The organism is Burkholderia sp. PvR073 (assembly GCF_054055695.1).
Map to the genome: position 1 here is coordinate 287,200 of NZ_JBSRXO010000006.1, position 56,206 is coordinate 343,405.

Annotated in this window: 52 protein-coding genes (1 of these 52 cut by a window edge); 12 read left to right on the forward strand and 40 right to left on the reverse strand. The window is 67.5% G+C overall.

Translation table 11 applies throughout. From position 1 onward, the window contains the following. The 3 genes from ACVK00_RS20205 to ACVK00_RS20215 all read right to left on the reverse strand — a co-directional run. Positions 1-286, reverse strand: partial view of a glutamate/aspartate ABC transporter substrate-binding protein gene (locus ACVK00_RS20205; protein WP_228906868.1) — the start only. 608 nt of this gene lie to the left of the window's left edge; 286 of the gene's 894 nt are visible here — the first part of the coding sequence; it begins with the start codon at positions 284-286; its stop codon lies beyond the left edge, outside the window. Between the two features lie 264 nt (positions 287-550). Beyond that, positions 551-1,837, reverse strand: a complete 1,287-nt coding sequence (locus tag ACVK00_RS20210) for a Glu/Leu/Phe/Val family dehydrogenase (protein ID WP_228906867.1) — start codon at positions 1,835-1,837, stop codon at positions 551-553. A 264-nt stretch (positions 1,838-2,101) separates the two neighbouring features. Next, on the reverse strand, positions 2,102-3,055 hold the full coding sequence (locus ACVK00_RS20215) for a LysR substrate-binding domain-containing protein (protein WP_284894872.1): 954 nt from the start codon (positions 3,053-3,055) through the stop codon (positions 2,102-2,104). A gap of 264 nt (positions 3,056-3,319) precedes the next feature. Between ACVK00_RS20215 and purB the strand changes: the two genes are divergently transcribed. Continuing rightward, a complete protein-coding gene (gene purB, locus ACVK00_RS20220) occupies positions 3,320-4,708 on the forward strand; it encodes an adenylosuccinate lyase (protein ID WP_228906865.1) in 1,389 nt (462 codons plus the stop codon). Positions 4,709-4,811: 103 nt separating this feature from the next. Here purB and ACVK00_RS20225 read toward each other — a convergent pair whose 3' ends face one another. Continuing rightward, positions 4,812-6,233 carry an NAD(P)/FAD-dependent oxidoreductase gene (locus ACVK00_RS20225; protein ID WP_284894873.1) on the reverse strand — a complete coding sequence of 474 codons (1,422 nt, stop codon included), beginning with the start codon at positions 6,231-6,233 and terminating at the stop codon, positions 4,812-4,814. A gap of 267 nt (positions 6,234-6,500) precedes the next feature. Between ACVK00_RS20225 and ACVK00_RS20230 the strand changes: the two genes are divergently transcribed. Further along, positions 6,501-7,148, forward strand: a complete 648-nt coding sequence (locus ACVK00_RS20230; protein WP_284894874.1) for a TetR/AcrR family transcriptional regulator — start codon at positions 6,501-6,503, stop codon at positions 7,146-7,148. 71 nt (positions 7,149-7,219) lie between these two features. Here ACVK00_RS20230 and ACVK00_RS20235 read toward each other — a convergent pair whose 3' ends face one another. The 4 genes from ACVK00_RS20235 to edd all read right to left on the reverse strand — a co-directional run bounded on the left by ACVK00_RS20235 (position 7,220) and on the right by edd (position 11,822). Further along, positions 7,220-7,723: a gluconokinase gene (locus ACVK00_RS20235; RefSeq protein ID WP_175674870.1), complete on the reverse strand. Its 504-nt coding sequence runs from the start codon at positions 7,721-7,723 to the stop codon at positions 7,220-7,222. Positions 7,724-7,736: 13 nt separating this feature from the next. Continuing rightward, a complete protein-coding gene (locus tag ACVK00_RS20240) occupies positions 7,737-9,098 on the reverse strand; it encodes a GntP family permease (protein WP_165750870.1) in 1,362 nt (453 codons plus the stop codon). 221 nt (positions 9,099-9,319) lie between these two features. Beyond that, positions 9,320-9,946 (reverse strand): bifunctional 4-hydroxy-2-oxoglutarate aldolase/2-dehydro-3-deoxy-phosphogluconate aldolase, encoded by a 627-nt coding sequence (eda, locus tag ACVK00_RS20245; RefSeq protein ID WP_175725931.1) that lies wholly within the window; start codon positions 9,944-9,946, stop codon positions 9,320-9,322. A gap of 19 nt (positions 9,947-9,965) precedes the next feature. After that, a complete protein-coding gene (gene edd / locus ACVK00_RS20250) occupies positions 9,966-11,822 on the reverse strand; it encodes a phosphogluconate dehydratase (protein ID WP_228906862.1) in 1,857 nt (618 codons plus the stop codon). A gap of 293 nt (positions 11,823-12,115) precedes the next feature. Here edd and ACVK00_RS20255 point away from each other — a divergent pair, with 293 nt between their 5' ends. After that, the gene (locus ACVK00_RS20255) at positions 12,116-12,964 is read left to right on the forward strand and encodes a MurR/RpiR family transcriptional regulator (RefSeq protein ID WP_228906861.1); all 849 of its coding nucleotides are present in this window, start codon (positions 12,116-12,118) and stop codon (positions 12,962-12,964) included. Positions 12,965-13,068: 104 nt separating this feature from the next. On the opposite strand, the gene ACVK00_RS20260 is transcribed toward ACVK00_RS20255, so the two are convergent. The 9 genes from ACVK00_RS20260 to ACVK00_RS20300 form a co-directional block, all read right to left on the reverse strand. Next, positions 13,069-13,491: a CopD family protein gene (locus ACVK00_RS20260; protein ID WP_228906860.1), complete on the reverse strand. Its 423-nt coding sequence runs from the start codon at positions 13,489-13,491 to the stop codon at positions 13,069-13,071. A gap of 17 nt (positions 13,492-13,508) precedes the next feature. Further along, positions 13,509-14,780 carry a glutamate-5-semialdehyde dehydrogenase gene (locus ACVK00_RS20265; protein WP_175657204.1) on the reverse strand — a complete coding sequence of 424 codons (1,272 nt, stop codon included), beginning with the start codon at positions 14,778-14,780 and terminating at the stop codon, positions 13,509-13,511. A 131-nt stretch (positions 14,781-14,911) separates the two neighbouring features. After that, positions 14,912-16,006 carry a DNA polymerase III subunit delta gene (holA, locus tag ACVK00_RS20270; protein ID WP_284894876.1) on the reverse strand — a complete coding sequence of 365 codons (1,095 nt, stop codon included), beginning with the start codon at positions 16,004-16,006 and terminating at the stop codon, positions 14,912-14,914. Positions 16,007-16,024: 18 nt separating this feature from the next. Then, positions 16,025-16,576, reverse strand: coding sequence for an LPS-assembly lipoprotein LptE (locus ACVK00_RS20275; RefSeq protein WP_006753815.1), 552 nt, complete (start codon positions 16,574-16,576; stop codon positions 16,025-16,027). A gap of 38 nt (positions 16,577-16,614) precedes the next feature. Beyond that, on the reverse strand, positions 16,615-19,209 hold the full coding sequence (leuS, locus tag ACVK00_RS20280) for a leucine--tRNA ligase (RefSeq protein ID WP_284894878.1): 2,595 nt from the start codon (positions 19,207-19,209) through the stop codon (positions 16,615-16,617). 279 nt (positions 19,210-19,488) lie between these two features. Then, positions 19,489-19,944 carry an ExbD/TolR family protein gene (locus ACVK00_RS20285; protein WP_011655957.1) on the reverse strand — a complete coding sequence of 152 codons (456 nt, stop codon included), beginning with the start codon at positions 19,942-19,944 and terminating at the stop codon, positions 19,489-19,491. A gap of 22 nt (positions 19,945-19,966) precedes the next feature. Then, entirely contained in the window at positions 19,967-20,635 is a 669-nt protein-coding gene (locus tag ACVK00_RS20290) for a MotA/TolQ/ExbB proton channel family protein (protein WP_284894880.1), read from the reverse strand. Positions 20,636-20,654: 19 nt separating this feature from the next. Further along, positions 20,655-21,452 carry a 4-hydroxy-tetrahydrodipicolinate reductase gene (gene dapB, locus ACVK00_RS20295; RefSeq protein ID WP_284894881.1) on the reverse strand — a complete coding sequence of 266 codons (798 nt, stop codon included), beginning with the start codon at positions 21,450-21,452 and terminating at the stop codon, positions 20,655-20,657. Between the two features lie 65 nt (positions 21,453-21,517). Then, on the reverse strand, positions 21,518-22,312 hold the full coding sequence (locus ACVK00_RS20300; RefSeq protein WP_284894883.1) for an outer membrane protein assembly factor BamE: 795 nt from the start codon (positions 22,310-22,312) through the stop codon (positions 21,518-21,520). 142 nt (positions 22,313-22,454) lie between these two features. Here ACVK00_RS20300 and fur point away from each other — a divergent pair, with 142 nt between their 5' ends. After that, positions 22,455-22,883 carry a ferric iron uptake transcriptional regulator gene (fur, locus tag ACVK00_RS20305; protein WP_006753314.1) on the forward strand — a complete coding sequence of 143 codons (429 nt, stop codon included), beginning with the start codon at positions 22,455-22,457 and terminating at the stop codon, positions 22,881-22,883. Between the two features lie 211 nt (positions 22,884-23,094). Here fur and ACVK00_RS20310 read toward each other — a convergent pair whose 3' ends face one another. From ACVK00_RS20310 to ACVK00_RS20320, 3 genes are all read right to left on the reverse strand, one after another. Further along, on the reverse strand, positions 23,095-23,619 hold the full coding sequence (locus ACVK00_RS20310) for an ureidoglycolate lyase (RefSeq protein WP_228906850.1): 525 nt from the start codon (positions 23,617-23,619) through the stop codon (positions 23,095-23,097). 14 nt (positions 23,620-23,633) lie between these two features. Beyond that, entirely contained in the window at positions 23,634-24,641 is a 1,008-nt protein-coding gene (gene alc, locus ACVK00_RS20315; protein WP_284894885.1) for an allantoicase, read from the reverse strand. A 105-nt stretch (positions 24,642-24,746) separates the two neighbouring features. After that, positions 24,747-26,069, reverse strand: coding sequence for a C4-dicarboxylate transporter DctA (locus ACVK00_RS20320; RefSeq protein WP_006760298.1), 1,323 nt, complete (start codon positions 26,067-26,069; stop codon positions 24,747-24,749). A 213-nt stretch (positions 26,070-26,282) separates the two neighbouring features. Here ACVK00_RS20320 and ACVK00_RS20325 point away from each other — a divergent pair, with 213 nt between their 5' ends. Further along, positions 26,283-27,005 (forward strand): FadR/GntR family transcriptional regulator, encoded by a 723-nt coding sequence (locus tag ACVK00_RS20325; protein WP_228906847.1) that lies wholly within the window; start codon positions 26,283-26,285, stop codon positions 27,003-27,005. A 234-nt stretch (positions 27,006-27,239) separates the two neighbouring features. Here ACVK00_RS20325 and ACVK00_RS20330 read toward each other — a convergent pair whose 3' ends face one another. Together ACVK00_RS20330 and ACVK00_RS20335 are read right to left on the reverse strand one after the other, a co-directional pair. Next, positions 27,240-28,298: an L-idonate 5-dehydrogenase gene (locus ACVK00_RS20330; protein ID WP_284894887.1), complete on the reverse strand. Its 1,059-nt coding sequence runs from the start codon at positions 28,296-28,298 to the stop codon at positions 27,240-27,242. A gap of 9 nt (positions 28,299-28,307) precedes the next feature. Beyond that, a complete protein-coding gene (locus tag ACVK00_RS20335) occupies positions 28,308-29,081 on the reverse strand; it encodes an SDR family NAD(P)-dependent oxidoreductase (RefSeq protein ID WP_228906843.1) in 774 nt (257 codons plus the stop codon). 150 nt (positions 29,082-29,231) lie between these two features. Here ACVK00_RS20335 and ACVK00_RS20340 point away from each other — a divergent pair, with 150 nt between their 5' ends. Then, positions 29,232-30,125, forward strand: coding sequence for a LysR family transcriptional regulator (locus ACVK00_RS20340; RefSeq protein ID WP_229050526.1), 894 nt, complete (start codon positions 29,232-29,234; stop codon positions 30,123-30,125). Between the two features lie 77 nt (positions 30,126-30,202). Here ACVK00_RS20340 and gap read toward each other — a convergent pair whose 3' ends face one another. Further along, complete coding sequence (gap, locus tag ACVK00_RS20345) at positions 30,203-31,213, reverse strand: type I glyceraldehyde-3-phosphate dehydrogenase (protein ID WP_228906840.1); 1,011 nt, start codon at positions 31,211-31,213, stop codon at positions 30,203-30,205. A gap of 88 nt (positions 31,214-31,301) precedes the next feature. Continuing rightward, positions 31,302-33,374, reverse strand: coding sequence for a transketolase (gene tkt, locus ACVK00_RS20350; RefSeq protein ID WP_354122915.1), 2,073 nt, complete (start codon positions 33,372-33,374; stop codon positions 31,302-31,304). Positions 33,375-33,590: 216 nt separating this feature from the next. Here tkt and speE point away from each other — a divergent pair, with 216 nt between their 5' ends. The 3 genes from speE (at position 33,591) to ACVK00_RS20365 (ending at position 35,860) form a co-directional block, all read left to right on the forward strand. Further along, on the forward strand, positions 33,591-34,448 hold the full coding sequence (gene speE / locus ACVK00_RS20355) for a polyamine aminopropyltransferase (RefSeq protein ID WP_166725824.1): 858 nt from the start codon (positions 33,591-33,593) through the stop codon (positions 34,446-34,448). 210 nt (positions 34,449-34,658) lie between these two features. Further along, a complete protein-coding gene (locus ACVK00_RS20360) occupies positions 34,659-35,075 on the forward strand; it encodes a VOC family protein (protein WP_284894891.1) in 417 nt (138 codons plus the stop codon). 17 nt (positions 35,076-35,092) lie between these two features. Next, the gene (locus ACVK00_RS20365) at positions 35,093-35,860 is read left to right on the forward strand and encodes a 16S rRNA (uracil(1498)-N(3))-methyltransferase (RefSeq protein ID WP_175668781.1); all 768 of its coding nucleotides are present in this window, start codon (positions 35,093-35,095) and stop codon (positions 35,858-35,860) included. A 243-nt stretch (positions 35,861-36,103) separates the two neighbouring features. Here ACVK00_RS20365 and ACVK00_RS20370 read toward each other — a convergent pair whose 3' ends face one another. From ACVK00_RS20370 to ACVK00_RS20380, 3 genes are all read right to left on the reverse strand, one after another. After that, entirely contained in the window at positions 36,104-36,667 is a 564-nt protein-coding gene (locus ACVK00_RS20370) for a barstar family protein (protein ID WP_006753300.1), read from the reverse strand. A 16-nt stretch (positions 36,668-36,683) separates the two neighbouring features. Beyond that, positions 36,684-37,115: a ribonuclease gene (locus ACVK00_RS20375; protein ID WP_006760307.1), complete on the reverse strand. Its 432-nt coding sequence runs from the start codon at positions 37,113-37,115 to the stop codon at positions 36,684-36,686. Between the two features lie 377 nt (positions 37,116-37,492). Further along, the gene (locus tag ACVK00_RS20380; RefSeq protein WP_284894894.1) at positions 37,493-39,835 is read right to left on the reverse strand and encodes an NADP-dependent malic enzyme; all 2,343 of its coding nucleotides are present in this window, start codon (positions 39,833-39,835) and stop codon (positions 37,493-37,495) included. A gap of 100 nt (positions 39,836-39,935) precedes the next feature. Here ACVK00_RS20380 and thiL point away from each other — a divergent pair, with 100 nt between their 5' ends. The 3 genes from thiL to ACVK00_RS20395 are packed head-to-tail and all read left to right on the forward strand — an operon-like array spanning position 39,936 to position 42,038. Continuing rightward, complete coding sequence (thiL, locus tag ACVK00_RS20385; protein ID WP_284894895.1) at positions 39,936-40,970, forward strand: thiamine-phosphate kinase; 1,035 nt, start codon at positions 39,936-39,938, stop codon at positions 40,968-40,970. Beyond that, complete coding sequence (locus ACVK00_RS20390) at positions 40,960-41,505, forward strand: phosphatidylglycerophosphatase A family protein (protein ID WP_228906832.1); 546 nt, start codon at positions 40,960-40,962, stop codon at positions 41,503-41,505. Before thiL ends, ACVK00_RS20390 begins: the two co-directional genes overlap by 11 nt. Before the next feature lie 32 nt (positions 41,506-41,537). Next, positions 41,538-42,038 carry a CinA family protein gene (locus tag ACVK00_RS20395; RefSeq protein WP_228906830.1) on the forward strand — a complete coding sequence of 167 codons (501 nt, stop codon included), beginning with the start codon at positions 41,538-41,540 and terminating at the stop codon, positions 42,036-42,038. A gap of 64 nt (positions 42,039-42,102) precedes the next feature. On the opposite strand, the gene ACVK00_RS20400 is transcribed toward ACVK00_RS20395, so the two are convergent. From ACVK00_RS20400 to ACVK00_RS20460, 13 genes are all read right to left on the reverse strand, one after another. Then, the gene (locus ACVK00_RS20400) at positions 42,103-43,161 is read right to left on the reverse strand and encodes an HAD family hydrolase (RefSeq protein WP_126227140.1); all 1,059 of its coding nucleotides are present in this window, start codon (positions 43,159-43,161) and stop codon (positions 42,103-42,105) included. A gap of 209 nt (positions 43,162-43,370) precedes the next feature. Then, positions 43,371-44,198, reverse strand: coding sequence for an orotidine-5'-phosphate decarboxylase (gene pyrF / locus ACVK00_RS20405; protein ID WP_284894902.1), 828 nt, complete (start codon positions 44,196-44,198; stop codon positions 43,371-43,373). A gap of 39 nt (positions 44,199-44,237) precedes the next feature. After that, a complete protein-coding gene (locus tag ACVK00_RS20410) occupies positions 44,238-45,299 on the reverse strand; it encodes an aldose 1-epimerase (protein ID WP_284894904.1) in 1,062 nt (353 codons plus the stop codon). Positions 45,300-45,373: 74 nt separating this feature from the next. Beyond that, positions 45,374-46,189 carry an SDR family NAD(P)-dependent oxidoreductase gene (locus tag ACVK00_RS20415; RefSeq protein ID WP_228906824.1) on the reverse strand — a complete coding sequence of 272 codons (816 nt, stop codon included), beginning with the start codon at positions 46,187-46,189 and terminating at the stop codon, positions 45,374-45,376. Positions 46,190-46,212: 23 nt separating this feature from the next. Then, positions 46,213-47,229 carry an L-arabinose ABC transporter permease AraH gene (gene araH / locus ACVK00_RS20420; RefSeq protein ID WP_012363061.1) on the reverse strand — a complete coding sequence of 339 codons (1,017 nt, stop codon included), beginning with the start codon at positions 47,227-47,229 and terminating at the stop codon, positions 46,213-46,215. A gap of 90 nt (positions 47,230-47,319) precedes the next feature. After that, the gene (araG, locus tag ACVK00_RS20425) at positions 47,320-48,831 is read right to left on the reverse strand and encodes an L-arabinose ABC transporter ATP-binding protein AraG (RefSeq protein WP_284894906.1); all 1,512 of its coding nucleotides are present in this window, start codon (positions 48,829-48,831) and stop codon (positions 47,320-47,322) included. 68 nt (positions 48,832-48,899) lie between these two features. Then, positions 48,900-49,895, reverse strand: a complete 996-nt coding sequence (locus tag ACVK00_RS20430; protein ID WP_006761975.1) for an arabinose ABC transporter substrate-binding protein — start codon at positions 49,893-49,895, stop codon at positions 48,900-48,902. A 102-nt stretch (positions 49,896-49,997) separates the two neighbouring features. Then, positions 49,998-50,777 (reverse strand): SDR family oxidoreductase, encoded by a 780-nt coding sequence (locus ACVK00_RS20435; RefSeq protein ID WP_228907598.1) that lies wholly within the window; start codon positions 50,775-50,777, stop codon positions 49,998-50,000. Further along, positions 50,777-51,454: a 2-dehydro-3-deoxy-6-phosphogalactonate aldolase gene (locus ACVK00_RS20440; protein WP_284894908.1), complete on the reverse strand. Its 678-nt coding sequence runs from the start codon at positions 51,452-51,454 to the stop codon at positions 50,777-50,779. The genes ACVK00_RS20435 and ACVK00_RS20440 overlap by 1 nt, the downstream gene beginning before the upstream one ends. A gap of 22 nt (positions 51,455-51,476) precedes the next feature. Next, positions 51,477-52,502, reverse strand: coding sequence for a 2-dehydro-3-deoxygalactonokinase (locus tag ACVK00_RS20445; protein ID WP_228906809.1), 1,026 nt, complete (start codon positions 52,500-52,502; stop codon positions 51,477-51,479). Further along, entirely contained in the window at positions 52,499-53,398 is a 900-nt protein-coding gene (locus ACVK00_RS20450; protein WP_006758899.1) for an IclR family transcriptional regulator, read from the reverse strand. The genes ACVK00_RS20445 and ACVK00_RS20450 overlap by 4 nt, the downstream gene beginning before the upstream one ends. Positions 53,399-53,733: 335 nt before the next feature. Next, positions 53,734-54,138, reverse strand: a complete 405-nt coding sequence (locus ACVK00_RS20455) for an EF-hand domain-containing protein (RefSeq protein WP_284894910.1) — start codon at positions 54,136-54,138, stop codon at positions 53,734-53,736. A gap of 84 nt (positions 54,139-54,222) precedes the next feature. Next, positions 54,223-55,833, reverse strand: a complete 1,611-nt coding sequence (locus tag ACVK00_RS20460; RefSeq protein ID WP_284894912.1) for a S10 family peptidase — start codon at positions 55,831-55,833, stop codon at positions 54,223-54,225. Positions 55,834-56,206 lie beyond the last annotated feature (373 nt).

A 56,206-nucleotide genomic window follows, 5' to 3' on the forward strand; every position in this document is an offset into this window, starting at 1 on the left:
GCGGGATGCGGTTCTGCGACGTGACCGGGATGTTCTTGACCTGCAGGTTCGCCAGGCTCAGCTTCTTCTTCACCGCGTCCACGACCTTCATCTGGAATTCGCGCGAATAGCCGACGACCTGCTGGTTCTGGTCATAGTAGGAGAACGGGATCGACGATTCGCGGTGCCCCAGCGCGATCACGCCCGTGTCCTTGATCTTCTTCAGCGTGCCGGTCTCCTGTGCATGCGCGCCGCTCGCGAACGCGCAGAGCGCCGCGACCATCAGGACTGCCTTCTGGTATTTCATTTTGGTCATCTCCTTTGCTAAAACCCGCGCCAGTGTATCAAAGTAATATTTTTGAAAGAACTGGTTGTTTACCGCACTACGAATCGCCCTGTATGAAGCCTTCCTCCCGGCTTCGGGCGCGCTTGTGACGCATGAATGCACGCGCGGGCGGTGCCGGATTCGGCACCGCCCGCGAGGGATCATGCACGCAACCGGTGGATTGCGTCATGCTTTGATCGTAGTCAACCGAGCGCCGATCGGCAATGACCGATCGGCGACACCCGATCAGGGGTACAGGCCGCGCATTTCGCGCGCCATCAGGATGCGCTTGCACGCGACGATGAACGCCGCCGTACGCACCGACACCTTGTGCTCTTCCGAAACCGCCCACACGCCGGCGAACGCTTCGCGCATCACGCGCTCGAGACGGTGGTTGATCTCGTCTTCCGTCCAGAAGAAGCTCGAGAAGTCCTGCACCCACTCGAAGTACGACACGGTCACGCCGCCCGCGTTCGCGATCACGTCCGGGATCACGAGCACGCCGTTCGCGCTCAGGATGTCGTCGGCCGCCGTCGTCGTCGGGCCGTTCGCGCCTTCGACGATGATCTTCGTGCGGATCTTCGATGCGTTCTTCTCGGTGATCTGGTTTTCCAGTGCCGCCGGGATCAGGATGTCGGTCTCGACCGTCCAGAACTCGTCGTTCGGCATCGGCTCGGCGCCTTCGAAGCCCGCGACGCCGCCCGTGCGTGCCACGTGGTCGAGCAGCTTGTTCGAATCGAGGCCGGCCGGTCGGTAGATCGTGCCCGTGTGATCCTGCACCACGATCACCTTCGCACCCGCTTCCTGGAACAGCTTCGCCGCGATGCCGCCGACGTTGCCGAAGCCCTGCACCGCGATGCGCGCGCCTTCGATTTCCAGGCCCTTCTTCTTCGCCGCTTCGCAGCCGACGACGAACACGCCGCGGCCCGTCGCTTCCTTGCGGCCGAGCGAACCGCCAAGCGCGATCGGCTTGCCGGTCACGACGCCGGTCGACGTCTGGCCCTGGTTCATCGAGTACGTGTCCATCATCCACGCCATCACCTGTTCGTTGGTGTTGACGTCCGGCGCCGGAATGTCGGTGTTCGGTCCGATGATGATGCCGATTTCGCTGGTGTAGCGACGCGTCACGCGCTCGAGCTCACCGCGCGAGAGCTTGCGCGGGTCGACGCGGATGCCGCCCTTCGCGCCGCCGTACGGCACGTTCACGGCCGCGTTCTTCACCGACATCCATGCGGACAGCGCCATCACTTCCGACAGCGTCACGTCCTGGTGGTAACGCACGCCGCCCTTGCCCGGACCGCGCGACACGTTGTGCTGCACGCGATAGCCTTCGAAGTGCGCGACGGTGCCGTTGTCGAGCTCGATGGGGCAGTCGACGATCAGGATGCGCTTCGGACGCTTCAGCGTTTCAAGCCAGCGCGACAGCGAACCGAGGTACGGTGCGACGCGATCGACCTGCTGAAGGTAGTTGCCCCACGGGCCGAGATCGTCGGCGTGCAGGTAGGACGGGATGGACTGCAGTTGCGAAGACATGGATGCTCCAACGTTCAACGGATTGCGCACATTGTCGAAAAACCCATTTTTTTTATCCAATGCCGTTTGCTTATTCGATTATGCGTTTCTTGCATGATCGGGATTTTTCGCAAATCCGCGGTCGATTTGCGCAAGAACGTCCGCGATCGGTCGTGCATCGCGTTGCGCGAAAATCGTTGGTGAATACGCCGGATGCGCGCCGGACAGCCGTCCGACAGGCGCGGCAGGCTTGTCGTCAGCCGCGCACAGCCGTGCTCGGCCCCATCATTCGGCCGTGTCGCGCAATTCGTCGCGCACGACTTCCCATAACGCGCGCACGAGTTTCTGGCGCGGATCGTCGCCCTGCAGCGCGAGCTTGTCGCAGTACAGGCGAATCTCCATCGTCAGCGTGAACGGATGCGTGCCGCCGCGCGCGGAACGGTCGAGCCGGATCAGGCGGCCGCCGGCCACCGCGTCCTCGACCGCGCTGTGCGGCAGGAACGCGACGCCGTGGCCCGCGAGCGCCATCGCCTTCAGCCCTTCGGCCATGTCGGTTTCGTAGACGCGATCGAGGAACAGCCGCGTCGGTGCGTTCGCAACGATGACTTCGGTCATCCGGCCGAGATACGCGTTCGGCGTATACGACAGGTACGGCACGCGCGCCTCGGCCGTGCCCGGCAGCGTGTAGCGCGGCCGGCCGGCGCGACCCGGCGCCGAGAACGGGCTGATCGGCTCGCTGCCGAGGACCAGCATGTCGTAGCGCGCCGGGTCGAGCGCGACCGGGTGGCTCGGGTGGTGGTAGCCCATCACGAGATCGCAGCCGCCCTCGACGAGCGACAGCACGGCATCGTGCACGTTCAGCGCGCGCAGCCGCGTGTGGACTTGCCCCATCTTCGCCTCGATCCGCTGCAGCCAGCGCGGGAAATACGTGAGCGACAGCGTGTGCGGCACCGCGAACTCGATCGTCGGCACCGGCGCGCCGACGTGGCCGCGCAGCAGCGTGCGCGCCTCGTGCGCCTGCGACAGCATCGTCAGCGCCTGCTCGTAGAAGATCTGGCCGGCCTGCGTGAGCCGCGTCGGATAGACCGAACGATCGATCAGTTCGGTCGAGACCCATGCTTCCAGCGCCTGGATGCGCCGCGAGAACGCGGGCTGCGACACGTGCCGCAGTTCGGCGGACCGGCTAAAGCTGCGCGTTTCCGCGAGCGAGACGAAGTCTTCGAGCCATTTCAGTTCCATGCAGGCGGGGCGCGGCGGGCGGCGGTCGGGAAGAAGCCTGCATTCTACCGGCGGGCGGGTCCGGCCGGCGGTGCGGCGGGCGGCCCGGCGAGCCGGCGCGGGCGCCCGCCGGCAGGCCGCGGCGCGTCGCCCGGGCGCCGGGTGCGCGCCGATCGCCCGTGGCAGGGGCGGCCGGACCGGTTCGGCCGGGATCGACCCGCGCCAATGGTAAAATGGCGGATTCTCCTCCCCCTCGTTCGCCCCGGCTCCAAGGCCCGCCCGATCATGTCCGACACTCGTCCCGATACGCTTTTCGCCCTCACCGCGCTCTCGCCCATCGACGGCCGCTACGCCAGCAAGACCGAAGCGCTGCGCGACTGGCTCTCCGAAGCCGCCTTCATGCGCCACCGCGTCACCGTCGAGGTGCACTGGCTGATCGCGCTGTCGCGCGCCGGCTTCGCGGAAGTCCCGCGCTTCTCCGACGCCTCCGAACAATTCCTGCTGCAGCTCGCCGAGCGCTTCACCGCGCACGACGCCGCGCGCATCAAGGAAATCGAGCGCGTGACGAACCACGACGTGAAAGCCGTCGAATACTGGCTGAAGGAATCGGTCAAGGGCCAGGCCGAGCTCGAAAAGGCCAGCGAATTCATCCACTTCGCGTGCACGTCCGAAGACATCAACAACACGTCGCACGGGATGATGCTCGCCGGCGCACGCGAGCACGTGATCCTGCCGGCGCTGCGCACGGTCCACCAGCGCCTCGTCGCGCTGTCGCACGCCCACGCCGAGCAGCCGATGCTGTCGCGCACGCACGGCCAGCCGGCCAGCCCGACGACGCTCGGCAAGGAACTCGCGAACGTCGCCGCGCGCCTCGCCCGCGCGATCACGCGCATCGAGAAGGTCGAAATTCTCGGCAAGATGAACGGCGCGGTCGGCAACTTCAACGCGCACCTGTCCGCGTATCCGGAATTCGACTGGGAAGCGTTCTCGCGCGACGTGATCGAGAACCGCCTGAAGCTGACGTTCAACCCGTACACGATCCAGATCGAGCCGCACGACTACATGGCCGAGCTGTTCGACGCGGTCGCTCGCGCGAACACGATCCTGCTCGACCTCGACCGCGACGTGTGGGGCTACATCTCGGTCGGCTACTTCAAGCAGAAGACGAAGGCCGGCGAGATCGGCTCGTCGACGATGCCGCACAAGGTCAACCCGATCGATTTCGAGAACTCGGAAGGCAACCTCGGCCTCGCGAACGCGACGCTGCGCCACCTCGCCGACAAGCTGCCGGTGTCGCGCTGGCAGCGTGACCTGACCGACTCGACGGTGCTGCGCAACATGGGCGTCGCGCTCGGCTACTCGCTGCTCGCGTACGACTCGCTGATCCGCGGCCTCGACAAGCTCGAAGTGAACCCGCAGCGCCTGAACGAAGACCTCGACAACTGCTGGGAAGTGCTCGCGGAGCCGGTGCAGACGGTGATGCGCCGCTACGGCATCGAGAACCCGTACGAGCAGCTGAAGGAACTGACGCGCGGCAAGGGCATCACGCGCGAAGCGCTGCAGGAATTCGTCGGCACGCTGGCGATCCCGCAGGACGCGAAGGATCGCCTGCTCGCGATGACGCCTGCGTCGTACATCGGCAAGGCCGTCGACCTCGCGAAGCGGATCGCGTAAGCGCCGCCGTCGCCGGACGGAAAAAAAGCCCGATGCGAGCAAGTTCGCATCGGGCTTTTTTCTTGGCGGCCGGCGCGCGGCCAGGCGTCGGAAAATCGGAACCTCAGAACGAGATCATCCGCCCCGGATTCAGCGCGCTCATCACGCTCATCGCCGCCTTCGCGGCTGGAATCGCGATCGGCGACAGCTGCCGGCCGAGCGGAATCTCGCGATGGTCGATGCCGGTCAGCATCGAGAAATCGTCATTGCGGCCGACGAAATCGTCGCAAATCGCCTTGCCGATCCGCACCGTCTGCGCGACGCCGTGCCCGCTCCAGCCCTGCACCATGTACATCGGCACGCGGCCGTCGGTCTTGCGGCTGTCGGTCGCGCCGTTCAGCGTGAAGTCGCTGACGCCGCTCCAGCAGTAGTCGAGCGCGAAGCGGCCGTCGTGCTGCGGGAACACCGTGTTCAGTCGCGTCAGCAGATACGCGTTGACGTCCTGCTGCGCCCAGCACGTGCCGGTGCCCTGCCCGCCGAACAGCAAGCGGTTACCGCGCACCGGCCGGTAGTAGTCGATCTGGAACTGCGTGTCGTACACCGGCATGCCGGCCGGCATCAGCGTCGCGACATCGACGTCGAGCGGCGCCGTCACGCTGACGTACGTGAAGAACGGCACGGTGGTCGCGCCGCCGTCATCCAGCAGCCGGAACGTCGTGTTGTGCAGCGCGAGCACGACGCCGCGACGCGCGGTGATCGTGCCGCCCGGCGTCGTCGCGACGACGCCCGCGGGCGTTTCGTCGAGCTCGAGCACCTCGGTGCCCTCGTACAGCGCACCGCCGTTCAACTGGAAGCCATGCACGAGGCCGCGCACCAGCGCGAGCGGATGAAGCTGGCCGCCGAGCGCGTCGATCGCCGCGCCGTGATACAGGCCCGAGCGCACGTATTCGTCGTGCAGCTGATGGCGGCCGACGAGCGTCACGCCGGCGTCGCCGAGATGGCGGCGGGCGTCCGCGCCGTCGAGCAGCGCGCTCATGTGGCCCGGGTGGACCGCCGCCGTCACGTGGCCGTTCTTGCGATCGAGGTCGAGCGCGTAACGCGCGCCGATTTCATCGATCAGGTCCATCGATTCGGTCGACGCGAAGCGCCACAGCCGCTTCGCATCGTCGTGCGACAGGTAGTCGATCATGTCGGCGGCTTCCCAGCGCGCGAGGCCCGGCGTGAGCTGGCCGCCGTTGCGGCCCGACGCCGCGGAGCCGACGTGATGCTTGTCGACGAGGATCGTGTCGACCCCCGCTTCCGCGAGATGCAGCGCGGCCGACGCGCCGAGCAGCCCCGAGCCGATCACCAGCACGTCGCACACGGCGTCGTGCGCGAGCGGCGCGCCGCTTTCACGGCGCGACAACGACGCCTCGTACCAGTTGGCCGGACGCTCGCCGTCGTAGCGGGACGGCTCGCACCAGTTCCAGTTGTCCTTTTCGACGTTCAGTTGCGTCTGGTCGAAACGCGATTCGCCCTGGATCAGGGGTTTGTTGTAGGTAGTCATGATTGCACTTGCATGGTCTTGGGCCGCCAGTCGAAGGGCCGTGAGGCTTCGCGGGTGGGGCAGCCGGTTCCACTTGGGTGTCAACGAGAGAAAGGGCGCGATGGCCCGTGTTGACGGCAGGCACGCATGTGTCTGCCTGGATCCCGGACTGTGCGAAAGCACGCATTGAAAGGTGCCGGGACACCCAATTTCTACACCGCAGAAATAATTCTACAGCGTAGAATATACTTTCGTCAAGTTGACAGCCGGACGCCCCAACCGCCCCCCATGAAAGACAAACCCGCCCAAGGCCCGCGCGGCCTCGACAAGGACGCGATCGTCGCGGCCGCGCTCGCGCTGCTCGAAGAGGTCGGCGAAGCCGCATTCAGCGTGCGCAAGCTCGCGCAGTCGGTCGGCTGCGACCCGATGAGCGTGCTGTATCACTTCAAGTCGAAGGACGGCCTGACCCGCGCGATCGCGAATGCGCTGTCGCGCTCGCTCGTGCCGGTCGACGACACGCTGCCGTGGCGCGAGCGGCTGCGCGATCTCGCGCGCCAGTACCGCGCGCTCGCGCTGCGTTACCCCGCCGCGTTCGCGCTGCTGCAGCGGCACATGAGCACGGGGCCGGCCGATCTTGCGCACATCGAGGCCGTGCATCGCGCGCTGGCCGACGCCGGCATCGCGCGCACCGCATTGCCGGCCATGTGCGTCGGCTGGTATGCGAGCGTGATCGGGCTCGCCGCCGCCGAGGCCGGCGGCCTCACGCGGCCCGCGAACGACGTCGAGCTCGCGGAAATGAATGCGCTGCCCGATACCGCGCATCCGCTCGTCAAATCGGCCGCCCCGCTCTATGCGCGGCTCGATCCGGCCGTGGTGCATGACACGATGCTCGACGTGCTGCTCGACGGCATCGCGCGGCACGCGCACGCAGCCTGACCGGCGCGCGCGCCGCCAACGAAAAAGGCGCCCGAAGGCGCCTTTTTCATGAAGATTGCGGCAAACCGCGCTCAGTGCTGCTGCGCGAAGCCGATCTTCACCATCACTTCATTGACGATCTGTTCGGGCGTCAACTCGATGCTGACCTCGATCGCTTCGTCCGGGCCCGGCTCCTCGAGCGTGTCCAGCTGGCTCTTCAGCAGCGACGGATCGAAGAAATGGCCGGTGCGGCTCTTCAGGCGCTCGTGCAATACCTCGAACGAACCCTTCAGATACACGAACCGCACGTCGGTGTCGGTGCCACGCAGCACGTCGCGGTACGACCGCTTCAGCGACGAGCACGTGAACACGGCCGTCTCGCCGGCGCGCTGCTTTTCCTCGATGGCCGCGCGGATCGTGCGCAGCCACGGCCAGCGGTCGTCGTCGGTCAGCGGAATGCCGTGATGCATCTTTTCCTTGTTCGCCGCGCTGTGAAACGCGTCGCCATCGGTATAGCTGCACGACAGGCGTTCCGCCAGCATTTCGCCGATTCGCGACTTGCCCGCGCCCGACACGCCCATTGCGATCAGAATCATTGACTACCCCTTGTTACAGAACCAAGCTCAGCAGCAGCGTGAAGCTAAGACCGAGCACCGAGATGATGGTTTCAAGCAGCGACCAGGTCTTGAACGTCTGACCAACCGTCATCCCGAAGTATTCCTTGATCAGCCAGAAGCCGCCGTCGTTCACGTGCGAGAAGATCAGCGAGCCCGAGCCCGTCGCGAGCACCAGCAGCTCCGGGCTGACCGCCGCGCCGGACGCCGCCGCGATCGGCGCGACGATGCCGCAGGCCGTCGTCATCGCGACCGTCGCCGAACCCGTCGCGAGACGCATCAGCGCCGCGACGAACCAGCCGAGCAGCAGCGGCGACAGATGCGCGTGCTTCGCGGTCTCGACGATCTGCTGCGAGATCCCGCTGTCGCGCAGGACGCCGCCGAAGCCGCCGCCCGCACCGACGATCAGCGTGATGCCGGCGATCGGCGCCAGACACTCGCCGCAGAACTTCTGGATCTGGTCGCGGTTGAAGCCCTGCAGCTTGCCGAACGTGAAGAAGCTCACCAGCACGGCGATCAGCAGCGCGACGTCGGAGTTGCCGGCAAAGCGCAGCAGGTTGTTCGGCAGCGACTTCGGCGCGAACACCAGGTCGGCCCAGCTGCCGACCAGCATCAGCACGACGGGCAGCAGGATCGTGAACAGCGTGATGCCGAAGCTCGGCAGTTCGCGCTTGCGACCCTCCGTGTGCGTATCGACGAACTGCGCCGCGAGCGGATTGTTTTCCGGCAGCTTCACGAACTTCGAGATCGTCAGCGCGAACAGCGGACCGGCGATGATGGCGGTCGGCACGCCGACGATCAGGCCGAATGCGATCGTCTTGCCGATATCGGCGCCATATTGCTGAACGGCCAGCAGCGCGGCCGGGTGCGGCGGGATCAGCCCGTGCACGACGGACAGGCCGGCCACCATCGGCAGGCCGACGACGAGCAGCGACTTGCCGGTGCGCTTCGCGACGTTGAACGCGATCGGGATCAGCAGCACGAAGCCGACTTCGAAGAACACCGGCAGGCCGACGATGATCGCGACGAACATCATCGCCCAGTGGATGTTCTTTTCACCGAACCAGTCGATCAGCGTGGTCGCGATCCGTTCGGCGCCGCCCGATTCGGCCATCATCTTGCCGAGCATCGTGCCGAGGCCGACGACGATGGCAATGTGGCCGAGCGTGCCGCCGGTGCCCGTTTCGAACGACTTGACGATCTTGTCCATCGGCATGCCGACGACGAGACCGAGGCCCAGCGAAACGATGATCAGCACCAGGAACGGGTAGATCTTGTAGCGCGCGATCATCAGGATCAGCGCGGCGATCGCGATCAGCGTGAATACGAGCAGCATGCTGCCTTGGACAGCCCCCATGTGGCACTCCTCCTAGAATTTGTTCGAACCGGGCGAGGTGTTGCGAGTATGCCCGGCTATGCAGGTCTCCGAAACACGGGGGGTACCCACCCCGTGAGGACGCTGAATTTTACTTATCTTTGCGGCCCGCGGATAGAACCGGTTCCATCAGCAAAAACCCTCGGTAAAACAAGCACTAAGCGCTCGTTTACCGAGGGTCGAACGATCATTTCATACAAGTATTAACGGGGGAGCTGGCTCGCGGCTTGCGCGAGGCGCGTGACCTCGGCCCAATCCTGCGCGGCGAGCGCGGCTTTCGGCGTGAGCCACGAGCCGCCGACGCACACGACGTTCGGCAGCTTCAGGAAATTCGGCGCGCTTTCGGCCGTGATGCCGCCCGTCGGGCAGAACTTCAGCGCCGGGAACGGGCCGTGGAACGCCTGCAGCATCGGCACGCCGCCGGCCTGCTGCGCAGGGAAGAACTTGACGATCTCGTAGCCGAATTCGAGCGCCTGGATGATGTCGCTCGGTGTCATCACGCCCGGCAGCAGCGGCAGGTCCGCGTCGAGCGACGCGAGGTGCAGGTCCTTCGTCAGGCCCGGCGACACGCCGAACTTCGCGCCCGCGCGCTTCGCCTGCGCGCAGTGCTCGGGCTTCGTGATCGTGCCGACGCCGACGACGATGTCGTCCGCGAGCTGGCTCGCGCGCTGGATCGCCTCCAGGCCCGCCGGCGTGCGCAGCGTGATCTCGAGCACCTTGACGCCGCCCGCGTGCAACGCGCGCGACACGTGTTCACCCTGCTCGACCGAGTCGAATGCGAGCACCGGAATCACCGGGCCCAGCTTCACGATTTCGCCAATCGTCTTCATTGATGACACTCCTTGAAATTCATGCAGCGACGCCGACGGCCGTTTCGCCGACCAGCGTCCCGAAAACCGATGCGCCCTGCTCGGCCGGCGCGGCCGCCGCGCGGAACACGCCGAACAGTTCGCGCCCGAAACCCGTCTCGTTGTCGGCCTGATGCAGCGGCTGCGCGACCGCGCGCGCTTGCCACTCGGCGTCGTCGACCTCGATGTCGAGGATGCCGGCTTCCGCGTCGATCACGAGCGTGTCGCCCGTCTGCACCTTGCCGAGCGGGCCGGCCAGCAGCGCTTCCGGCGACACGTGGATCACCGCCGGCACCTTGCCCGATGCGCCGGACATGCGGCCGTCGGTGACGAGCGCGACGTGGAAGCCCTGATCCTGCAGCACGCCGAGCAGCGGCGTCAAACGGTGCAGCTCGGGCATCCCGTTCGCGCGGGCGCCCTGGAAGCGCACGACCGCGACGAAATCGCGCTTCAGCTCGCCGCGATCGAATGCCGCCTGCACGGCTTCCTGCGAATCGAACACGATCGCGGGTGCCGTCACCTTGCGGTGCTCGGGCGCGACCGCCGAAATCTTGATCACGCCGCGGCCGAGCCGGCCCTGCATCAGGCGCAGGCCGCCGTCCGGCTGGAACGGCTCGCGAATGCCGCGCAGCACCTTCGTGTCGTGGCTCTCGGCCGTGCCGTCGACCCACGTCAGCTTGCCGTCGATCAGCTTCGGCTCCTTCGTGTAGTGCGACAGGCCCTTGCCCGCGACCGTCGTCACGTCTTCGTGCAGCAGCCCGCCTTCGAGCAGGTTGCGCACCAGGAACGCAACGCCGCCCGCCGCGTGGAAATGGTTCACGTCCGCCTTGCCGTTCGGGTAGATCTTCGCGAGCAGCGGCACGACGGCCGACAGCTCGTCGAAATCGTTCCAGTCGATCAGCACGCCGGCCGCGCGCGCGATCGCGACGAGGTGCAGCGTGTGGTTGGTCGAGCCGCCCGTCGCGAGCAGCGCGACGATCCCGTTGACGATCGCCTTCTCGTCGATCACATGGCCGATCGGCGTGTACTGGCCGCGCTCGACCGTCAGGTCGAGCACGCGGCGCGCGGCTTCGGCCGTCAGCGCGGTACGCAGCGGCGTGTGCGGATGGACGAACGCCGAGCCCGGCAGGTGCAGGCCCATCAGCTCCATCAGCATCTGGTTGCTGTTCGCGGTGCCGTAGAACGTGCAGGTGCCGTGGCCGTGATACGCGGCCGATTCGGCTTCGAGCAGCGCGTCGCGGCCGACCTGGCCGGTCGCGAACTGCTGGCGGATCTTCGCCTTGTCGTCGTTCGACAGGCCGCTCGTCATCGGGCCGGCCGGCACGAAGATGGTCGGCAGGTGGCCGAACTGCAGCGCGCCGATCAGGAGGCCCGGCACGATCTTGTCGCAGATGCCGAGGCAGAGCGCCGCGTCGAACATGTTGTGCGTGAGCGCGATCGCCGTGCCCATCGCGATCGCCTCGCGCGAGAACAGCGACAGCTCCATCCCGGGGTTGCCCTGCGTGACGCCGTCGCACATCGCCGGCACGCCGCCCGCGAACTGCGCGACGCCGCCGTTCTCGCGCGCGGCGGCCTTGATGATGTCGGGGAAATCCTTGTACGGTGCGTGCGCGGACAGCATCTCGTTGTACGAGGACACGATGCCGATGTTCGGCTCGCGGATTGCCTTGATCTGGAACTTGTCGCTGCCTTCGAGACCCGCGAAGCCGTGCGCGAGGTTCGCGCACGACAGCGCGCCGCGTGCCGGGAACTTGCCTTGCGCGCCGTCGAGGCGCTGCAGATAGGCGGAACGGGTCGATTGGCTGCGGGCGATCACGCGTTCGGTGACTTTCGCCAGAGTGGGGTGCAGCGACGTCATGCTGGGCGCTCCTGTATGCCGGACGACACCGGCGGTTGGAATCGTGGGGACGGTCGAGTGCGTCGAACGAACGAAGCCAGTCTAGTAGAAAAACTACATGCGCGCAATGCAGATCAACCGACACGCAACCCACATTCCCGCCACCAGTAAGGCTTTACCTAGTGAAAACCCTAATTCACCACCCCAACCGAAGCAGAAATTACCGGCAATGCAGCTAGCATTTTCATGTAGATTTTCTACAATTCGATTGCGATACACTCGCTCACCCGAACCCCATTTCCATCCACCGCCCCATGCTGCCTCGCATTGAAGCGATCCGCGCCGACCTGCGCCCGTCCGAGCGCAAGCTCGCCGACTACATCCTCGCCGCGCCGCGCGAGGTGCTCGACCTCGCGATGACCGAGCTGTCGACCCGCGCGGGCGTCAGCCAGCCGACCATCGCGCGCTTCTGCCAGGCGCTCGGCTGCAGCGGCTTTCGCGAATTCAAGATCCGGCTCGCGCAGAGCGTCGCACCGGGCGTGTCGTCGGTGTATCGCGACGTCGAGCCCAACGAACCCGCGCCCGGCATCATCGGCAAGGTATTCGACCGCACGATCGGGGCGTTGATCGAGGTGCGCAACAGCCTGTCGGCCGGCAGCGTCGCCGACGCGATCGCGCTGCTGTCGAACGCGTCGCGCATCGAGTTCTACGGCGCCGGCGGCTCGGGCATCGCCGCGCAGGACATCCAGCACAAGTTCTTCCGGCTCGGCGTGCCGAGCGTCGCGTATTCGGACCCGCACACGTTCTCGATGTCGTCGGCGCTGCTCGGGCCGCACGACGTCGTCGTCGCGATCTCGAACACTGGCCGCACGCGCGACATCGTGGATGCCGCGCGCTCCGCGCTCGCGTGCGGCGCGAAGGTGGTCGCGATCACGCAGAGCCATTCGCCGCTCGCGAAACTCGCGACGGTGAGCCTCGCGTCGAACGTGGCCGAGGAAACCGACGTGTTCTCGCCGATGACGTCGCGGATGTCGCACCTCGCGATCGGCGACATCCTCGCGGTCGGCGTCGCGCTGTCGCGCGGGCCCGCACTGATGGAGCGCGTCGGCCGCGCGAAGGAGGCGATCACCCGCCGCCGGATCGACGACCCGACGAAGGATTGACGCGCGCGACGCGCACGTGAAAACGGCGCCCCGAGGGGCGCCGTGTTTTCATGTGTGCATCGATCGACCGCCCGCATGCTCGTCGAAAGAGCCGCCGAAAGGGCTCAGAACGGCTTGATCACGGCCAGCGCGACCGCGGCGAGCATGCCGAGCACCGGCAGCTCGTTGAACACGCGATACCACTTGTCGGTGCGGCGGTTCTCGCCGCGCTCGAACACGCGCAGCAGGTGCCCGCAATACGCGTGGTAGATGACGAGCAGCAGCACCACCGTCACCTTCGCGTGGATCCAGCCCTCCCCCTGGCCGATGCCGATCACGAGCCACAGCCACAGCCCGCATGCCAGCGCCGGCACCGCGATCATCGTCATGAAGCGGAACAGCTTGCGTGCCATCAGCAGCAGGCGCCGCACCGCGGCCGGATCGGTCTCCATGGCCAGGTTCACGTAGATGCGCGGCAGGTAGAACAGCCCCGCGAACCACGCGGCGATCAGAACGATATGGAACGTCTTGACCCAGAGCATTGCCATCGGTTGTGCGCCTCGCTTTACTGACGGCCTTCGCCGTGCCCGAGCACGACGTACTTCAGCGACGTGAGCCCTTCCAGACCGACGGGGCCGCGTGCGTGGAGCTTGTCGTTCGAGATGCCGATTTCCGCGCCGAGGCCGAATTCGAAGCCGTCCGCGAAGCGCGTCGACGCATTGACCATCACGCTGGCCGAATCGACTTCGCGCAGGAAGCGCATCGCGCGGTCGTGATCCTCGGTGACGATCGCATCGGTGTGATGCGAGCCGTAGTGGTTGATGTGCTCGATCGCCGCGTCGAGGCCGTCGACGACCTTGATCGCGAGCACCGGCGCGAGATATTCGGTGTGCCAGTCTTCGTCGGTCGCGTCGACGAGCGGGCCGACGCCCGCCTCGGCGAGCACCGCGCGCGCGGCCGCATCGACGCGCAGCTCGACCTGCTTGTCGCGATACAGCTTGCCAAGAGGCGGCAGCAGCGTCGCCGCGATGCCGCTCGCCACGAGCAGCGTTTCCATCGTGTTGCAGGTGCCGTAGCGGTGCGTCTTCGCGTTGTCGCACACGGTCAGCGCCTTCGCGAGATCGGCGCGATCGTCGACATACACGTGGCAGATGCCGTCGAGGTGCTTGATCATCGGCACGCGTGCCTCGTTGATCAGGCGCTCGATCAGGCTCTTGCCGCCGCGCGGCACGATCACGTCGACGGATTCGGTCATCGTGATCAGCTTGCCGACCGCGGCGCGATCGGCGGTCGCGACGACCTGCACCGCATCCTGCGGCAGGCCGGCCGCCTCGAGCCCTTCGCCGATCAGCTTCGCGAGCGCCGCGTTCGATTCGAGCGCCTCGGAGCCGCCGCGCAGGATCGTCGCGTTGCCCGACTTCAGGCACAGCGCGGCCGCGTCGATCGTCACGTTCGGGCGCGACTCGTAGATGATGCCGATCACGCCGAGCGGCACTCGCATCTGGCCGACCTGGATTCCGCTCGGGCGGTACTTGAGGTTGCCGATCTCGCCGATCGGATCGGCCAGCGACGCGACCTGGCGCAGACCTTCGACCATCGTCTTCAGCGCATTGTCGGACAACGTCAGGCGATCGATGAACGCCGCGTCGAGACCCTTTTCGCGGGCACGGGCGACGTCGCGTGCATTCGCATCCTTCAGCGCCTGCGCGTCGCGCTCGATCGCGCGGGCCACGGCGTCGAGCGCCGCGTTCTTCGCGGCCGTGCTGGCGCGCGCCATCGCGCGGGAAGCGTGCCGGGCACGGCGGCCCAGGTCCGTCATGTACTGGTCGATATCCATCGTGTGACTCGAGAAGCGAGCCGCTTGGCGCGGCGTGAATTCGTGGGGCAGCATGAGGCGCGGCGGCAGGCCGGCCGCGCCGGCTTACCGAAACATTGTAAGCGGGTTGCGATGCGTGCGCTGAAGGCCCCTTAACGCCGCACGCGACCCGCGGGCGGCGGTCGCTCGCCGCGGGCGCCCGCCACCGTCATCGCGAGCTGGAACAGGCCGTCCCACGGGTCGGGCGGCGGATCGTCCTGCGTGCGGCGGCCCGGCGTGATCGCCGACAGCCCCTTCACCTGCCGGTCGAGCTTCGCGGCGAACGCGAGCGCCTTCTCGAGCACGGCTTCGGACACGCGGTTCAGCGCGGGGCCGATCAGCCGCTCGCGCGGGCCCCACACGCGGTTCTCGCGCAGCAGCGTGGCCAGCGGCTTGCCGGCCGTCGTGCCGCGCTTGATCCGCAGCAGCGTGCGCAATTCCTCGACGACGGCCCACATCACGAGCACGATCGCCTCACCCTCACCCTTCAGCCCGTCGATCATCCGCGCGAGCCGGGCGGCGTCGCCCGCGAGCATCGCCTCGTTCAGCTTGAACACGTCGTAGCGCGCGACGTTCAGCACCGCGTCGTGCACCTGCTCGAACGACAGCACGCCCTGCGGATAGAGCAGCCCGAGCTTCTGGATTTCCTGATGCGCGGCGAGCAGGTTGCCCTCGACGCGCTCCGCGATGAACTGCAGCGCGCGCCGCCCGTCGTCGCCGGGCGCGACGCGCTGGCCCTGCATCGACAGACGCTGGCCGATCCAGTTCGGCAGCGCCGCGCGCTCGACCGGATCGATCTTCAGCGCGACGCCGCCGTTCTGCAGCGCGGTAAACCACGCGGATTTCTGCGTTGCCGCGTCGAGGCGCGGCAACGTGACGAGCATCAGCGCGTCGGGGTTGGGGGTCGCCGCGAGCGTCTTCAGCGCGTCGGCGCCTTCCTTGCCGGGCTTGCCCGACGGAATGCGCAGCTCGATCAGCTGGCGCTCGCCGAACAGCGACATCGCCTGGGTCGCGCCGAGCAGCACGCTCCAGTCGAAGCCGCGCTCGACCGTATGCACCGAACGCTCGGTGAAGCCGGCCGCGCGTGCGGCCGCACGAATGCGGTCGCACGCTTCCTGCGCGAGCAGCGGCTCGTCGCCGTAGACGGTGTAGAGCCCGGCCATCCCCTTCGCGAGGTGCGGCTCCAGCGCATCAAGTCGCAATTGCATCGGTGCGTGCGCCGGCGATCACAGCGGCGGCGGCGGCAGCGGCGCGCGCGGCGCCACGCCCGGCACCACATCCTCCGGCGCCGGCGTCAGCGAGTGGACGATCGCGAGACGCCGCATCAGCTGGTCGACCGCGTCGTTCTGCATGTCGCCGTAGAGAATATCGGCTTCCTGCGCCTTCGCGTTGGTGTACTGGTCGCTGTACGTCATCGCGCGGTTCAGCGCGATCGCGCTCGGCGGGATCAGCAGCGTGCCGTCCTGGCTCGTCAGCGAGAAGTTCAACGTGTAGTAGAGCGCATATTCCTGCGCGGAGCCGTACTTGTTGAGCGTCAGCGTGTTCTGCCCGCGCGACTCCGACATGCGCAGCACGGCATCGGCTTCGTCCACCGACTTGACGATCTTCGTGTCGCTGCCGGCCTCGACGAGGCGCGCGAGCCGCGCCTCGACGGGCGCCGGCGCGCCGGCCACCAGCAGGCGCTTGAACGCGTAGTCCTGCCGGCCGCGCAACTGGAAACCGCATGCCGACAGCGCGACAGCGCTGCCGACGAGCCCCAAAAACGATCTGCGGATCACCTTCGCTCCTTCTGTGTGCGCCCGACGGCCAATGGCCGTCAGACGACGATGTTCACGAGGCGGCCGGGCACGACGACGATCTTCTTCGCCGGCTTGCCGTCGCTGAACTTCGCGAACGCTTCGTCGGCCACTGCCGCGGCCTCGATCGCCTCGCGGCTCGCGTCCTTCGCAACCTTCAGCGCGCCGCGCACCTTGCCGTTCACCTGCAGCACGAGTTCGATCTCGGCCTGCTCGAGCGCGGCCTCGTCGACCTTCGGCCACGGTGCGTCGAGCAGCGAGCCGAATTCGTCCGCGTAGCCGAGCGCCTTCCACAGCTCGAACGTGACGTGCGGCACGACAGGGTACAGCACGCGCAGCAGCACGCCGTACGTCTCGCGCAGCACGGCGGGCGTCGCGCCCTTCGCGCCGTCGATCGCGTTCAGCATCTTCATCGCGGCCGACACGACCGTGTTGTACTGCAGGCGCTGGTAGTCGAAATCGGCCTGCTTCAGCACGCTGTAGATTTCGCGGCGCAGCGCCTTGTCGGCGTCGCCGAGCGCGGCCGCGTCGAAGCCCGCGCGCACGGCGAGCGCTTCGCGGTTCGTCGCGCCGAAGCTCCACACGCGGCGCAGGAAGCGGCTCGCGCCTTCGACGCCCGCGCCCGACCACTCGAGCTGCTGCTCGGGCGGCGCCGCGAACATCGTGAACAGGCGCGCGGTATCGGCGCCGTACTGGTCGATCAGCACCTGCGGATCGACACCGTTGTTCTTCGACTTCGACATCTTCTCGATGCCGCCGAGCACGACCGGCTGGCCGTCCGTGTTCAGCGTCGCGCCGACCGGGCGGCCCTTGTCGTCGTGCGTGACCGTCACGTCGGCCGGGTTGTACCAGGTCTTCTTGCCGGATGCGTCTTCGCGGTAGAACGTCTCGTTCAGCACCATCCCCTGCGTGAGCAGGTTCTTCGCCGGCTCGCCGAACTTCACGAGGCCGAGGTCACGCATCACCTTGGTCCAGAAGCGCGAATACAGCAGGTGCAGGATCGCGTGCTCGATGCCGCCGATGTACTGGTCCATCGGCATCCAGTAATCGGTGCGCGCGTCGACCATCGTCTCGGCGTCCGGCGCCGTGTAGCGCGAGAAGTACCACGACGAATCGACGAAGGTGTCCATCGTGTCGGTCTCGCGCTTCGCGGCCGCGCCGCACTTCGGGCACGAGCAGTTCAGGAACGCTTCCGACTTCGCGAGCGGGTTGCCCGAGCCGTCCGGCACGAGGTCTTCCGGCAGCACGACCGGCAGGTCCTGCTCCGGCACCGGCACGTCGCCGCACGACGGGCAGTGGATGATCGGGATCGGCGTGCCCCAGTAGCGCTGGCGCGACACGCCCCAGTCGCGCAGGCGCCACGTGACCTGCTTGTCGCCGTAGCCGCCGGCCTTCAGGTCGGCCGCGACCGCGTCGACCGCATCCGCATAGCGCAGGCCGTCGTACTTGCCGCTGTTCACGCAGACCGCGGTTTCCTTGTCGCCGTACCATTCCTGCCAGGCATCCAGCGAGTACGTCTGCCCTTCGCTCGAAATCACCTGCTTGATCGGCAGGCCGTACTTCTTCGCGAATGCGAAATCGCGCTCGTCGTGGCCCGGCACGCCCATCACCGCGCCTTCGCCATAGCTCATCAGCACGTAGTTGCCGATCCAGACCTCGACCGGCTCACCTGTGAGCGGGTGCGACACCGAGAAGCCCGTCGCGACGCCCTTCTTCTCCATCGTCGCGACGTCGGCCTCGGCGACGCCGCCGCGCTTGCATTCGTCGATGAACGCCTGCAGTTCCGGCTTGCCCTGCGCGAGGCGCGTGGCAAGCGGGTGCTCGGCCGCGACCGCGCAGAACGTGACGCCCATGATCGTGTCGGCACGCGTCGTGAACACGCGCAGGAGCGCCTGCTCGCCGTCGAGTTCGTACGGGAAGCCGAAGTTCACGCCGAAGCTCTTGCCGATCCAGTTCTGCTGCATGATCTTCACGCGCTCGGGCCAGCCGAGGCCCTCGAGATCGTTCAGCAGCTCATCCGCGTACTGCGTGATCCGCAGGTAATACATCGGGATCTCGCGCTTCTCGACGAGCGCGCCCGAGCGCCAGCCGCGGCCGTCGATCACCTGCTCGTTCGCGAGCACGGTCTGGTCGACCGGGTCCCAGTTCACGGTGCCCGTCTTCTTGTACGCGATGCCCTTCTCGAGCATCTTCAGGAACAGCCACTGGTTCCACTTGTAGTAGTCGGGCTTGCACGTCGCGATTTCGCGCGACCAGTCGATCGCGAGGCCCATCGACTGCATCTGGCCCTTCATGTAGTCGATGTTGTCGTAGGTCCACTTCGCGGGCGGCACGCCGTTCGCCATCGCGGCGTTCTCGGCCGGCATCCCGAACGCGTCCCAGCCCATCGGCATCAGCGTGTTGTAGCCGTTCATCCGCAGATAGCGGTACATCACGTCGTTGATCGTGTAGTTGCGCACGTGACCCATGTGCAGCTTGCCGGACGGATACGGCAGCATCGACACGCAGTAGAACTTCGGCTTCTGCGAATCTTCCCTCGTCTTGTAGGCATCGGCTGCGCGCCAGTCGCCCTGGGCGGCGGCTTCGACGTCGGCGGGTACGTATCTCTCGTGCATGGTGTGGTTCGGACTAGGCTTTAAGCAGCGCGCCACGAGGCGGGCACGCGGAAGTGGACGAAATCGGGCAGCCCGGCGGCGGGAGCAGGCTCACGGTTCTCGGGCCTGCATCATGGTCCGGATATTCGCCGGGTAACCCGGAGGGTCTCCAGGTTACCCGGCGAAACCCTGCCAACCGGGCGGAAACGACGATTATACCGTCCGTGGCGGGCGGTACGGCCGGGTGTCGCGGGCCGCGGCGCATTCTTGCCGGCGCCGGGCTCGCCGGCGGCCGGCAGGTCAGGGTTTCGCGCCCGCGGCGGCCGGCGCGGCGGCGCCCGCCGGCGGCACGTCGGTGACGAAGCCGATCCGCGTGAGGCCCGCGGCCTGCGCGGCGCCCATCACCTGCGCGATCACGTCGTAGCGGGTCGCGCGCGACGCGCGCAGCCGCAGCTCGGGCGGTGCGGCGCCCGCGGCGGCGGCCTGAAAGCGCGCCGGCAGCGCGTCGAGTGCGACGGGGGTGTCGTCCCAGTACAGCTTGCCGGCGTCGTCGATCGACAGCGTGACCGATTGCGGCGTATCGCGCGCGACGCCGGCCGCGACCTTCGGCAGGTCGAGCCGGATCGCGTGCGTCATCAGCGGCGCGGTGATGATGAAGATGACGAGCAGCACGAGCATCACGTCGATCAGCGGCGTCATGTTGATCTCCGCCATCGGCGCGGACGTCTTGTGGTGCTCCAGTCCGCCGAATGCCATGGTCGCTCCTCCCGGCCGCGCGTCAGGCGCCCTGCGCGCACACGAATACGTGCAGGTCGCGCGCGAAGCCGTCGAGTTCCTCGGCGAGCTGGCGCACGAGCCGCCCGAGGATGTTGTAGGCGAGCACCGCGGGGATCGCGACGACAAGCCCGAACGCGGTCATGATCAGCGCCTCGCCGACCGGCCCCGCGACGTTCTCGATCTGCGCCTGTCCGCTCGCGGCGATGCTGCCGAGCGCGTGATAGATGCCCCACACGGTGCCGAGCAGGCCGACGAACGGAGCGGTGCTGCCGATCGACGCGAGCAGCACCTGACCGAACTCGAGACGCCGCTGCGAGCGCAGCATCGCGTGACGCAGCGCGCGCAGCACGCGTTCACTGCGCTCGACGCGCGCGGCCAGCGCGGCCGGATCGTGTTCGTCGGCCGCGTCGCGCGCGGCTTCGGCGAGCGGCACGAACACGCGCTCCCGATCGGCGGCGGCGAGCGCGTCGATGCCTGCGTCGAGCGACGCCGCGCGCCAGAACGCCGCGAGCGCGCGCGGCCCCTGCCGCTTCGCGCGGACCAGCAGCCAGGCCTTCATGAGGAGAAAGCACCAGCTGGCGACGGACATCGCCAGCAGCACATAGGCGACGGCGTGCGTGATCGCATCGCCGCTTTCGAGGTAGTGGACAACGCCGGTGGGAATCGCCATCGGAGTTTCCCCGTGAGGGTCAGCGCAGGCCGAGCACGTCCTGCATGTCGAACAGGCCGGCGCCGCGCGCCGACAGGAAGCGGACCGCACGCAGCGCGCCCTGCGCGTACGACACGCGGCTCGACGACTTGTGCGTGATTTCGATCCGTTCGCCGATCCCGGCGAACAGCACGGTGTGATCGCCGACGATGTCGCCGCCGCGCACGGCCGCAAAACCGATCGTCGACGGATCGCGTTCGCCCGTCACGCCTTGGCGGCCGTACACCGCGCAGTCGTCGAGCGAGCGCCCGAGCGCGCCGGCCACGGCTTCGCCCATCATCAGCGCGGTGCCCGACGGCGCGTCGACCTTGTGACGGTGGTGCGCCTCGATGATTTCGATGTCGTAGCCGTGCGAGAAATGCTTCGCCGCGAATTCGAGCAGCTTCAGCGTGACGTTCACGCCGACGCTCATGTTCGCCGCGAACACGATGCCGATCCTGGCCGCAGCGGCCTGCAGCTCGGCCTTCTGCTCGACGGTGAAGCCGGTCGTGCCGATCACGAGCTTCACGTCGTGGCGCAGCGCGGCCGCGACGTGCGCGATCGTGCCTTCCGGCCGCGTGAAGTCGATCAGGTAGTCGGCCTGCGCGAACACGGCATCGAGGTCGTCGGTCAGCTTGATTCCGGTTTCCTTGCCGAGGAACGCGCCCGCGTCCTGGCCGAGGAACGGCGAATCGGCGCGGTCGAGCGCGCCGACGAGCTGCGCGTCGGAATCATTGAGAACGGCTTCGATCAGCATCCGGCCCATACGGCCCGATGCACCGGCAATCGCAATCTTCATGGCTTTCTACACGACAGGTCTAAAGGCGGGCGGCGCATGCCGCCCTGTTTCCGCACGCCGGCCGCTTACTGGGGCGCGGTGAGCGGCTGGTTCTGCAGGTTGTCGGAGCCTTGCGGGCCGACGGGCGGCACCGCTTCGTTCGACACGTTCGGCTGCGGCGGACGATGGAACTGGAACTGCGGCTGGATCGCCGGCGCGGCGCCCGGCGGCTGGCCGCCCGGCACCGGCGCGCCGCCCGAAGCCTGCGCGGACGGCGTGAAGCGACGGCTGGCCGAGCCCTGCCCCGATACCTGGTTGGTCGCGCGGTTCGCCGCGCGCGCCGCCTGGGCGTTCGCATCCTGGTCGACCGCCGCGCCGGACGCCAGCCCGGCGGACGGGCTCGCGGCCTCGGCAGCCTGCGCGGCGCTCGCGGCAGCGGCCGCTTCGGCCGCCTTCTTCGCCGCGGCTGCGGCCTTCGCCTTCTTGCCGCCGCGGTCGCCGTCGATGTCGGCCAGCAGGTCGAGCTCGGAAGGCAGGTTGTCGGCGCCGGTCCAGCTCGCGAGGCGATCGCTCGCGAACGTCAGCACGAGGTCGCGCTGCTGGACGACGGACGTGGAGCCGCGCTTGAAGTAAAAGAGGTAATCCCAGCGGTCGGCATGGAACATGTCCGCCAGCAGCGGCGTGCCGAGCAGCGCGCGGACTTGCTCGCGCGTCATTCCGGCCTGCAGCTGCGCGGCCTTCTCCTGCGACACGAAGTTGCCCTGCACGACCGTGATCCGATAGGGCGTGATGCTCTGCGCGATACGCTGCGTCACGCTGTCGTACGACGAACAACCAGCCAGCGCGGCAACGGCGGCGGCAGCGATGATGGCACTCCGCATGCGACTCCTCTGAAAGTGCGAAAGAGATTCCGGGAACATTTCCGTCACCGTGCTGGCCCGCGTCGCGAGCCGCGCGTGTTTCTGGAACGGCGAAAAGCCGGTAACATTGAAGCCCTGCATTGTACTCTAGGGATGCCTAGCCATGACCAATCCGACGGATCTCAAGAATATCGGGCTAAAGGCCACCCTACCGCGCCTCAAGATTCTCGAAATCTTCCAGCAAAGCCCGGTGCGTCACCTGACTGCCGAAGACGTCTACCGCAACCTGCTCAACGAGCAACTCGACATCGGGCTCGCCACCGTTTACCGCGTGCTGACGCAGTTCGAGCAGGCCGGCCTGCTTACGCGCAGCAACTTCGAATCCGGCAAGGCCGTGTTCGAACTGAATGAGGGTTCGCACCACGATCACCTCGTCTGCCTCGATTGCGGCCGTGTCGAGGAATTCTTCGATGCCGAGATCGAAAGCCGCCAGCAGGCAATCGCGAAGGAGCGCGGCTTCCGGCTCCAGGAACACTCGCTCGCGATGTACGGTTCGTGCACGACCGAGAACTGCCCGCACCGCAAGCACTGATCGAACCCCTCGCGCAAGCACCGCGGCCCGGCCGGCATCCCGCCGCCCGGGCCGCGTCGTTTTCGGAGCCGGAATGAAAACGGCCCGCGGGTCGCCTGCGGGCCGGGTCGGGACGAACGTTTTCAATCGATCGTGCGGCGGCGAACCGTGCAGCCGCCGCACGATCGTCGACGCCCGGTGATCGGCGCCCGATGCCGCCCTTCGCCGTGCGTCAGGCCGCGCTCGCGCAGGCCGGCTCGAACTCGAGCGCCCATGCGTCGTCGAGCGGAATCTCGTCGCAGTTCGGCTGCGGGCCGCCGCGGTCGACGATCACGAAGTCGCTCACCGCGTCGAGCGCGAGCAGCGGATGGTGCCAGACGCCCTTCGCATAATTCACGCCCTGCCAGCCTTCGGCCAGGAACGCACGCATCGCGTCGGGCCGGAACTCGCCGGCCGGCGCGACGACGATCGCGTAGCGCGACACGGCCGCCAGCGGGATGAACGCCTGGCTGCCGTGCGGGTGGCGCTCCATCAGCGTGATCGCGACCGGCAGCGCACGCGGCTGCGCACGAAACACGCTGACGAGCGGCCGGCCGCCGTCCGCGCAGACATCGATCGTCGCGAGATCGTGGAAGCGCTCGGTGGTGCCGCCGTTGATCGGGAAATGCCGCGCGCCGTCGAGCGCGATCACGTCGCCGAACGGCGCGAACGCTTCGCGGGTCAGGCGCTCGACGCGCAGGATGTGGGGTCCGCTCATGCCATTGCCCTCCTTCAAGCCGGCTCGCCCCACAGACGCAGGCGCGACACGCCGCCGTCCGGGAAGATGTTGAAGCGCACGTGCGTGACGGGGCCGAGTGCCGCGAGCTGGTCGAACGTATGCACGTGGTCCATCTGCAACTTCTGCTCGCCGAGCAGTTCGGCCCAGAACATCGCCTGCGTGACGAGCGAGTCGTCGGTGCCGCCCGCGACCCGCGCGGCCTGCAGCGAACAGCGGTCGGGGAAGTTGCCCTTGAAGAACGCCGTATCGACCTCGACGCGCCGGATGATGCCCGGCCGCGCCAGCGCGACGATCGCCCAGTCGTTGCCGGGCTCGCGGCGGCGCCGCGTTTCCCAGCCGTCGCCCATGTTCGCGCCGCGCCCCGGCATCAGCATCTGCGAGGCCGGGCCGAAGTGCTGGTTGTTCGCGGCCACCAGGTAGCCGCCGTTCTCGATCGCCGCGAGATCGACGAGCTCGCCCGTCGGCACGCGGCGCCAGTCGCGCTGCGGCTGGCCGTACACGCGCAAGCGCGCGAGCCCGCCGTCCGGATACAGGTTCACGCGCAGGTGCGTGAACGGTTGCGCGTCATCGACGCTGACATAGTGATGCGAATTGCCCTGCAGCGTCGTCGCGGGGACGATCGTGCGCCATTCGGCGTCGTCCGGCGGCGTGTCGCCGTCCACCGCGCATGCCTCGATCGACGCAGCCGGCGGGAAGTTGCCGGTGAAGTGGCTCGTATCGAGATCGACGCCGTAAATCACGCCCGGCCGCGCGAGCCGGACCACGCAGAAGTCGTGGCCGGTCGTGCGCTTGCGGCGCGTTTCCCAGCCGTCCATCCACTTGCCGTGATCGTCGTACTTGCCGGGGATGAAGACGGCCGGCTCGGGATTGAGCATGCGCTCCTTCGGCGCGAAGAATTCGTCGCTCGCGAAGAGCGCCTGCGCGCCCAGTCGCGGGTCGGCGAGGTTCATGTAGCGCCGCGTGAAGGCCGGCGCGTTCGGATCCAGGATGGGGGCTGCCATGTCGTCTCCACTATTTTTTGAGATGGGCGGGCGCGTCGTGGCGCCGGCCGCGGGAAATTCGATCGCGCGCAGCAGCCGGGGAAAGCCGCTGCGCACGCGTGATGCTCAGAGCGCGTGGGCCTGGTCGCCGGCGACCGGTGCGCTGCTGCCTTGTGCGTCGGCCGCCACGTAGCGCAGCTCGCGGTTCAGCACGCGCGTCGCGCGGGCCCGGTCGATGTCGTTCTCCCACACCGCGACGACCACCGTGGCGACGCAGTTGCCGATCAGGTTGGTCAGCGCGCGGGCGATGCCGACGAACCAGTCGACCGGCAGGATCAGCACGAGGCCGAGCACCGGAATCGCGGGAATCGCCGACAACGTCGCCGCGAGGATCACGATCGCCGAACCCGGAATCCCGTGCGCGCCCTTCGACGTGACGAGCGACACGAGCAGCACGACGATCAGGTCATGCGTGGACAGCGGCGTGTTGGTGGCCTGCGCGATGAACAGCACGGCGAGCGTCAGGTAGATCGAGAAGCCGTCGAGGTTGAATGAATAGCCGGTCGGGATCACGAGGCCAACCGTCGAATCCTTGATGCCCATGTATTCGAGCTTGCTCATCACCTGCGGCAGCACCGCGTCCGACGATGCCGTGCCGAGCACGATCGACAGTTCCTCGCGCAGGTAGCGGATCAGCTTGAACACCGAGAAGCCCGCGAGACGCATAACCACGCCGAGCACGACCGTGACGAACACGAAGCAGCTCAGGTAGAACACCGCGACGAGGTAGCCGAGCTGCTTGAGCGACGAGACGCCGTACTTGCCGGTCGTGAACGCGATCGCACCGAGCACGCCGAGCGGCGCGAGCTTGATGATGAAGCCGATGATGCGGAAGAACACGTGCGACAGTTCCTCGATCAGGCTGTTCACGCGCTGCGCCTTGTCGCCGAGCAGCGACAGCGCGGAGCCGAACAGTACCGCGAACACGAGGATCTGCAGGATGTCGCCCTTCGCGAACGCGTCGATCGCGGTCTCGGGGATAATCTTCATCAGGTAGCCGGCCGTGTCCTTCAGGCTTTCGGCGTTCTTCGCGTACGACGTGAGCGAGGCTGCGTCGAGCGAGCGCAGGTCAATGTTCATCCCGACGCCCGGGCGCGTGAGCCACGCGAGGACGAGCCCGATGCCGAGCGCGAGCGTGGTCATCACCTCGAAGTAGATGACGGCCTTCAGGCCGACCCGGCCAACCTTCTTCAGGTCGCCCGCATTGGCCATCCCGCTGACCACGACGCAGAACACGATCGGGCCGATAACCATCTTGATGAGCTTCAGGAAGCCGTCGCCGAGCGGTCGCAGCGACTCGGCGAAATGCGGGAAGAACGCGCCTAGCGCGACCCCCAGGATTAATGCGACGACTACCCGGCCAAACAGCGAATTGAGGAATTTCGACACGGCGCTCTCCCGATCAACGGTTGCAGTTTCGTCTGTTCATACTGGTAAGACCAGTGATGTTATGGTGGATAGTAGGAAGCCGATATAGTGGCGTCAAGGACGAACAAAATAGGGATTTCCCGCCCCCCTTCGCCCTGGTTTTCGGCGCACCAAACAGGGGCTGATCGTGGCTTTCCCGTAGGGCGCTCATGCACTGCACGCGTGCGGATTACAATGCCGGTCAGACCGGCCATCGCTCACATCATGAAAAACGTTCCGCACACCGTGACCGACGCCGCCATCGCGACGATCCGCGACCGGATCGAGGCAGGCGTCTATCCGGTCGGCAGCCTGCTGCCGGCCCAGCGCCAGCTCTCCGAGGAGCTGGAGATCAGCCGTGCGTCGCTGCGCGAGGCGCTCTCCACGCTCGAGGCGCTCGGGATGCTGCGCATCCGCGCCGGCAAGGGCGTCTATGTCGAAAGCGCGCAGGCGAGCGCCGCCCATCCATGGCAGTTCGCCGAGCAGTCGTCGCCGCCCGACACGTACCAGATGCGCTATGCGCTCGAAGGGTTCGCCGCGCGCATGGCCGCGCACGTCGTCACCGACGACGACATCGCATGGTTCGAGGACAACCTGGCCGATCTGCACGTCGCGCTCACCGAAAGCGAGCTGGACGAAGCGTCGCGGCTCGACTTCGACTTCCACATGCGGATCATCCATCTCGCCGGCAATGCGGCGATCGAGTCGGTGCTGCGCAGCAGCGCGGACATCATGAAGGAAAGCCAGCGCATGCCGTTCTACCGGCGCGAGCTGCTGCTGTCGACGTGGCACGAGCACCGCGCGATCGTCGACGCGCTGATCGCCCGCGATGCGGCCGCCTCCGGCATCGCGATCGAGACGCACATCGCGAACGCCGCGCAGCGCGCGGGCATCTTCTTTCCGACGCCGGGCCGCTGACGCCATCCGGCAGCACCGTCGCGAGCCGGCCGCCGCGCACGCGTGCCGGCACCGCGCTGGCCGGATTCGTCTCGATCGCGATCGTCGGCTGCGCGCCCTGCTCAATGAAATAGCGATCGATTCGCTCGCGCGTCGCGAACGTTTCCGCGGCACGACGAAAAAAGCACGCCCCGCGAATCGCGGGCGTGCCTTTTTCCGACGGCGTCGATGGCGTCGTGCGCTAGTGTCGGACCTTCACGCGGCCTCGTCGGCGAAATCGATCAGCACCTTCATCGCACGCTGCCGGTCGCCGGCCAGTTCGAACGCGAGGTTCGCGTCGCGCATCGAAAACACGCGCGTGACGGCCGGCCGCAGGTCGACGCGCCCCGCGTTGATCAGTTGCACCGCCAGCGCGAATTCCGCGTGAAAGCGGAACGATCCGCAGATCGACAACTCCTTCGCGACCACCACGTTCTGCGGCAGGCTGACGTCGCCGCCGAGCCCGAGCTGCACGACGACCCCGCGCGGACACATCACGTCCAGCCCGTCACGCAGCGCGCGTGCATTACCCGAACACTCGATCATCACGTCGAACGTGCCCTTGTCGGCACTGTAGCGTTCGACCCATCCGGCATCGGCCGCCGCATTGATCGTGCGGTCGGCGCCGAGCGCGCGTGCCACTTCCAGCGGCGCGTCGACGACGTCGGTCGCGACGATCTCCGCCGCGCCGTGCACGCGCGCCGCCGCGATCGCCAGCACGCCGATCGGCCCGCAGCCCGACACGAGCACGCGCTTGCCGATCAGCGGGCCCGCGCGCGACACCGCATGCAACCCGACCGCGAACGGTTCGGCGAGCGCCGCGAGCGACAGCGGCACGTGATCGGCGACCTTCACGCACTGCACCGCGTCGCACACGAGCGCGTTGCGGAACGCGCCCTGCACGTGCGGCATCCGCATCGCGCTGCCGTAGAAGCGCATGTCGAGACACTGGTTCGGCAGCCCGGCGAGACAATAGCGGCACGCACCGCACGGCCGGCTCGGATTGACCGCGACCCGGTCGCCAACCTTCACCGACGTCACGTCCGGCGCCACTGCCGCGACCGTGCCAGCGACCTCGTGGCCGAGCACCATCGGCTGCTGCAGCCGGATCGCACCGAAGCCGCCATGCCGGAAGTAATGGAGATCGGAGCCGCAGATGCCGCCCATCGCGACGTCGACGCGCACCTGGCCCGGACCGATCTCGCCCGCGTCCTGCTCCTCGACCCGCAGGTCGTTCGGCCCGTGGATCACGACACACATGCAACGCATACGCATGACGTTCTCCTATACCGCGCTGGTGAGGCCGCCATCGACGAACAGCGTCTGGCCGTTCACGAAATCGGATGCGGCCGACGCGAGGAAGATCGCCGCGCCGCACAGCTCGTCGACGCGCCCCCAGCGGCCGGCCGGCGTGCGCTTGCACAGCCAGTCCGAAAACGCCGCGTCGTCGACCAGCGCGCGGTTCAGTTCGGTTTCGAAATAGCCGGGCGCGAGCCCGTTCGCCTGGATGCCGTGGCGCGCCCAGTCGGCGCACATCCCTTTCGTCAGCATCCGCACCGCGCCCTTCGTCGCTGCATACGGCGCGATCGTCGGCCGCGCGAGCTCGCTCTGCACCGAGCAGATGTTGATGATCTTCCCGTGACCGCGCGCGATCATGTGACGCGCGACGGCCTGCGCGACGTTGAACACGCCGTCGAGGTTCACGCGCATCAGTGCGTGCCAGTCGTCGGGTTCGAATGCATCGAGCGGCGCTCGACGCTGGATGCCCGCGTTGTTCACGAGGATGTCGATCGCGCCGACGCGCCCCTCGAAATCGTCGATCGCCGCGCGCACCTGCGCATGCTCGGCGACGTCGAATATGGCGTAGTCGACCGTGAAGCCTTCCGCGCGCAGGTGCCGCACGAGCGTCGCGGCCTTCTCCTCATTGCGATCGTTGATGACGATCGCCGCGCCGGCTTCCGCGAGCCCGCGAGCGAGCGTCAGCCCGATCCCGCGTCCGGAACCCGTAATCAGTGCGCGGCGGCCGTCGAGGCGGAACCGGTCAAGCGCGTTGGTCATGGATGTCTCCTCGTGCCAGTCGAGCCGGCTGCCCGTCGCGGCCGGTCTCGCGTTGACGATATCTTCGGCTGCCGCCGGGCACCGCGCCAATGGTCTTTTTTGATCCGGTTATCATGAAATCTGATTACCGCGCTCGCCTGCCCACCGCCCATGGAACTCAAGCAATTGCGCGCCTTCGTCACGCTTGCGGAAGAACTGCATTTCGGGCGCGCCGCGCAGCGCCTGTTCATCGTGCAGCCCGCGCTGAGCATGCAGATCAAGGCGCTCGAGGAAGAACTCGGCGCGCGCCTGTTCGAGCGCGACCGGCACAAGGTCGAACTGAGCGACACGGGGCGCGTATTCCTGCCCGAGGCGCGGGCGACGCTGCAGCAGGCCGCGCGCGCGGAACAAATGGCGCGGCTGTCGAGCCGCGGCGAGATCGGCACGCTGCGGATCGCGTTCGTGTCGTCGGTGCTGCCCGCGCTGCTGCCGGCCGTGCTGCGGACGATGCGCGAGCGCTATCCGCTGATCGCGCTCGAATTGAAGGACATGCCGACGCCCGACCAGATCGCCGCATTGCGCGACCGGCGGATCGATTTCGGGATGATCCGGCTGCCGGCCGCGTATGCGGGCATCGACACGCGCGTGGTGCTCGAGGAGGGTTTCGTCGTCGCGCTGCCGCTCGACCATCCGCTCGCCGGGCACGACGCGGTTTCGCCGGCCGCGCTGCGTGGCGAGCCCGCGTTCGTGCTCGCGCGCCGCTACGCACCGGGCTTTTACGACGACATGCTGCTCGCGCTGAGTCGCGCGGGCACGACGCTCGAAATTGCGCAGGAGTTCGGGGAATTCACGACGATGCTCGCGCTCGTCGCGGCGGGAATGGGCATCGGGCTGATCCCGGCGGAAGCCGCCAGCGCGCTGCCGCCGAACGTGCTCGCGCGGCCGCTCGACCTGGCCGGGCACCGCACCGGCATCGGCCTCGCGTGGACCGATCTCGACAGCCCGCTGAAACGCGCGTTCGTCGCCGCGCTCGAGCAGGTGACGGCGGCGGCGGCGGCGCAATAAAAAAGCCCGGCCGGAAAAACCGGGCCGGGCTCGTTCGCCGCGCAGGCCGCCTGACGGCGGCCACGCAACGTACGGGATTACTTCGCGTTCGCGAATGCGACTGCCGTATCCAGCATGCGGTTCGAGAAACCCCACTCGTTGTCGTACCAGCTCGACACCTTGACGAGGCGGCCCGACACCTTGGTCAGCGTCGCGTCGAACGTCGACGAAGCCGGGTTGTGGTTGAAGTCGATCGACACCAGCGGCGCGTCGTTGTAGCCGAGGATGCCCTTCAGCGAGCCTTCCGATGCTTCCTTCATGATCGCGTTGACTTCCTCGACCGTCGTGTCGCGCTTCGCGATGAACGACAGGTCGACGATCGACACGTTGATCGTCGGGACGCGGATCGCGTAGCCGTCGAGCTTGCCGTTCAGTTCCGGCAGCACGAGGCCGACGGCCGACGCAGCGCCCGTCTTCGTCGGGATCTGGCTGTGGGTGGCCGAACGCGCACGACGCAGGTCTTCGTGATAGACGTCCGTCAGCACCTGGTCGTTCGTGTAAGCGTGGATCGTCGTCATCAGGCCGGTTTCGAGGCCGATCCGGTCGTTCAGCGGCTTGACGAGCGGCGCGAGGCAGTTCGTCGTGCACGATGCGTTCGAGATGACGGTGTGCTCGGCCTTCAGCACGTTGTGGTTCACGCCGTAGACGATCGTTGCGTCGACGTCCTTGCCGCCCGGCGCCGAGATGATCACCTTCTTCGCGCCGCCCTTCAGGTGCGCGCTCGCCTTTTCCTTCGTCGTGAAGAAGCCCGTGCATTCCATCACGACGTCGACGCCGAGCTCACCCCACGGCAGTTCTGCCGGGTTGCGGTTGGCCAGCACGCGGATCTTGTCGCCGTTGACGACGAGGTAGTCGCCGTCGACCGACACTTCGCCCGGGAACTTGCCGTGCGCGGTGTCGTACTGGGTCAGGTGCGCGTTGGTCTTCGCGTCGCCCAGGTCATTGATCGCGACGATCTCGAGATCGTGCTTCTTGCCGTTTTCATAAAACGCGCGCAGCGTGTTGCGGCCGATGCGGCCGTAGCCGTTGATTGCGACGCGGATCGTCATGGTCTATCTCCTGATGGCTGAAAAAAATTAGTTACGTGCAGCTTCACGGTGCGACGCGCGCGAGGGGTGGCGCGCGTCGCGTATGCTTTTAGGCCAGCACGGCCTTCGCGGTCTCGACGACGTGCTCGACGGTGAAACCGAAGTACTTGAACAGCACGCCGGCCGGTGCCGATTCGCCGAACGTGTCGATCCCGACGACGCCGCCTTCGAGGCCAACGTACTTGTGCCAGAAGCTCGTCACGCCCGCTTCGATCGCGACGCGGCGCACGCCGTGCGGCAGCACGCGCTCACGGTATTCGGCGTCCTGGCGATCGAACACGTTGGTCGACGGCATCGACACGACGCGTGCCGCGATGCCCTGCTGCGCGAGGGGCTCGACGGCCTTCATCGCGAGCTCGACTTCCGAGCCCGTCGCGATCAGGATGATCTTGCGCGCGACGATCTCTTCGTCCCAGTCCTTCAGCACGTAGCCGCCCTTCTCGATGTTCGCGATCTGCGCATCGGTACGCGGGTTGAACGCGAGGTTCTGGCGGCTGAAGATCAGGCTCGACGGACGGTCGGCAGCGACCGCGTGGGTCCATGCGACGGCCGTCTCGACCGTGTCGGCCGGACGCCACACGTCGTGGTTCGGGATCAGGCGCAGGCTCGACACGTGCTCGACGGACTGGTGCGTCGGGCCGTCTTCGCCGAGGCCGATCGAATCGTGCGTGAACACGAAGATCGACGGGACCTTCATCAGCGCCGCGACGCGCAGCGCGTTGCGGCTGTAGTCGGAGAACGTCAGGAACGTGCCGCCGAACGGCTTGTGGCCGCCGTGCAGCGCGAGGCCGTTGATCGCGGCGCTCATGCCGAATTCGCGCACGCCGTAGTTGATGTGGTTGCCGAGCAGCACGCCCGCGCCTTCCGGATTCGCGCGCACCGCCTTCGATGCCTTCCAGTTGGTCAGGTTCGAGCCGGTCAAGTCGGCCGAGCCGCCGAGCAGTTCCGGCAGTGCGGCAGCGAGCCCTTCGATGGCCTGCTGCGAGGCCTTGCGGGTCGCGACCGTCTCGGCGCGCGCGTTCGCGCCGGCGATGATCGCCGCGGCCTTCTCGGCCCAGTCGGCCGGCAGCTGGTTGGCCATCCGGCGCTCGAATTCAGCGGCTTCTGCCGGGAACTTCGCACGATATTGCGCGAACGTCGCGTCCCATTCGGTCTCGGCACGCTTGCCGGCTTCCTTCGCGTCCCAGGCCGCATAGACTTCCTGCGGAATCACGAACGGCTCCCACTTCCAGCCGAGCGCTTCGCGCGTCTTCGCGATTTCTTCCGCGCCGAGCGCCGCGCCGTGCACGTCGTGGCCGCCGGCCTTGGTCGCCGCGCCCTTGCCGATCACCGTCTTGCAGCAGATCATCGTCGGCTTGTCCGACAGCTTCGCCTTCGCGATAGCCGCGTCGACCGCGTCGACGTCGTGGCCGTTCACGTTCGGGATCACGTTCCAGCCGTATGCCTCGAAGCGCTTCGGCGTGTCGTCGTGGAACCAGTTGACGACGTCGCCGTCGATCGAGATGCCGTTGTCGTCGTACAGCGCGATCAGCTTGTTCAGCTTCAGCGTGCCCGCGAGCGAGCAGGCTTCGTGCGAGATGCCTTCCATCAGGCAGCCGTCGCCGAGGAACACGTACGTGTGGTGATCGACGATCTTCGCGCCGTCACGGTTGAACTCGTCGGCCATCAGCGCTTCGCCGAGCGCCATGCCGACCGCGTTCGCCAGACCCTGGCCGAGCGGGCCGGTGGTCGTCTCGACGCCCGGCGTAATGCCGTATTCCGGATGGCCCGGCGTCTTCGAGTGCAACTGGCGGAAGTTCTTCAGCTCTTCGATCGGCAGGTCGTAGCCGGTCAGGTGCAGCAGCGAGTACAGCAGCATCGAGCCATGGCCGTTCGACAGCACGAAGCGGTCGCGGTCTGCCCAGTGCGGGTTCGTCGGATTGTGCTTCAGGTGGCGCGACCAGAGCGCAACGCCGATTTCGGCCATGCCCATCGGCATGCCGGGGTGACCGGAGTTCGCTTGCTGGACGGCGTCCATCGCGAGCGCACGGATCGCGTTGGCCATCAGAGTGGTGGAGGCGGGAGACGAAGTCGTCATGTCGAGTCCGGAGAACGAGTCGAGGAAACGGGGGCACGGCGGCATCCGGAAGCTCGAGCGTCAATCGTTCCCGGCGCGCGGTGCGGCGCCTGACGGACGCGAAGCGGACGGAGCCTACGGACGGGGCTGCAAAGCTCGTCATTTTAACAGATGGGCTGACATTTCCCTTGTCGATGCGCGGTGTTCCGGCACGCTTTTCCGTACAACCGCGCGCCTCCTATAATTCAGACGTCAGAACTGCCCGCCCCGAGCCGCCCGCCCGTGAGCACGACCCTTCTCTTCCATCCCACGCCCAACGCCGCCTACGGATTCCCGAACGCACGCCGGCTCGCGCACGTCGCGTCGCCGCACCAGCGCATCGAAGTCTGGGAAACGCCGCAGCTCGGCCGCCTGTTTACGCTGGACGGCCGGCCGATGACGTCGGTCGGCGACGAATACGTGTATCACGAGTGCATGACGCACCCGGCCGCACTCGCGCATCCCTGCCCGAAGAAGGCGCTCGTGCTCGGCGGCGGCGACGGCGGGGCCGCGCGCCAGTTGCTCAAGCACGCATGCATCGAGCGGATCGTCGTCGCGGAGCTCGACGACGAAGTGGTCGGCATGGCGCGCCGCTATCTCGACGACGTGCACCAGGGCGCACTCGACGACCCGCGCGTCGAGGTCGTGATCGGCGACGCCGCGCATTTCGTCACGTCGACCATCGAGCATTTCGATCTCGTCGTGTTTGACCTCACGCCGCCCGATTCGCCCGCGGCCGGCCTCTATACGCGCGAGTTCTACGCGCAACTCAAGCGGATCCTCACGCCGTGCGGCGCGATCTCGATGCACCTCGGCTCGCCGGAGTTCCACGCGGCGCGCATCGCCGCGCTGCTCGACGACCTGCGCGCGAGCTTCGCGGTCGTCGATCCGCTGTCCGCGCATGTGCCGCTATACGGCTCCCAATGGCTGATGGCGATCGCGAGCGATACGCTCGATGCGGCCGCGCTGTTCGCGCACGACGTCGACGAACGCCTCGCCGCACGCCACGTGCAGGGATTGCGCTACTACGATGCGCGACTTCATGCGGCCCTCTTTGCCCTGCCGTGCGCGCTGCGCGATACACTGGGCGCTCGCCGCTGAGCTGACGGGCGAACGCATTGTTCTGCAGGCAGGTCGCGCGTTCTCCCGCGCTCGACCTGCGACGCCCAGGCCCGGAACGATTCCGGGGGCCCGCCCAGGTGTCCGCGACATGGCGCGGGCCGGGCGCCCGGGCGCCAATACCCGTTGGACCGCGAAGCATGGGACCGGCGTAGCCGCTCAAGCGCCAACACTGTTCGACAGGAGATTTTCATGACCGATCCACGTCCGGCCAACGTGCCTTGGTTGACACCCTATCTGGCCGTGCGCAATGCGCAGGCGGCCATCGCGTTCTTCCAGTCCGCATTCGGCTTCGAGCTGCGCGACGTCCTCGATGAAGACGGCGCGATCATGCACGTCGAGATGACCTACCGCGGGCAGCTGATCGTGATGTTCGCGCCCGAAGGCGCGTTCGGCTCGACCGCGCTCACGCCGAAGAGTGCGGACGCAACCGCCCCGCAGTCGTTCTATCTGTATGTCGATGACGTCGACACGACCTGGCAGCGCGCGCTCGACGCGGGCGCGAAGTCGCTGACCGCGCCGCAGGACCAGTTCTGGGGCGACCGCTTCGCGCAGATCGAGGATCTCAACGGCTATCGGTGGGCGCTCGGTTGCCGCCTGAGCGCATGAACGGAGCCGCGCCCAACATGAGTGAAGCCACCACCACCGCGGCCGTGCCGCGCTTTTTCGTCGAAGCGGCGCTGCGCGCCGATGCGACGCTCACCCTGCCGGCCGATGTCGCGCGTCACGCGCAGGTGCTGCGGCTGCAGCCCGGCGACACGCTCGCACTGTTCGACGGCAGCGGCGGACAGTACCGCGCACGGCTCGTCGAGATCGACAAGCGCAACGCGCTCGCACAGATCGAAGCGTTCGACCCGGCCGAAGCCGAGCCGCCCTATCGCGTGACGCTCGCGCAGGGCATCGCCGGCGGCGACAAGATGGACTGGGTCATCGAGAAAGCCGTCGAGCTCGGCGTTGCGGCGGTCGTGCCGCTGTCGACCGCGCGCGGCGTCGTGAAACTGTCGGGCGAGCGCGCGGACAAGCGCGTCGCGCACTGGCGCGGCGTCGTGCGCGCGTCGTGCGAACAATGCGGACGCAACCGCGTGCCCGACGTCGCGCCGGTACGCGGCTTCGGTGCGTGGCTCGACACGCTGCCGGCCGCGCCGGCCGACGGTGAGCTGAGGCTGCTGCTGTCGCCGCGCGCGAGCATTCCGTTCGCGTCGTTGCCGGACGCGCCGCCCGCGGCAGTCGTCACACTGCTGATCGGGCCGGAAGGCGGACTGTCGCCGGACGAAGAAAACGCGGCCCGCGCGCACGGGTTCACCGCGTTGTCGCTCGGGCCCCGTGTGCTGCGCACCGAGACGGCCGGTGCGGCCGTGCTCGCCGCCCTCGCGGCACGCTGGGGCGGGTGGTGACGAGCGGGCCGTGCCGGGCCCCGACGGGGCACGGCACTTCCCGATCCGCCCATCGCCGCGCCGCGGCCGCGCGACGCGGGCATGCCGCCGCTTATCGCGACTTGTCGCTCGGCGCCCCGTCCGGCCGCTGCCCGTGAACGACGCGCCGCGCCGGCCCGCCGGCCTCGCGCGGACGCAAAAAAGCCCGCTCGACGCGGGCTTTTCGGCAGATCGACCGCAGATGCGCGGCCGATGGATACGCGCTTAAGCGAACGAATAGAACACGCGGAACGCGACCTTGCGCTCGGCCCAGAACTCGGCGGCTTCGCGGAACACGTCGAGCAGCGTCTCGCGCCCTTCCTTGTCGAATTTCTGCGCGATCGGCAGCCCTTCGAGGACGATCACGAAACCGGGCTGCGCGCCGGCCTTCGCGACGAGGTCGGTCAGGCAGTCGTACAACGCGTCGTAGTTCTTCCCGAAATGCTTCGGAAACAGGAACGACGTCGCGATCGTCTCCATCACCTCCTGCTTCGACTGCGCTGCGCCGCAATACGCGTACAGGAAATGCTGGCCGAGCCGGCTGGCTTCGTCGGCGAGATCCTGCACGCGGAACGCGCGGATCGACTGCACGAGGTTGGGTCGCACGGTCGTGAAAAGGCTCATAGGCTCCTCGTTCGATGAAAGCCCGGGCTCGGCTTCCTGTTGCTCCGACGCGCCGCCGGCCTGTGCCACCGCGTGTAGTTGCATCACGCGCTGAAACAGATTGCCGTCGCCGGCCGCGAACAGTTCCGCTCCCGCCGTGTCGTGCGCGTAGATGGAGTCGCTCATGCCATTCATCCCGAAGTCATTCAACAATACGTTTAAAACTGTTGTAGTGGTCGTCCGTGTAATAACAGTTGTCGATCCGGCGCAACGGCCCGCCACAGACGATGCGGCGCGCGCCGCGATTGCGTGCGCGCGGCGTCGGCACCGTGTACTCGTGGTAGTAGCCGCGCTTCGCCTTCGGCAGGATCCGCTCGCGGTTGCCGAAGACGACGCCGTCTTTCTCGTACGGATAGGGGCCACCGGCGCCGATCAGGCCAAGCGTGGTCACGGCCTCGCGCGGCAGACGGGCGGTCGGGATCGTATCGACCCCGCCGACGGCCAGGTCGGCCGAAACGGCCTGCCGTGCGTAAGCGGCGGAAACCAGACTGCCCGTCGGTGTACCGACGATACCCATCGCGAACATCGCGAAGACGGACGCCAGCGCGCCGTTGCGGAGCCACTTGCGTGCCATGAACCAGGGTTCCCGCTGTTAAATCAAGTAGTTGACGACCAACCAAAGGCGTTAGCGTAGCGCTATTGTCCTTGCGAATCAATGTTCGTTTGGGAATCGAAAGCGTCGCGCGGCCCGGAATCGCGCATTTCTTACCGAAATAAGGCTACATTTAACTTATATAGGATAAAATATCGGCGGCATCTCTCGAATGGCAAGACCCTGCCTCCTTGCCGCGCTCGCTACCCGGAGTGGAGAGATGCTGCTGTTGCTTATGGGAAGCGCGTTTGCGCCCTGCCCGGCGGCGTGCCCCTTGCGGGCACGCCCCTTTTTGCTTTTGTTTACAATTTCGCCCGGCGCGCGGCACCGGTTGACCGGCGCCGCGCGTCCATCCCGGCTCAGCGTGCGGCGTTCACGTCGGCGACCAGCAGCGCCGCCATGTTGACGATGCGGCGAACCGTCGCCGATTCGGTCAGCACGTGCACCGGCTGGGCTGCGCCCAGCAGGATCGGCCCGATCGCGATGTTGTTGCCGGCAGCCGTCTTCAGCAGGTTGTACGCGATGTTCGCGGCGTCGATGTTCGGCAGGATCAGCAGGTTCGCGTCGCCTTCGAGCGTCGATTCCGGCAGGATTTCCTTGCGCAGCGCCGCGTCGAGCGCCACGTCGCCGTGCATTTCGCCGTCGACCTTCAGCTCCGGCGCGCGTTCCTGCAGGATCGCGAGCGTATCGCGCATCTTCTTCGCCGAAGGGGCGTTGCTCGTGCCGAAATTCGAGTGCGACACCAGCGCGACCTTCGGCTCGATGCCGAACCGGCGCACTTCTTCCGCAGCCATGATCGTGATCTCGGCGAGCTCTTCCGGCGTCGGATCGACGTTCACGTGCGTATCGACCAGGAAAATCTGGCGACCCGGCAGAACGAGGCCGTTCATCGCCGCGTACACGCTGCAGCCCGGGCGCTTGCCGATCACCTGGTCGATGAAGTGCAGGTGGCGGTGCGTCGTGCTGATCGTGCCGCAGATCATCCCGTCCGCTTCGCCCTTCTTCACCAGCATCGAGCCGATCAGCGTCGTGCGGCGGCGCATCTCGACGCGGGCCAGCTGCTCGCTGATGCCCTTGCGCGACATCATCTTGTAGTACGTCTGCCAGAAGTCGCGGTAGCGCTCGTCGTGCTCGGTGTTGACGACCGTGAAATCGGTGCCCGGCGTGAGGCGCAGGCCGTAGCGCTGGATACGGTGCTCGATCACCGACGGGCGACCGATCAGGATCGGCGTCGCGAGCTTCTCGTCGACGATGATCTGGACGGCGCGCAACACGCGCTCTTCCTCGCCTTCGGCGAACACCACGCGCTTCTTCTCTGCCGGCGCGGCGCGCGCGATCTGGAAGATCGGCTTCATCGTCGTGCCGCTGTGATACACGAACTGCTGGAGGTGAACGCGGTACGCCTCCATGTCCTCGATCGGGCGCGTCGCGACGCCGCCATCCATCGCGGCCTGCGCGACGGCCGGCGCGATCTTGACGATCAGGCGCGGATCGAACGGCTTCGGAATCAGGTAGTCGGGCCCGAACGACAAGTCCTGAATGCCGTATGCGGTCGCGACGATGTCGCTCTGCTCCTGCTGCGCGAGTTCGGCGATCGCGTTGACGGCTGCGATCTCCATTTCACGCGTGATCGTCGTCGCGCCGACGTCGAGCGCGCCGCGGAAGATGAACGGGAAGCACAGGACGTTGTTGACCTGGTTCGGATAGTCGGTGCGGCCGGTGGCCAGCACGGCGTCCGGGCGCACTTCGAGCGCCAGTTCCGGCAGGATTTCCGGCGTCGGGTTCGCGAGCGCGAGGATCAGCGGGCGCTCGGCCATGCCCTTCACCATCTCCTGCTTCAGCACGCCCGCAGCCGACAGGCCGAGGAAGATGTCCGCGCCTTCGATCACCTCGGCCAGCGTGCGGGCTTCGGTTTCGCGCGCGAAACGCTCCTTGTCCGGATCCATCAGCTCGGTGCGGCCCTTATAGACCACGCCGGCCAGGTCGGTCACCAGGATGTTCTCGATCGGCAGGCCGATGTCGACCAGCAGGTCCAGACACGCGAGCGCGGCCGCACCCGCGCCCGACGCGACGAGCTTCACCTTCTTGATGTCCTTGCCGACGACCTTCAGGCCGTTCGTGACGGCCGCGGCCACGACGATCGCGGTGCCGTGCTGGTCGTCGTGGAATACCGGAATCTTCATCCGCTTGCGCGCTTCGCGCTCGACGATGAAGCAGTCCGGCGCCTTGATGTCTTCCAGGTTGATCCCGCCGAAGGTCGGCTCCAGCGCAGCGATCACGTCGACCAGCTTGTGCGGGTCCGACTCGTTCAGTTCGATGTCGAACACGTCGATGCCGGCGAACTTCTTGAACAGTACGGCCTTGCCTTCCATCACCGGCTTCGACGCGAGCGGGCCGATGTTGCCGAGCCCGAGCACCGCGGTGCCGTTCGTGACCACGCCGACGAGGTTGCTGCGCGCGGTGAAGCGCGCGGCGTTCAGCGGGTTCTCGACGATCTCCTCACACGCATACGCGACGCCCGGCGAATACGCGAGCGCGAGGTCGCGCTGGTTGATCATCTGCTTGGTGGGGGCGATCGCGATCTTCCCGGGAGTCGGGAATTCGTGATAATCGAGAGCGGCTTCGCGAAGCTTGGCTTTGGAGGAGGCTTGGGTCGACATGTGTCTCTTGACGGGCGGATTAGAATAACTGTTCGACGGCATTGTAGCGCCAATCGAAGGCCGCCAGACCGGCGATTCGGGTGCGACAGCCGCGACAAAAATGGTCTGAACGGTGCAGGAACGGCGCCGTTCGCTGCGTACAATGCCGTTCCTTTCATCGCTTCCGGGTCCGTCCGCCGTGCCAGCCGCCTTGTCCGAGTTTTCGCTGATCGATCGCTTCTTCGCGCGCCGCGCGGCCCGCGGGGCGCGTGCGTCGACGCTCGGCATCGGTGACGATTGCGCGCTGATCGCGCCGCGATCCGGAAAATTGCTGGCCATTTCGACGGACATGCTGGTCGAAGGCCGCCATTTCTTTCCCGATGTCGCGCCCGACGCACTCGGCCACAAGACGCTCGCGGTCAACCTGTCCGATCTCGCGGCGATGGGCGCCGAGCCGCGCGCGTTCACGCTCGCGTGCGCGCTGCCGCGCGCCGACGCCGTGTGGCTCGAGGCGTTCAGCAACGGGCTGTTCGCCCTCGCCGAACGGTTCGGCTGCGAACTGATCGGCGGCGACACGACGAGCGGGCCGCTGAACCTGTGCGTGACCGTGTTCGGTGAAGTCGCGCCGGATGCGGCGCTGCGGCGCGATGCCGCGCGCGACGGCGACGACGTCTGGGTGTCCGGCACACTCGGCGACGCCCGCGCGGGGCTCGGGCTCGCACGCGGCGAATGGAGCGCCGGCGCGGCCGAAGCTGCCGCGTTCCGGCAGGCGCTCGAGCGTCCCGAGCCGCGCATCGCGCTGGGGCTGGCACTCGCGGGCGTCGCGCATGCGGCGCTCGACATCTCGGACGGCCTCGCCGGCGACCTGCGGCACATCCTGACCCGCTCGAACGTGCGCGCCGACATCGACGCCGACGCGGTGCCGCGCTCGGCCGCGCTCGCGACGCTGCCGCCCGACGTGCAGCGACGCTGCACGCTGGCCGGCGGCGACGACTACGAACTGTGCTTCACGGCCCCGGTCGCGTCCCGCGCGGCGGTCGAGGCAGCGGGCGCAAGCAGCGGCGTTCGGGTCACGCGAGTCGGTACAATACATGCGTTGTCCTCGCCGTCGGAGCAGCCCGCGATCGCGTGGCGCGACGCCGCCGGCACGCCCCTGACTCTCACGTTGCACGGTTTCGACCACTTCCATGCAGACTGACCCGACGACCGCACCGAACGCGGCCGCGTCCGGCGCCGCCCGGAACGCGCCGCAGCGCGCCACCGTGCGCTTCATGCTGTCGCATCCGGCGCACATCGTGTCGCTCGGCTTCGGCAGCGGGCTCGCGCCGTTCATGCCCGGCACGTTCGGCTCGCTGTTCGGGTGGCTGACGTTCGTCGTGCTGAACCGCTACCTGACGGTGCCCGAATGGTGGGCGCTGATCGCGCTCGGGTTCGTCGCCGGCACATGGATCACCGGCTTCACCGCACGCAGGATGGGCACGACCGATCCGGGCGCCATCGTCTGGGACGAAATCGTCGCGATCTGGCTCGTGATGCTGTTCGTCACGCCCGCGACCTTCATCGGCCAGTTGTGGGCGTTCGTCGCGTTCCGCTTCTTCGACATGCTCAAGCCGCCGCCGATCCGCTATTTCGATCGTCGCGTGAAAGGCGGGCTCGGCATCATGGTCGACGACCTGATCGCCGCGTTCATGACGCTGCTCGTGATCGCCCTGTGGCGCTCCGCCGTCAGCTGACCGTTTTTCCCGACTCCCGTTTCCCGACGCGCATGCCAACCGATTCCGTCGTCCACCAGCTTGCGATCCGCGCAGGCAACAAGCTGCGTGACGAACACCTGTCGCTCGCCACCGCCGAATCCTGCACGGGCGGCATGATCGCCGCGGCGATCACCGACATCTCCGGCAGCAGCCAGTGGTTCGAGCGCGGCTTCGTCACGTACTCGAACCAGGCCAAGAGCGAGATGATCGGCGTGCCGCCCGACCTGATCGAGAAACACGGCGCCGTCAGCGAGCCGGTCGCGCGCGCGATGGCCGAAGGCGCGCTGCGCAACAGCCGCGCGCAGGTCGCGCTGGCCGTCACCGGCATCGCCGGCCCGGCGGGCGGCAGCGAGAAAAAGCCGGTCGGCACCGTGTCGTTCGCGTGGAGCAACCGGCTGCATACCGACGTCGAGACCCGCGTGTTCAAGGGCGACCGCGAGCAGATTCGCACGCAGGCCGCCGCGCATGCGCTGCGCGGGCTGCTGACGCTGCTCGACGAGCGCGAAGGCTGATCAAAGGCTGAACCCAGGCTGATTTGCCGCCGCAACGGCAGGGGCGGCCTGCGCCCCTCCCCGCTTACTGGATCGCGTCGGGCTTCACGACGATCCAGTTCTTGTCCGCCGTCACCGGCAGGCCGAGCGCTTTCTGCTTCGCGGCCGATTCGTCCGACCACGCGCGGATCTGCGCCATCTGCTTGTCCTTCTTGTTGACCCAGACGCGCACGCCGCCGCGCGCGACGTCGGTCGCATTCAGCAGCATGTAGCCGTCGGACGTCGGCGTGTCGCCCGCGACGAGCACCGGCTTCTTCCACTGGTCGATCCAGCCGACGATCGAGCCGAGCTTGCCTTCGTACCACGTCATCGGGTTCATCAGGAACGGCGTGATCACGAGGTTGCGGTTCGCGGCCTCGTCGTACTTGCCGGCCTTGATCTGCAGCCGCGACGTCGTCAGCGCGCCCGTCGCCGGGTTGCGCAGCAGCGTCGTCACGCCGATCACATTCTGCGGCTTCACGTTGTAGCCGTATTTCGGATCGGACAGCACGAGCCGCGCGAGCTCCTCGTGCGCGGCGGTCATCACATAGACCTCGATCCCGTTCTCGCGCAGCGCGTTGTACAGCTCCTGCATGCCGCGGAAGAAGCGCGGCGGGTTCGCGGCGCCGTCGACGACCTTGTCGCCCTGCCAGTAACGGATCGGCACCGGCTTGCCGTCGGCGAGCATCGCGTCGACGTGGCGCTTCAGGTCCGCGAGCGACAGCCCCGCGAACGCCTGCGCGATCCACGGGTAGCAGACCAGGTCGTCGATCTCGCAAAGCCGGTAGTAGTAGCTCGTCAGCGATTCCTTGTAGTCGGCGGAATCCTTGAACGGGATCAGCTTCAGCGACGGATCGAGCGAGTCGCGCGTGAGCACGCCGCGGTTCTCGAGATACGGCAGCAGCGATTCCTCGAGATCGTAGCGGTAGGTCGTGTTGTCGGCGTCGAACACCGCGTAGTCGCCGCGATTCGCATGGGCGGCGATCATCGCGTTCAGCGCCTTCGCGCTGTCCGCCGGCCAGTGCGACAGGTCCGCCGCGTGGGCGAACGACATGCACAACGACGCGGCAAGCGCGCTCAGAATACGGCGGGACAGCTTGGGCATGACGTCGCTCCCTTTCGTGACAGTATGGTGACAAATCGATGACGAGGGCCTGATCCCCGGCAGCATCGCGCGATTGCGGCGCGGGCATGCGGTGTGGAAGCGACGGGAAGTTGTTCGCGTGCGCCAATGCGGCAGGCGCGGGAGGCACGCGCGCGGCCCGCGAATGCGGGCGCGGCGGTGAAAGGCCGCCCGAACGGGCGGCCGGTATTTCAGCGATGCGCGTTGATCGTGTCGCGCGTCTTCTGCGCGGCGAGCGCCGCGGCTTCGGCGAAATCCTCGTCCTTGCTCGCGTACAGGATCGCGCGCGACGAGTTGATCATCATGCCGGTGCCGTCCGTCGTGCGGCCCGCGTTGACGGTGGCCTCGACGTCGCCGCCCTGCGCGCCGATGCCGGGAATCAGCAGCGGCATGTCGCCGACGATCCCGCGCACGATCTCGATTTCCTTCGGGAACGTCGCGCCGACCACGAGGCCGAGCTGGCCGTTCTTCGCATTCCACTTGTTCGCCGCGAGGTCGGCCACAACCTGGTACAGCGGCCGGCCGTTTGTCTCGAGGAACTGCAGGTCCGAGCCACCCGGGTTCGACGTGCGGCACAGCACGATCACGCCCTTGCCTTCATGCTCGAAGTACGGCTCGACCGAGTCGTAGCCCATGTACGGGTTCACGGTGACCGCGTCCGCGCGATAGCGCTCGAACGCCTCGCGCGCGTATTGCTCGGCGGTGCTGCCGATGTCGCCGCGCTTCGCGTCGAGGATCACGGGCAGGCCCGGATGCTGGAGGTGGATGTGCGCGATCAGGCGCTCGAGCTGATCTTCGGCGCGATGCGCGGCGAAGTACGCGATCTGCGGCTTGAACGCGCTCGCATACGGCGCGGTCGCGTCGACGATCTGCCGGCAGAATTCGAAGATCGCGTCGGGCTGGCCGTCGAACTGCACGGGAAAGCGCGACGGCTCGGGATCGAGGCCGACGCACAGCAGCGAATTCGTGCGCTGCCACGCGGCGCGCAGCGATTCGATGAAAGTAAGCGGGGAAGACATGGCGGATACTCGCGGCAAACCGTTGGTAGACCGCGTATTTTACCCGCGTCGCCGGCGTCCCTCGCGCGCGGCCGCATCGACGCGTGCATCGGCCCGCTCGACGGTGAACGCGAAACGCCGCGTGAGCCATTCGCCCGGCGCAAGCAGCGTCATGCCGTGCGCGGCCGCGCCGCCCGGCAGGTTCACCGCGTTGATCGGATGATCGACGGGTTCGAAGCAGAAGAAATCCTCGCCGGGCGGCGTATACAGCACGTAGGCATCGGCGTCGGCCGCCACCGTCAGCGACAGCCCGCGGCGCGGCCAGCTCACCGCCGCGTGGCCGCCCCAGCCGGTGAACGCATGATTGACGAGCGTCGCCGGCAACGGATACGCGACGCCGAACTGCCAGGCCGGCGGCACGCTCACATGCCGCACCGGCAGGAAATCGGCGCCCGACAGCCACAGCCCGCCCGCGGCCGCGGCAAGCTCGGTCGCATCGTCGCGCACCAGGAACGGATGCACGCCGAGACCGAACGGCAGCCGCGCGCGCCCCGCATTCTCGATCGTCAGTGCGATCGACAGCGTCGTGTCGTCGAGCGCGAACGACTGGATCGCGCGAAACGCATACGGCGCACCGCTCGCGCGATCGAGCGACAGCTGCAGCGTCGTGTCGGTCGCGTCGTCCACCTGCCACGGCGCGAGCCAGCCGTCGCCGTGAATCGGCAGCGGCTCGTCGCGACGATTGCGCGGCACCGCGACGCTGCGCCCGTCGCATTCGAAGCGGCCGTTGCCGATCCGGTTCGAATACGGCAGCAGCGGATAGCACGCGAGTTCATTCGGATCCGTGGCCGTTTCCGGGTGCTCGCAGCGGCGGAACACCGGCACCAGCGCGCCGTGGTCGCCGCGCCAGTCGAAGCGCGCGATGCCGCCGCCGAGGTGCGGCAGCACGTCGAGCCGCAGCGCCGCGTTCGACAGCGTGACGGCCGCGGCATGGGCGGCGCCGACGCCCTGCGCGAACGCGGCGGTCTGCGGGCCGGCGCTGACCGGCTGCGCGGCGGCAGCCAGGCGTGCGCGGCGCGACTGGCTCGTGGACGACAAGGCGCGCGAGGACGTGGCGGTCATGGTGAACTCCTTTGCTTCGTCGATGAAACGATACGGGTCGTCGCACGGTGCCGCGCGAACATCAACACCAACAATCAGGCCCAGCCGCCGTCGACCACCACGTCCTGCGCGGTGATCATCCGGCTGTCGTCGGCCGCGAGAAACAGCGCCATGCGCGCGAGATCGTCCGGCAGCAGTTCGGCGTCGATGCACTGGCCCGCCTTGATCGCCGCGCGGCCCGCGTCGTCGAGCCATAGCTTGCGCTGCTTGTCGGTCATCACCCAGCCGGGCACCAGCGAATTCACGCGGATCCCGAACGGGCCGAGATCGCGCGCGAGCCCGCGCGTGAGCCCCTGCACGGCCGCCTTCGCCATCACATAGACGGGATAGCCGCCGTTCTTCAGCATCCAGCTGATCGAGCCGAGATTGACGATCGCGCCGCCGCCGCGCTGCTTCATGTCGTCGATCACCGCCTGCGCGGCGAAGAACTGATGGCGCAGGTTCACGGCGATGCCTGCGTCGAACGACGCCGGTGTCACGTCGCCGATCGCGTGGCGCGTGTCGTTCGCCGCGTTGTTCACGAGCACCGCGATCGCGCCGATCCGCGCGCGGATCGCGTCGATCGCATGGCGCAGCGCGTCGATGTCGGTCAGGTCGCACGGAAGGAACAGCGGTGCGTGGCGTACCTCCGGCATCTGCGCAAGGCTTTCCGCGAGCGCCTGGCCCGCCTGCGCGTCGAGATCGACGAACGCGACGCGCGCGCCCTGCCGCGCGAAGTGCTCGACGAACGCCGCGCCGATCCCGGTCGCGCCGCCCGTGATCAGCACCGCGCGATCCTCGAGGCTCGGGTAGCGCGCATAGCGCGCGTCGCTCGCGGCGCGCGGATCCTGCGCGGAAGTTTCGATGGTCATGCGAATCGTCTCCGTGGAATCGGTCAGTCGCGTACGCCGCGGTTCTTCAACTGGTCGAGCAGCACGGCCGCGAGCAGGATCGCGCCGCGCACCAGGTACTGATAGAACGCGTCGATGTTCATCAGGTTCATCACGTTCTCGACGGTGCCCATGATCAGCACGCCGATCACGACGCCCGAGATCGTCGCGCGGCCGCCCATCAGCGACACGCCGCCGAGCACGCATGCGGAGATCACGTTCAGCTCGAAGCCCTGCGCGGCGTTCGGCTGGCCCGACGTGATGCGCGACGCGAGGATCACGCCGGCGAGCGCCGTCACCGCGCCCTGGATCAGGAAGATGTAGACGCGCGTGCGTTCGACGTTGATCCCCGCCAGGCGCGACGCCTCCGGGTTGCCGCCGATCGCGAGCGTATTGCGGCCGTACACGGTCTGGTTCAGCAGCACGCCGAACACGATGAAGCACAGCAGCGTGACCCAGATCGGCAGCGATACGCCGAACAGCGACAGCCCGCCGAGCGCGATGAACGTGTCCGACGACACGCCGACCGCCTGCCCCTTCGACACGATGAAGCCGAGCCCGCGCACGATTTCCATCGTCGCGAGCGTCGTGATCAGCGCGTTGATGCGCAGGTACGCGATCACCGCGCCATTCACGAACCCGATCGCCGCACCGGCGGCGACCGCCGCGATGATCGCGACGAACGTGTTGTCGGTCGCGTTCAGCACCATCGCGCACAGCACGCCGGAGAACGCGACGGTCGAGCCGATCGACAGGTCGAAATCGCGCGAGGCCAGACAGAACATCATCGTGCACGCGACCATCCCGATCTGCGAGATCGACAGCGCGAGGCCGAGCATGTTGTCGATCGAGAAGAAGTGATCGACCGTCAGCGACATGGTCAGGAACATCACCGCGAAGATCGCGATCAGGCTGTATTCGGTGAGGTGCTGCCACCACTTCTGGCGGTCGCTCTGCTGTGGAACCAGCGCGTCGGCCGACGGCTTCACGGCTGCGCTGGCGAGGTTTTCCCGGACTTGCATGGTTGTGTCTCCTGCTCCTGCATCGCGCGGCCCGCGCCGCGCGTGATCGATTCGAATAGCGTGCGTCGCCCGCGGCGACCTGACATCGCGTCAGGCCGCCTCGGCGACGCTCGTTTGCGGCAGCGCGAGGCTGAGCACCGCATGCTCGTTCGCCTGCTCGCGCGACAGCTCGCCCGCGATGCGGCCTTCGCGCATCACGACGATGCGGTCGGACACGCCGAGCACTTCCGGCAGTTCCGACGACACCATCACGATCGCGCAGCCGCGCTCCGCGAGCCGGTAGATCACGTCGTAGATCTCGTGCTTCGCGCCGACGTCGATCCCGCGCGTCGGCTCATCGAGGATCACCACCTTCAGGTCGGGCTCCGCGAGCCAGCGCGACAGGATCGCCTTCTGCTGGTTGCCGCCCGACAGGAAGCGGATCTTCTGCCGGCGGTTCGGCGTCTTGATCTTCAGCCGCTGGATGAAGCGGTCGGCCGTTTCGATCTCGGTCTTGCGGTCGATGAAGAGCCCGGCGCGCAGCGAATGGCGGCGGCAGCTGATGTTGATGTTCTCCGCGACCGACGCCATCGCGATGATCCCTTCTTCCTTGCGGTCCTCCGGACACAGCACGATGCCGTGGCGGATCGCGTCGCCGGTGCGCTTCACGTCGATGCGCTTGCCGTCGAGCGTCAGCTCGCCCGCGCGCCGGCGGTCCGCGCCGTACACGAGCCGCATCAGTTCGCTGCGCCCCGCGCCGACCAGCCCGAAGAACCCGACGATTTCGCCCGCGCGCACCGAGAAGCTCGCCGGTTCGCGCAGCGCCGGGCCGTCGACGCCTTCGGCCGAAAACCGCACGTCGCCGAGCGCGCGCGGCGCGTAATGGTAGATGTCCGAAATCTCGCGCCCGACCATCTCGGCGACGAGCTGCTCGCGCGGCACGTCGGCGAGCGATTCGTGCGACGCGATCTTGCGCCCGTCGCGGAAGATCGTGCACGCATCGCACAGCCGGTAGATCTCGTCCATCCGGTGCGAGATGTAGATCAGCGCGCGGCCCTGCGCACGCAGGTCGTCGACGAGCTTGAACAGCACCTCGGTCTCGCGATGCGACAGCGAACTCGTCGGCTCGTCGAGCGCGATCACGCGCGCGTTGCGCATCAGCGCCTTGCAGATCTCGACCATCTGCCGCTGCGCGATCGACAGCCGCCCGAGCTTCGCGTCGGGATCGAGATCGACGCCCATCGCGGTGAGCCGCTCGCGCACATGGCGCTTCGCCTCGCCCTTCTTCACCCAGCCGAGCGCGTTCGGCAGGCGGCCGAGCAGCAGGTTCTCCGCGACCGTCAGGTCGGGCACGTACTGCAGTTCCTGGTGAATCACCGCAATGCCGGCCGCGATCGACGCGGCCGCACTCGAGAAATGCACGGGCTGGCCGTCGACCAGCACGCTGCCCGCATCGGGCTGGTATTCACCGCCGAGAATCTTCAGCAGCGTCGACTTGCCCGCGCCGTTCTCGCCCATCAGGCCATGCACCTCACCCGCATGCACGTCGAACGAGATGCCGTCGAGTGCGCGCACGCCGGGAAATACCTTGCCGATATTGTCAAAACGCAGTGCCGCTGACACGTCGTCTCCCCACTTTGCAGATCCATCGATCGCCGGCTGCCGCATCGCCGCGGCAGCCGGCAAGCCGCTTACTTCGATGCGAGCCCCATCTCGTCGCGCACCTTCGACACGTTGTCGCGCGTCGCGAGCATGCCTGTCGTCAGCGTCAGCGCCGGCGGTGCCTTGCCCTGCGTGATCCAGGCGTACATCAGGTCCGAGGTTTCCTCGCCGTGGCGCTTCGGGCTGATGATCACGGTGCCGTAGAAGCCCGTCGGCTGCGGCTTCTTGAATTCGCTGAGCGCCGAATCGGAACCGCCGATGCCGATGCCGATCATGTTGTCCGCCTTGAAGCCGCGCCCTTCGGCCGCGCGCACCGCACCGAGCACGGCTTCGTCGTTCAGGCCGTAGGCAACCCAGTGCTTGAACTGCGGGTTCTTGGTGAGCGCGATGTTCGCCGCGTTGAACGCGTTCTCGGTGTCGGTCTTCGCCTGCGGCGCCGCGATCACGTTCGCCTTCGGGAAACCGGCCGCCACCAGCGCGTCGGTCGCGCCGCTCGTGCGGTCGTGCGCGGTCGGCAGCTGCTCGTACGTGATGTCGATCGCGCCGACGTCCTTCATGTTCCAGCCGCGCTTCTTGATCTCGGCCGCGATGCCGTCGCCGACCTGCTTGCCGATGTTGTACGCGGAAATCCCCATGTGCGGCACCGACTCGATCGGCTTGCCCGCGCCGTCGACGAGGCGGTCGTCGACCGTCATCATCTTCAGGTTGTGCGACTTCGCCTTCGCGACGATGCCCGGCCCGAGCTTCACGTCGGGCGTGCAGATGATGAAGCCCTGCACCTTCTGCGCGGACAGGTTGTCGATCGCGCTCATCACCTTCTCGCCCGACGGCGCGCCGATCTTCACGAGCGTGAAGCCCTTGTCCTTCGCGGCCATCTCGGCGAATTTCCATTCGTCCTGGAACCACGGCTCTTCCGGCTGCTTCACCAGAAAGCCGATCTTGACCGGATCGGCCGCATGCGCAACCGGGCTCCCCATCACCACCGCCGCCGCCGCGGCCAGCGTTACGAACGTTCTGCGTTTCATCTCCAGTGTCTCCTTGTCTTCATCGAACAGGATGCAGCCGCTTGTTGGTTTCGACGCAGCGTGCGCGCGGCCGTCGCACGTGCGGTCTTTCGAATCGTTGCGTCAATCGTGGTACAGCGCCGCGCGCCCGCCGTCGACGGTGATGCACGCGGCATTGATGAACGGCGCCTCGTCGGAGGCGAGGAACACGGCCGTCATCGCGACTTCCTCCGGTTTGCCGATCCGCTTCATCGGCTGCAGCGCGAGCGTCTCGGCGCGCGCGGCGGCCGGGTCGGCCTGCGCATCCCACCAGTCGCGCGTGAGCTGCGTCTCGATATAGCCGGGCGCGATCGCGTTCATCCGCACGTTGCGCGCCGCGTATTCGATGCCGAGCGCACGCGTGAGGCCCAGCACGCCGTGTTTCGCGACCGGGTACGGAAAGCAGCCCGGGATGATCCGGAACGCATGCGTCGACGCGATGTTCACGATGCTGCCGCGACCGCGTTCGACCATCCCGGGCAGCGCCGCGCGGCAACCGTGCCACACGCCGTCGAGATCGACCGCGAAGCAGCGGCGCCAGTCGTCGTCCGTCATCGTCAGCGGATCGGCGAACACGTTGATGCCGGCGTTGTTCACCAGCACGTCGAGCGGGCCGAGCGTCGCTTCGGTCTGCGCGAACGCGTCGCGCACCGAGTCCTGCCGCGCGACGTCCGCATGCAGCGCGAGCACGCGCGCGCCGTCGATGCCGGCGGCGATCGCAGCGGCCGTGCGCTGCGCCTGCGGGAAGTCGAGGTCGACGAGCGCGACGGCCGCGCCCTCGCGCGCGAACGCCTGCGCGATCGCGGCGCCGATCCCGCGGCCCGCGCCCGTCACCACCGCGACCTTGCCCGCGAGACGTCCCATCATGCGGCTCCGCCCAGCGCCGCGCGCAGGCCGGCCTGGAACGCGCGCGCATTCGCCAGGGTTGCGTCCGCCGACTGGCCGGGCCGGTACAGCGCCGAGCCGAGGCCGAAGCCGTTGGCGCCGGCCGCGAGGAACGGCTGCATGTTGTCCGGCGCAATCCCGCCGACCGGAATCAGCGGCACCGCGCGGTCGATCACCGCGCGCCACGCCTTCACGACGGGCACGCCGAGCTGCTCGGCCGGGAACATCTTCAGCACGTCGGCGCCGTTCGCGAGCGCGGCGAACGCCTCGGTCGGCGTCGCGACGCCCGGTGCGCTCGCGAGCCCGCGCTCGCGCGCGCGGCGGATCACGGCCGCGTCGCTGTGCGGCATCACGATCAGCGTGCCGCCGGCGTCCTGCACGCGGTCGACGAATTCGGCGCGCAGCACGGTGCCCGCGCCGACGATCATGTCGTCCGGCAACGCGCGGCGCAGCGCCGCGATGCTGTCGAACGGATCGGGCGAGTTGAGCGGCACCTCGACGATCCGCAAGCCGGCTTCGTGCAGCGCGAGGCCGTGGTCGGCCGCTTCGGCGGGCGTGATGCCGCGCATGATCGCGATCAGCGGGCACGCGTCGAACGCTCTCATCAATGCGGGATGCGGCGTGTACGGCGCGGGCAACGTCAGGTCGGACGACATCGAGGGTTCCTCTTCAATCGGTTCATTGATCGGCGCAGACGGGTTCGCCGTCCGCGCGCACGAGTCCGGCACGCGATGCGATCTGCCACAGGCCGCGCTCGGTCGCCTGCGCGACGACGCGCGCATGCAGGCAGCCGAACACGCGCAGCGCGTCGACATAGCGCGCGCACAATCCGTCGTCGCCGATCAGCAGCAGCGGCTGGTTCGCGAGCGCGACACCGCGCTCCGCGAGCATCGCGTCGAGCGCGCCGAGTTCGTGGCCGATCAGCAGGCCGGACAGGTAGTCGCCCTGTGCATCGGGCGCGAGCCGGTCGGTCAGGCCGAGCGTGCGTGTGCTGAAGATCGTCGCGAGCAGCCCCGCGCGCTGCGCGCCGCGTGCCACCGCGACGCCGCGCGCGAATGCCGCGCGGTCGGGCGACGGGCTCGCGCGCATCGTGCGGCCGAGGATCGTATGGTCGCGCAGCGCCGCGAACAGCTCGCCCGTCATGAAAGTCTGGAAGCGCTCGATGAGCCCGTCCTTCACCCACGCCCACTTCGCATGCGTGCCCGGCAAGCCGATCAGTAGCCCTGAACGATCGGCATCAAGCATGGGATCGTTCGCGAGTGCGCCGAATATCTGCGTTTCTTCGCCGCGCATCACGTCGGGCAACTCGCCCGTCGCGATCACGCCCGGCACGATCGACACCGCCGTGCCGCGCGCCGTCGTCACCGTGACGAGGCCCGCGACGAGCGCGTCGGCGCCGGCCGGCACCGCGACGTACGGCGCCTCGCGCCAGCCCTGCGCGCTACCGACCATCCCGGCGGCCAGCACCGGCACGCCCGGCGCGCGGTCGAGCCAGTCGCCGCACGCTTCCTCGAACACGACGTCGAATGCACGCGCGCCGCCGGCCGGCACATGCATCACGCCCGCCGCGCGGCTGCGCGTGTCGAGCAGCGCCCCGTGCGCATCGAACAGATACGCGCGCAGCGACGTCGTGCCCCAGTCGAGCGCAATCAGCGACGGGGCGGCGGAGTTGGCGTCCGGAGCGGTCCGGGTCGAATGGGTCATCGTTTGATCCTGCGGGTACCCTGCGGCGGGCTCCAGCCCAGTTCCGCGGAAATGGCTCGCGCTTCGCGCTGCACAAGCGGAATCAGTTCATCCATCCGGTCGTGCGGCATGTACGGAATCGTGCTCGCGACCGACACGGCCGCGACGACCGCGCCCGATGCGTCGCGAATCGGCGCGGCCACGCAGCGGATCGACGCCTCGTTTTCCTCGAGGTCGAACGTGTAGCCACCGGCCGCGTAATGCGCCATGCGCTGCAGGAACGCGCTCGTCTCGGGCCGGTTGTCCGGCTTGAAATTGACGCCGGCCAGTGCGCGGCGCGCGGCTTCGAACAGCGAGCGCCACAGGTCTGGATCGAGGTCGAGCATCATCGCCTTGCCTATGCCGGTGGAGGCGAGCGGCATCCGGTGGCCGACGCGCGAACGCATCTCGAGGCCGCGCGTGCCGGGAATCTTGTCGATGTACAGCACGTCGTCGCCGTCGCGCACGCCGAGGTGAATCGTGTCGAGCGTCGCTTCCGCGAGCGCCTCGAGGTGCGGCCGCGCGACCGCCGTGAGCGGCATCTGCTCGAGCGCGATCGTGCCGAGCTCGATCAGCTTCGGGCCGAGCAGGTAACCGCCCTGCACCTGCCGCAGGTAGCGCGCCTGCACAAGGCTGCTGACGAGACGGTGCGTCGTGCTGCGCGTCGTGCCGAGCGCGGCGCCGATCGCACGCATGTCGCGCGCGCCGTTCGCGATCGCCTCGAGGATCGCGAGACCGCGCAACAGTGTCTGCGTGCCGGCCTGCTGCGCGGCGAGATCGAGCGGCGTGCTGGTCGCGCCGATGCTGTCGGTCAGCGGCGCATCGTCCGGCGTCGCGCGCCGGGCGTCGAGAGCAAGGGAATCGGGCATCTTGGTCATGGAACGGGCTGTTCAGCGGAATCGGTGAAGCCGCGGTCGCGAGGCCGGAACGAGGTCGGGCGTCGCGGCAACGCGGCGGTCGATGCACCGAGGAAAGCGCCCGGCGAACTTCATGGAATGTGTCTCCGTGTGCGTCGGGCGCCGCGCGATGCGTGGGTCCGAAGCTGTCGATGTGCTTCGGATTGTAGGAGCGCACGCACTCGTCTCCAATATTTGAATGCGTTGTCCAGATACTGAGAAGAACCGGCAATCGCCGTGAAACGGCCGTGCCACGTGCACGGGGGCGGAACGCGACGCGTCGCGGGTTCCGCCCCCGTTATCCACCCGCGCCGCGCTTATTGCTGGGTCGTGCTGCGCGCCTGCATGTAGCGCTGCACGTCGGAGAACGACACGCGACCGCTGCCGCTCGCGTCGATCTGCCGGAAGTGGTTCGCGACGTAGCCGAGGCCGGCCGCGCGCGCCTGCGCTTCGGTGATCGAACCGGTGTTCTGCGTATCGGCCGTGCCGAACTGCCGCGCGAGCTTGCGCACCACCTGCGCGTGCAGCGCGGCGCCCGTCGTCTGCGTGCCGGCGGTCGGCTTGCGCGCGGCCGGCGGCACGTACGGATCGCCGAGCTGCGCCTGGCGCGCCCGCGCCGGGGTGGCGGCGTCGCTCGCTTGCGCGAACGCGGACACGGATGCGAATGTTGCAGCGCCGGCGCATGCAAGCGCCGCGGCAACGACGATGAAACGTTTCTTCATGTCAGGCTCCAGTCTGGAATGAGGTCGTCGACGGCCGACGAACGGCGCCGCCACGGGCGCGCGTCGCCAGGTCCGCCCATCGCATCAGTGCGCGGCCGCGTTGTAGAAGGTCACGAGGTCGGCCTTCTCCTGCGGACGCGACGTATCGTCGAGATAGACCATGTGTCCACCCTGATAGTCCTTGATCGTCAGGTTCGGTTGCGACCCGAGCCGCGCGAGGTCCAGCTCGGTCTGGTAGAACGGCGTCGCGATGTCGTGATAGCCGTTCAGGGACAGCACCTTCAGCGACGGATTCAGCGTCAGCGCCGCGGCGAGATCGGGGATCGTGTCGGGCATCGCGAGGCCGTCGTGCGACCAGTCCCACGTGTTGATCGCGTTGCTGCTCAGCGAATACGCGGACTGCGCGCTGTACTTCAGCACGTTCGGCAGGTAGCTGCCGATCGTGTCGGTGAACGGCTTCGTGATGAACGTGCTCGACGGGTCGCCGTCGGCCGCCAGCGGGCTCGACGACGGCACGTTCACGCGTGCGTCGTAGCGGCCGATCAGCGTGCCGGGGATCAGCGCCACCTGGAAGCTGTTGTCGAAGAACGTCGGGACCACGTTGAAGTCCGCATTCCACAGCGACTGCTTCACGCCGGTCGAATTCACCATCGTCGTGACGAGCGTCGGCGGGGGCGGCGTGTGGCTCGCGAGATACGCGTTCACGGCGGGCGCGTAGCTGCCGGCCGTCAGCAGGCGCATCTGGTCCGCATACTGCGGCAGGCTCGACGGGTTCGGATTGTCGAGCTGGTAATACGCGCCGACGGTACCGTAGGACGGCACGAAGCCCGCGCAGCTCACCGGGCTCGACCCGTTGTTCGAGTTGCCGATGTAATCGCTCGCCATGTCGCAGTTCGCGTTGTAGTTCAGGATCGACGACTGCAGCACGATGCCGGCGAGCTTCACGCCGGCCGTTTCGAGCAGGTTCGCGAGCACGTCGGTGCGCGGCGTGCCATACGATTCGCCGAACAGGTATTTCGGCGAATCGTTGCGCTGGTTCACGGTGATGTAGCGCATCACGAAATCGCGAAACGCGCCGCCGTCCTGGTCGACACCCCAGAACGTCTGGTTCGTGTTCGGCGCGATCGCTTCCGAGAAGCCGGTCCCGATCGCATCGACGAACACGAGGTCGGTCGTATCGAGCAGGCTTTCCGCGTTGTCGACGAACGGGAACGTCGAGGTGTTCGCGTTCGGGTCGCCCGTCTGGATCCGTTTCGGACCGAACGAGCCGAGATGCAGCCACACCGATGCGGAACCGGGACCGCCGTTGTACAGGAACGTGACGGGCCGCTTCGCAGCGGGCTGGTTGTCGGCCGTGTACGCGATGTAGAAGAACGACGCTTCGGGCGCGCCCGTCTGCGGATTGCGCGCGACGAGGTGGCCGGCGGTCGCCGTGTAGCGGATCGTGTGGCCGTTCAGCGTGATCTGGTGATGGGTGACGGCGGCCTTCTCGACCGCGGCGGACGCATCGAGCGACGCGGTCGCGCTCGACGAATAACTGTTGGGATCGTTGTACGGCCTGTCCACCTGAGCGGCGGGATCGGCTGAATTGTCGGTACCTGCCGCGGCGGACGACGTCACGTCGTCGTTGCAGGCCGTCAGAATCAGCGAAGAGAACACAACTCCCAACAACAGCTTCGCTTTGCTCGCTGGCATCGTTGCTTTCCTTCTCTCGAATGTTTTTTGTGTCGAGCAGCCGGGTACGCCGCCCCCCGCCTCGATTGCGGCCGATAAGCCGAGGCGCTGGCCAATATACGCGAGCGGGTCGGCTTTGAAAAATTTGGAAATATTCGAGCGCGGGTCGGTGCGGTGCACACCTTTCAGGAATGCTTCGATTCGCACACCATCGTTTTTCAGCCGGCTTTCAGCGGTGGGCGCATGACCGTTGGAATGCGGAAGCCGCGCGGATTTCGTGCCATATCGGCAAACAAAATCGCGCGGCCGCGGGCATTGCTCAGCAAAGCGAAATAGACGATTTCGTCTAAAGGATACGGCCCGAAATGCGGGCGACACGCATGCGCTGCAGCGC

What these genes read in the sequence shown, in the direction of transcription:
- ACVK00_RS20210 (WP_228906867.1), bottom strand. Translation starts at nt 1,837, where the DNA reads ATGTCTTCGCAACTGCAGTCCATCCCGTCCTACCTGCACGCCGACGAT.
- ACVK00_RS20215 (WP_284894872.1), bottom strand. Translation starts at nt 3,055, where the DNA reads ATGGAACTGAAATGGCTCGAAGACTTCGTCTCGCTCGCGGAAACGCGC.
- purB (WP_228906865.1), top strand. Translation starts at nt 3,320, where the DNA reads ATGTCCGACACTCGTCCCGATACGCTTTTCGCCCTCACCGCGCTCTCG.
- ACVK00_RS20225 (WP_284894873.1), bottom strand. Translation starts at nt 6,233, where the DNA reads ATGACTACCTACAACAAACCCCTGATCCAGGGCGAATCGCGTTTCGAC.
- ACVK00_RS20230 (WP_284894874.1), top strand. Translation starts at nt 6,501, where the DNA reads ATGAAAGACAAACCCGCCCAAGGCCCGCGCGGCCTCGACAAGGACGCG.
- ACVK00_RS20235 (WP_175674870.1), bottom strand. Translation starts at nt 7,723, where the DNA reads ATGATTCTGATCGCAATGGGCGTGTCGGGCGCGGGCAAGTCGCGAATC.
- ACVK00_RS20240 (WP_165750870.1), bottom strand. Translation starts at nt 9,098, where the DNA reads ATGGGGGCTGTCCAAGGCAGCATGCTGCTCGTATTCACGCTGATCGCG.
- eda (WP_175725931.1), bottom strand. Translation starts at nt 9,946, where the DNA reads ATGAAGACGATTGGCGAAATCGTGAAGCTGGGCCCGGTGATTCCGGTG.
- edd (WP_228906862.1), bottom strand. Translation starts at nt 11,822, where the DNA reads ATGACGTCGCTGCACCCCACTCTGGCGAAAGTCACCGAACGCGTGATC.
- ACVK00_RS20255 (WP_228906861.1), top strand. Translation starts at nt 12,116, where the DNA reads ATGCTGCCTCGCATTGAAGCGATCCGCGCCGACCTGCGCCCGTCCGAG.
- ACVK00_RS20260 (WP_228906860.1), bottom strand. Translation starts at nt 13,491, where the DNA reads ATGGCAATGCTCTGGGTCAAGACGTTCCATATCGTTCTGATCGCCGCG.
- ACVK00_RS20265 (WP_175657204.1), bottom strand. Translation starts at nt 14,780, where the DNA reads ATGGATATCGACCAGTACATGACGGACCTGGGCCGCCGTGCCCGGCAC.
- holA (WP_284894876.1), bottom strand. Translation starts at nt 16,006, where the DNA reads ATGCAATTGCGACTTGATGCGCTGGAGCCGCACCTCGCGAAGGGGATG.
- leuS (WP_284894878.1), bottom strand. Translation starts at nt 19,209, where the DNA reads ATGCACGAGAGATACGTACCCGCCGACGTCGAAGCCGCCGCCCAGGGC.
- ACVK00_RS20285 (WP_011655957.1), bottom strand. Translation starts at nt 19,944, where the DNA reads ATGGCATTCGGCGGACTGGAGCACCACAAGACGTCCGCGCCGATGGCG.
- ACVK00_RS20290 (WP_284894880.1), bottom strand. Translation starts at nt 20,635, where the DNA reads ATGGCGATTCCCACCGGCGTTGTCCACTACCTCGAAAGCGGCGATGCG.
- dapB (WP_284894881.1), bottom strand. Translation starts at nt 21,452, where the DNA reads ATGAAGATTGCGATTGCCGGTGCATCGGGCCGTATGGGCCGGATGCTG.
- ACVK00_RS20300 (WP_284894883.1), bottom strand. Translation starts at nt 22,312, where the DNA reads ATGCGGAGTGCCATCATCGCTGCCGCCGCCGTTGCCGCGCTGGCTGGT.
- fur (WP_006753314.1), top strand. Translation starts at nt 22,455, where the DNA reads ATGACCAATCCGACGGATCTCAAGAATATCGGGCTAAAGGCCACCCTA.
- ACVK00_RS20310 (WP_228906850.1), bottom strand. Translation starts at nt 23,619, where the DNA reads ATGAGCGGACCCCACATCCTGCGCGTCGAGCGCCTGACCCGCGAAGCG.
- alc (WP_284894885.1), bottom strand. Translation starts at nt 24,641, where the DNA reads ATGGCAGCCCCCATCCTGGATCCGAACGCGCCGGCCTTCACGCGGCGC.
- ACVK00_RS20325 (WP_228906847.1), top strand. Translation starts at nt 26,283, where the DNA reads ATGCCGGTCAGACCGGCCATCGCTCACATCATGAAAAACGTTCCGCAC.
- ACVK00_RS20330 (WP_284894887.1), bottom strand. Translation starts at nt 28,298, where the DNA reads ATGCGTATGCGTTGCATGTGTGTCGTGATCCACGGGCCGAACGACCTG.
- ACVK00_RS20335 (WP_228906843.1), bottom strand. Translation starts at nt 29,081, where the DNA reads ATGACCAACGCGCTTGACCGGTTCCGCCTCGACGGCCGCCGCGCACTG.
- ACVK00_RS20340 (WP_229050526.1), top strand. Translation starts at nt 29,232, where the DNA reads ATGGAACTCAAGCAATTGCGCGCCTTCGTCACGCTTGCGGAAGAACTG.
- gap (WP_228906840.1), bottom strand. Translation starts at nt 31,213, where the DNA reads ATGACGATCCGCGTCGCAATCAACGGCTACGGCCGCATCGGCCGCAAC.
- tkt (WP_354122915.1), bottom strand. Translation starts at nt 33,374, where the DNA reads ATGCCGCCGTGCCCCCGTTTCCTCGACTCGTTCTCCGGACTCGACATG.
- ACVK00_RS20360 (WP_284894891.1), top strand. Translation starts at nt 34,659, where the DNA reads ATGACCGATCCACGTCCGGCCAACGTGCCTTGGTTGACACCCTATCTG.
- ACVK00_RS20365 (WP_175668781.1), top strand. Translation starts at nt 35,093, where the DNA reads ATGAGTGAAGCCACCACCACCGCGGCCGTGCCGCGCTTTTTCGTCGAA.
- ACVK00_RS20370 (WP_006753300.1), bottom strand. Translation starts at nt 36,667, where the DNA reads ATGAGCGACTCCATCTACGCGCACGACACGGCGGGAGCGGAACTGTTC.
- ACVK00_RS20375 (WP_006760307.1), bottom strand. Translation starts at nt 37,115, where the DNA reads ATGGCACGCAAGTGGCTCCGCAACGGCGCGCTGGCGTCCGTCTTCGCG.
- ACVK00_RS20380 (WP_284894894.1), bottom strand. Translation starts at nt 39,835, where the DNA reads ATGCCGTCGAACAGTTATTCTAATCCGCCCGTCAAGAGACACATGTCG.
- thiL (WP_284894895.1), top strand. Translation starts at nt 39,936, where the DNA reads ATGCCGTTCCTTTCATCGCTTCCGGGTCCGTCCGCCGTGCCAGCCGCC.
- ACVK00_RS20390 (WP_228906832.1), top strand. Translation starts at nt 40,960, where the DNA reads ATGCAGACTGACCCGACGACCGCACCGAACGCGGCCGCGTCCGGCGCC.
- ACVK00_RS20395 (WP_228906830.1), top strand. Translation starts at nt 41,538, where the DNA reads ATGCCAACCGATTCCGTCGTCCACCAGCTTGCGATCCGCGCAGGCAAC.
- ACVK00_RS20400 (WP_126227140.1), bottom strand. Translation starts at nt 43,161, where the DNA reads ATGCCCAAGCTGTCCCGCCGTATTCTGAGCGCGCTTGCCGCGTCGTTG.
- pyrF (WP_284894902.1), bottom strand. Translation starts at nt 44,198, where the DNA reads ATGTCTTCCCCGCTTACTTTCATCGAATCGCTGCGCGCCGCGTGGCAG.
- ACVK00_RS20410 (WP_284894904.1), bottom strand. Translation starts at nt 45,299, where the DNA reads ATGACCGCCACGTCCTCGCGCGCCTTGTCGTCCACGAGCCAGTCGCGC.
- ACVK00_RS20415 (WP_228906824.1), bottom strand. Translation starts at nt 46,189, where the DNA reads ATGACCATCGAAACTTCCGCGCAGGATCCGCGCGCCGCGAGCGACGCG.
- araH (WP_012363061.1), bottom strand. Translation starts at nt 47,229, where the DNA reads ATGCAAGTCCGGGAAAACCTCGCCAGCGCAGCCGTGAAGCCGTCGGCC.
- ACVK00_RS20430 (WP_006761975.1), bottom strand. Translation starts at nt 49,895, where the DNA reads ATGAAACGCAGAACGTTCGTAACGCTGGCCGCGGCGGCGGCGGTGGTG.
- ACVK00_RS20435 (WP_228907598.1), bottom strand. Translation starts at nt 50,777, where the DNA reads ATGGGACGTCTCGCGGGCAAGGTCGCGGTGGTGACGGGCGCGGGCCGC.
- ACVK00_RS20440 (WP_284894908.1), bottom strand. Translation starts at nt 51,454, where the DNA reads ATGTCGTCCGACCTGACGTTGCCCGCGCCGTACACGCCGCATCCCGCA.
- ACVK00_RS20445 (WP_228906809.1), bottom strand. Translation starts at nt 52,502, where the DNA reads ATGACCCATTCGACCCGGACCGCTCCGGACGCCAACTCCGCCGCCCCG.
- ACVK00_RS20450 (WP_006758899.1), bottom strand. Translation starts at nt 53,398, where the DNA reads ATGACCAAGATGCCCGATTCCCTTGCTCTCGACGCCCGGCGCGCGACG.
- ACVK00_RS20455 (WP_284894910.1), bottom strand. Translation starts at nt 54,138, where the DNA reads ATGAAGAAACGTTTCATCGTCGTTGCCGCGGCGCTTGCATGCGCCGGC.
- ACVK00_RS20460 (WP_284894912.1), bottom strand. Translation starts at nt 55,833, where the DNA reads ATGCCAGCGAGCAAAGCGAAGCTGTTGTTGGGAGTTGTGTTCTCTTCG.